Origin of the sequence: Streptacidiphilus sp. PB12-B1b, from assembly GCF_014084125.1 — a bacterium.
Taxonomy (GTDB): domain Bacteria; phylum Actinomycetota; class Actinomycetes; order Streptomycetales; family Streptomycetaceae; genus Streptacidiphilus.
In genome coordinates this window covers 4331922-4389592 of sequence record NZ_CP048405.1, presented here as the reverse complement: position 1 = coordinate 4389592, position 57671 = coordinate 4331922, and the positions used below count along the sequence as shown (strand labels likewise).

The following is a 57671-nucleotide window of genomic DNA, read 5'->3' as shown; positions in this document are numbered from 1 at the left end:
GCGATGGACCCGGGCGACTGGCCCGGCGACTTCGGGGCGGCCCTGCTGGCCGACCCGGAGGACGGCAGCTGCCAGGGCATCTTCCTGCGCTACGACCTCCTCGGCGGGCGCGGCCCGTCCATGCTGATCGGCAATCTGCGGGCCGGCTCCCCGGCGCGCGAGCCCGAGGACGGCGTGCCGTTCGAGGTCCGCCAGCTGCTCGCCGCGATCGGCAACGACGAGCCCGTGGGAGTGGTGGACACCGAGGACTTCCCGGTCATGCTCGGGGACGACCTGCTGATCGTGAAGAAGGTCAAGCTGTCGGAGAGCCGGGTGGCCTGCGTCCAGTTCGGCAGCAGCGACGACATCCAGGTGACCGTCACCACCTGGGACCGGCCCATCACGGACGACCTGTACCAGCTGTTGAAGCCGCTGCCCGCGGACATGTTCCGCACCTGAGCAGCGCACCGGGGCCGGCCGCCCGGGGGGTCAACCCCCGGGCCGGGCCCGCGCCTGACGGCCCGGGCCCTACCGGGTGCCCACCGCCGCCCGGACCGCGCGCCGGGCCAGCGCGGCGTCCTCGTGCAGCCGCCGTACCAGTATCCGCTGCTCCTCGCCCGCGCCCGGGAGGTCGTGCCTGCGCAGCTCCCGCATCAGCACCAGGATCAGGTTGACCAGGAAGGCGTCCCGGGGGAGCGTCCCGGACGCCTGCGCGGCCTGGCTGATCTGCCGCCGGGCGGCGGTGTCGCCGGAGAGCACCGTCCACAGCGTGGCCAGGTCGTAGCCGGGCAGGTACCAGCCGGCCTGCTCCCAGTCGACCAGCACCGGCCCGGACGGTGCCAGCACCACATTGCTGAGCAGCGCGTCGCCGTGGCAGAACTGCCGGGCGGTGTGCGCCAGTCCGTGCAGCAGTTGCTGCAGGTCGCCGGCGTCCCGGTCGGTCAGCAGGCCCAGGGCGTGGTACCGGGCCACCTCCCGGGTGTAGTCCAGCGGGGCGGTGAAGGTCCCCATCGGCGGCCGCCACAGGTTCAGCGCCCGGACGGCCCCGAGGATCGCCCGCACCTCGCCGGGCGCCGGGGTGTTGACGGGGTGTCGCTCCCGGGAGGCGGGGCGCCCGGGGATCCGCTCCAGCAGCAGCACGCAGCGCTCGGTGTCGGCGGCCACCAGCTTCGGCAGCCGGGCCGGCGGGCGGTGCCGGACGAAGGCGCGGTAGGCCGCGACCTCCCGCCGGAACAGCTCGGCGGTCTCCAGCGCGCTGCGGGTCACCTGCCGGGCCGGCGAGCCGTGCGCGGACAGGCACTTGGCCACCACCGGCGTGCGCCCGGCCGTCCCGGCGACCAGGATGTGCCGCTCGTCCTCCAGCAGCAGCGCCCGCGGCGTGAACGCGGGACATATCCGGACGATGTTGGCCAGCGCCGCCCGCAGTGCCGGGGACCTCTCGGCCGGACCGTCGAGCCCGGGCGCGGCTGCGGGCGGCTGCGGCATGGCCATCCGCCGCGGCGCGCCCGGCACGCCCACCCGGGCCGGCACCCCGCGCAGCTGCGGCTGGCCGTGGGCCTCGCGCGGCCGGATCTCCGGGCGGGCGTCGGGCCGCCCCTCGCCGCGCGGGTCGCTGCGCGGATCGGCCCCGGCCGCGGGCGGTGGCGTGGCGGGGACACCCGGACGGCCGACGGAGACACGGGGGAGAGCGAGGGAGAGTACATGGGGGTTCCTGATCCCTTCCTGGCGGGCTGCCGCCGGCTGGGCCGGGTGGCCCGCCGCGATGGTGCCGGGGTGGCGCGGGCGCCGGTCGGCGCCGTTCGGCCCGGTCCGCCCCGGTCGGCGCACCCTGGGGAGTGCGTAGGCCGGGCCGGTCACTGGCGTCCCGCCAATGCCGCGCCACCCCTTGCGCCACACCCCCTCGGCGGTCCGGGAACTCCCGGCTCACCAGGGGCGGGGTGGCGCTTTCCTACCTGACACCAGAACGTTCATGGCGCATCAGCTGGCGGACCCTGGCGAAGCATGGCGAATGCTCGCCTGGCACATGCCGCTTGGCTAGCCTCGGATCAGCCGAGGAACCTGGGGGCTTGACGTGAGCAGAGGACCAAACACCCAGTTCGCCGACCTCTTCGCCCTTACGGGCTGGTCCAAGGGCGAGCTGGCGCGACTGGTCAACCGGCGGGGTGCCGCAGCCGGACAGCAGCAGCTGTCGACCGACACCTCACGGGTCCGTCGCTGGATCGACCGCGGTGAGACGCCGCGCGATCCCGTGCCGAGGGTGCTGGCCGCCCTGTTCACCGAGCGGCTCGGCCGTGTTGTCACCACTGAGGACCTCGGGTTCCAGCGACACCGGCAGACAGGTTCGGGACGAGTACGGAGCGGGGATCCCGCCTCGGACGATCCGCCCCTGGAGCCGCAGCGCGCCGCGGAGGCCCTCACCGAGTTCACGGGAATGGACCTCATGCTCAACAGACGCGGACTGATAGGGGCGAGCACCGCCCTGGCGGCGGGCTCCGCCATCGCCGGACCCCTGCACGACTGGATGACCGGCAAGGAGTGGGGCGCCGGGTACTCCGGCGTCGGCTCCGCCGCCGAGGTGCGCCGACCGGGCGCTGCCGCGCTGGCCGTCGGCGACTTCTACGACGCGGGGCCGGTCGGCCTGGACGAGGTCGAGTCGCTGGAGGCGTCGGTGGACGTCTTCCGCGCCTGGGACGCCCGCCGCGGCGGCGGGCTGCAGCGCAAGGCCGTGGTCGGCCAACTCAACGAGGTCGGAGGGATGCTGACGTACCACCACCCCGAGGCGCTGGCACGGCGGTTGTGGGGGGTCGCAGCCAACCTGGCCGTGCTGGCCGGGTGGATGTCGCACGACGTGGGGTTGGAGCCCACCGCGCAGCGGTACTTCGTGATGGCCGTGCACGCCGCCCGGCAGGCCGACGACAAGCCCCGCGCCGGGGAGGCGCTCTCCCGGGCCGCCCGGCAGATGGTGCACCTCGGCCGCCCGGTCGACGCGCTGGACCTGATGCGGGTCGCCGAGAGCGGCAGCGGCGAGCCGACCCTGCCGCGCACCAGCGCCATGCTGCGCACCGTCGAAGCCTGGGCGTACGCCTCCATGGGCCGCTCCCAGGCCACCCGGCGGACCCTCGGCGAGGCGGAGGACCTCTTCGCCCAGGACACCGGCGAGGCCGGGCCCAGCTGGCTGCAGTTCTTCGACCGGGCCGACCTGCACGGCATGGAGGCGCTGACCTACCGCACCCTGGCCGAGCACGACGCCTCCGCCGCACCGCTGGCCCAGTTCCACGCCCAGCAGGCCATCGACCTGCGCGGGGAGGGCCACGACCGGTCCAAGTTGTTCGACTACCTCTCCATGGCCTCGGCCTGCTACCTGGCCAACCGACCGGACGAGGCCGACCGCTTCGCCCGGATGGCCCTCAGCTCGACCAGCGAGATGTCCTCGCACCGCACCTGGGACCGGCTGCGGGAGATGTACCGGCTCGCCGGGCGCTACGAACAGCTGAGCGAGGTGAAGGAGCTGCGGGCGGAGATCCGCAAGGCGATGCCCAAGCCCGCCGCACCGCGGCTGGTGTGACCCGCCGGTCACCCGGTGTCGCGTCCGGCGTCAAAGGTGCACGTCCGCGCGTGCGGACGGTACGATTCCGTGCTTCCGGCTGGCGGGCGACCGTCGGCCGGTGCCACAATCCGTTCGCGGCCACCGTCGCGGACTCCGCCAGTCGGCGACGGCAGCCCCATCGGGAGGCCCCGCCGGACCGGCTGCACGGAAATCCCTTTGCCACCAGGACCGCCGCAACGGATGCTGACCTCATGTTCGAGCCCGCGATAGCGCCCAGCGCCTCCCTTCTCGGCCTGCTCCAGCGGGGCCGGGGGGACGGCACCCTGCACGCTCTGGCGGCAGAGCGCGCCGATGCTCTCGCCGCTCTGGAGCAGTGCGTCACCCGCGACCCCAGGCGGGACTGGCAGGTGGAGAACCGGTCCCTGTACTACGCCCGCCTCTACATGGAGCTGGAAGCCCCGCTCCAGGGCCTGGAGGAGCACCTCTTCCACGTCGACGACCTGCTGGACGAGCACGAGTCCCGCACCGGCCTGGCCCTGGCCGTCCTCGGGCGGCTGGCCGGTTACGGCCGCCGCGACGCCCTGCTGCTGCTGCGTCGCTACGCCGCCGTCGGCAGCAACTGGGCCTGGGCCCTCGACGAGCTGGCCCTGTGGGACGACGACCGGGCCCTGCTCGACCTCGCCGAGCCCGTACTGAACCGCTTCGCGCACGGCCCCGAGGGTGACGCCGCCCTGCGCGCGGCCGTCCGCGAGGCCTACGAGCCCCGCCCCTGGCACCTGTGGGCGCAGACCCACGCCCGGGTGGCCGCCGCCACCGAGCAGGCCCCCTTCGACCTGTGGCAGCGCCAACTGGACCGCTCCGGCGCGGCCCCCGCCTGGAGCACCGAAGCCGTCCTGGCCTGGGCCGACGAGCAGCCGCAGGCGCCGCAGGACGTCTTCGAGCGCCGGGTCGCCGCCGCCGCCCGCTGCCTGGCCGCCGTCGCCGGGCCGGACGACCAGCCGCTGCTGCTGGAATCCGCCGGGTCGGCCCGTGAGGGCGCCCGCTGCGCCGCGCTGCGCCACCTCACCGACCACGACCACGAGGACGCCCCCGACCTGGTCGAACGGGCCGCCGTGGACGCCTCGCACCGCATCGCCGCCTTCGCCCTGGGCACGCTGGCCCGGATGCGCGGCGCGCGGATCACCGAACGCGCCCGGCTGTGGGCGGCCGACCCGGACGGCGGCCCGCTGGCCGACGCCGCCGCCCGGCTGCTGGCGGCCTGCGGCTCGCCGGAGGACGGCCCGCTGGTGGTGGCCGCGCTGCGCCGGGGCATCTTCGCCGACGGTGTCGACGGCGAGGGGCTGACCGTCCTGGTCGAGGGCGTCGGACGGCTGGCGGCCGTCGCCGGGGTCACCGTGCTGCGCCACATCTACGCCGAGACCAGCAGCTCACAGCTGCGCGGCGCGGCCGCCCGCAGCCTCGCCGCCACCGACGCGTGCTTCCCGACCGGTGCGGCCGTCGAGTGCCTCTGGGACTGCGAGGAGTCCACCCGCGAGCTGGCCGCCCGCCATGTGCTCACCAAGGGCGACGTCCGGGTGCTGGACCGGCTGCGCAGGCTGGCCGCCGACCCCGGCGAGGAGGCCGAGGTCCACGCCGCCGTCCGGGGCCGGCTGAGCGCCGGTTGAGACCGCCGCTTGAGACCGCCGGTTGAGAACGGCGGTCAGCCGCGCGCCGCAGCCGGGCCGGGCTGCTCCAGGAACGCAGCGATGCCGTCCGCGACACCCCGCGCCGCCGCCTCCCGCCAGGACGTGGTGATCATCCGCTGCGCATCCCCGGGGTTGCGCATGTTGCCGCACTCGATGAAGACCGCGGGCACCCGGGCCAGGTTCAGCCCGCCGAGGTCGCTGCGGACGGTGAAGCCGGTGCCGCCGCCCAGGTAGGTCGAGAAGGGCTCGCCGGTGGCCGAGCGGAACGCCGACTGCAGCGCCAGGCCCAGCCGCCGGGACGGGGCGACGATCGCCGCGTTGTCGGCGATCCCGGCCACCACCGGCGCGGGCAGGATCACCTGGAAGCCGTAGCCCGAGGCCGGGGCGCCATCGCCGTGGATGGCGACGGTCGCGTCGGCGTGCGCCCGGTTGGCGATCGCCGCCCGCTCGTCCACGCAGGGCCCCCAGGGGCGGTCGCCGTCCTGGGTGAGCACCACCCGCGCGCCCAGGTCCTGCAACAGCACCCGGGCCCGGCGCGCCACGTCCAGGTTGAACAGGGCCTCCGGGTAGCCGCTGTCGGTGGCCGTCCCGGTGGTGTTGCAGGGCTTGCGGGCGTTGCCGACGTCGACCAGCGCGGCGATCTGCCGCCGATGGTCGGCATTGCCCGGATTGTGCCCCGGGTCCAGCACCACCGTCCGGCCTGCCAGCGGAAGTGTCCCGGCGGCGGCCGCAGGCGCGCCGACCGGACGGGCGGCCCCGGAGTGGGTCGGCTGCCCGGCGGCGAGGGAGAGGGCGAGCAGGGCCGGGAGCACGGGCAGCACCGCCACGGCCGGCAGCGGGACTCTCCAGGAGGCGGCGACGCGCATACGACCCCTTCCGTGACACCCGTGATCGGGCCCAGCCCTCGCAGCTGATCACACCGGTCCCGGGCGCAGCCCCTGACACGCCCGTTCCGCCACCCGGACCACCCGCTCGGAGCGCCCGCGCGGAGCCCTCCCCGGGCGGTGCGGTGAGGGTTGGGCCGACGTTCGTCAGTTCGACAGATTCCGGTGGCCGGGTGCACCCCGCGCATCGGAACAACGCAGACATGCGTGTCGTCATCGTCACCGAATCCTTCCCGCCGGATGTCAACGGCGTCGCCCACTCCGTCCTGCGCACCGCCGAGCACCTGGTGCGGCGCGGCCACGAACCGCTCGTGATCGCGCCCAGCCCGGCCGTGCCCCCGCAGCCGCCGACCCCTGCCCGGTCGTCCGGGTGCCCGCGCTCCCGCTGCCGGGCTACCCGCAGGTACGGCTCGCCCTCCCCAGCCGCCGACTCGAACAGCTGTTGGCCGACCACCGCCCCGACCTGGTGCACCTGGCCAGCCCCTTCGTCCTGGGAGCCCGGGCCATGGCCGCCGCCGAGCGGCTCGGCCTGCCCGCCGTCGCCGTCTACCAGACCGACCTGGCCGGGTACGCCCGCGCCTACCGGGCGGGCAGCACCATCGGCGAGGCGGCGGCCTGGCGGCGGATCCGCACCGTCCACCGCGCCGCCGACCGCACGCTGGCCCCCTCGACACCCGCCGCGCAGGACCTCACCGCCCACGGCGTACCCCGGGTGCGGATCTGGCGGCGCGGCGTCGACTCGGTCCGCTTCGACCCCTGCCACCGGGACGAGGAGCTGCGCCGCAGCCTCATCGCCGCCGGGGGCGGCGACCCCGACCGGGGCGTCCTGGTCGGCTACGTCGGCCGGCTCGCCCCGGAGAAGCGGGTGGACCTGCTGGCCCGGGTCGGCCGGGAGGTCGGGGTGACCCTGGTCGTGGTCGGCGACGGCCCCAGCGCGCCCGCGCTGCGGGAGGCCCTGCCGGACGCGCTGTTCCTCGGTGCGCGCTCCGGCGACGAACTGGCCGCGCTGTACGCGTCGCTGGACATGTTCGTGCACACCGGCCCGATGGAGACCTTCTGCCAGACCGTCCAGGAGGCCATGGCCAGCGGCGTCGCCGTGATCGGGCCCGCGATCGGCGGGCCGCTGGACCTGATCGACCACCACCGCACCGGGCTGCTGGTCCCGCCCTGCGACCCGGCCGCGCTGGCCCGCGCCGTGACCGGCCTGGCCGCCGACCCGGCCACCCGGGCGTCCTACGGCGCGGCGGCGCGGGCCGAGGTGGTCGGACGCACCTGGGAGTCGGTCGGCGATCAGCTGCTCGACCACTACCGGGAGATCCTGGCCGAGCGGGCGCAGGCCCGCGCCGAGCACGGCGTGCCCGCGCCCGCCCTGCGGGCCGTCGGCTGACGCCCGGCGGGGCACCCGCCCGGGCCCCGGGGCAGCGGCCCGGCAGGTCCCGGTCCGGCAGGGCGGCCGTCCTGCGGCGGCGGGCTGGGCCGTCTCGGACGGGCCCGGTCCGCGCGGGTCAGCGGCGGCGCTGCTGCTCGGTGACCGCGAAGCGGACGGAGATGCCGGGGGCGGCCTGTGCGGCTGCGGCCAGGTCGGCGGCCGGGACCACCCCGATCACCGGGTAGCCGCCGGTGGTCGGATGGTCGGCGAGGAAGACCACCGGCAGTCCGTCCGGCGGCACCTGCACAGCGCCCAGCACCATGCCCTCGCTGGGCAGTTCGCCCCGCCCGGGTGCGCGCCGCAGCGGCGGCCCCTGGAGCCGCAGCCCGATCCGGTTGCTGGCGGCCGCGACCGTGTAGCCGGACGCCGCCAGTAGCCGCAGCGACCCCGGGGAGAACCAGTCGTCGCGCGGGCCCGGGTCCAGCCGCAGCACCAGTTCGCGCGGCGGCGCGGGCAGCGGCAGCGGCTCGATCCGGACGGGCGGTCCGGCAGGCTCGCCCAGCGGCAGGACGTCCCCCTGCGCCAGCGGCGGCGGCCCGAGGCCGGAGAGCAGGTCGGCCGAGCGGCTGCCCAGGACCGGCCGGACGGCCACCCCGCCGTCCAGAGCCACATAGGCGCGTACGCCGTCGGTGGCCGCGCCCACCTCGAGGACCGAGCCCGCCGCCAGCCGTACCGGCGCGCCCCAGGCCGCCGGCCTGCCGTCCACCCGTACCGGCGAGGGCGCGCCGGTGACCGCCGCCACCAGCGGCGCGAGGGCGCGCAGGGCGACCCCGCCGAGGGTGGTCTCCAGCGCGGCGGCGTCCGGCGCGTTGCCGACCAGCCGGTTGGCCAGCGCGTGGGCGGGCCGGTCCAGGGCCCCGGCCCGGGGCACGCCGAGCGCGGCGACGCCGGTGCGGCCGCCGTCCTGAACGGTCGTCAGCGGCCCGGACCGGAGCACCCGCGCTGCCCGGCCCCCGGCCGCCGTCCGGTTCACGCCGCCTCCGTGAAACGCACCCGGGTGCCGGGGGTGAGCAGCGCGGCCGGATCACGCCCGGGATCCCACAGCGGCAGCTCGGTGCGGCCCAGCAGCTGCCAGCCGCCGGGGGATTCGCCCGGGTAGACGCCGGTGTACGCCCCGGCCAGGGCCACCGATCCGGCCGGAACCCGGGTGCGCGGGGTGGACCGGCGGGGGACGGACAGGCGCTCGGGCAGCCCGGTCAGGTAGGCGAAGCCCGGCGCGAAGCCGCAGAAGGCGACCCGGTACTCGAAGCCGGAATGGAGGCGCGCAGCCTCGGCGCTGTCCACCCCCCAGCGGGCGGCGACCTCGGCCAGGTCCGCGCCGTCGTACACGGTCGGCACCTGCACCAGCGGGCCGTCGGCGGCCGGTGCGGCGGTGGGTCGCCAGTCGGCCAATTGCCGCAGCAGGGAGTCCGGTTCACTCACGCCGTCCAGCAGTACGGTGCGCGCGGCCGGGACCACCTCCTGCACCGCGCCCAGCTCACCTGCTTCTTGACGCCGAGTCAACTCGTCCAGCAGGGAGGCGACTTCACTGTCGTCGGCGAGCTCCAGCAGCAGTGCGGAGCGGCCGACCCGGTGGGCTTTCATGCGAACGCCTCCACCCGTACCCCGGCCTGCTCCAGCGCCGCGCGCACCCGGCCCGCCAGTGCGGCCGCGCCCGGGGTGTCGCCGTGCAGGCACAGCGACCGTGCGCGTACCGCGATCCGGCTGCCGTCGGCGGCCGTCACCGCGCCGTCCCTGGCCATGCCCACCGCGCGGTCGACCACGGTCTGCGGCTCGTGCAGCACCGCGCCCGGCTCGGTGCGCGGCACCAGCGTCCCGACCGGGGTGTAGCCGCGGTCGGCGAACGCCTCGCCGACCACCGGCAGTCCGGCCGCGGCGGCGGCCCGCAGCAGCGCCGAGCCGGGCAGGCCGAGCACCGGCAGCGACCGGCCGTCGGCCCGGGCGTAGGCCAGCAGCGCGTCCACGACCGCGCCGGCCTGCTGCTCGTCGGAGACCACCCGGTTGTACAGCGCGCCGTGCGGCTTGAGGTACGCGACCCGCCCCCCGGCCGCCCGGGCGAACAGGTCCAACGCGCCCAGCTGGTAGGCGATCTCGTCGGCCAGCTCGGCGCGCGGGACGTCCATGGCGCGCCGGCCGAACCCCGCCAGGTCCCGGTAGGAGACCTGCGCGCCGATCCGGACCCCGCGCTCCACGGCCAGCTCGCACACCCGCCGCATGGTCGAGGGGTCGCCCGCGTGGAAGCCGCAGGCCACGTTGGCGCTGGTGACGACGGAGAGCAGGGCCTGGTCGTCGGTGAGCTGCCACCGGCCGAAGCCCTCGCCCAGATCCGCGTTGAGATCGACTGGTCCGTGTTCCACGACTGCCCCTCGTTCGCTCCGTTGAGGGTGATCGTACGGGCGGCGTCACACTGCGCCGGTCTTGACGCGGGTGCGGGCGGCACGCTGGGATGGCGAGATGATCTCCGCAGTAGACGTCCCGCAGTGCGGCCCCGAGTGTCAGGTGCATGACATGCCCAGCTATGACATGCAGTCACGACAGGACGGACGAACCCATGCAGGCAGCAGTGACAGAAATCAGCGCGCCCGCGCACCACGGTAGCCGCCTACCGGACTCCACCCCGCGCACCCTGCGGCTCCAGGCCCCCGCCCGGGCCGGCGCACCCACCCTGTACGGCCGGGACGAGCTGCTCGCCGCTGCCAGGACCGCGCTGCACCCCTCGGCCGGGCTCCTGTTCACCGGCCCGGACGGCATCGGCAGAACCGCGCTGCTCGACGCCCTCGCCCGGGAGGCCGCCGCCGACGGCAGCCGGATCCTGCGCTGCGCCCCCGGACCGGACGACGCCGCCCTGCCGCACGCGGCCCTGATCGACCTGCTCGGCCCGCTCCCCGACGGCGCCCACGCCCACCTGCCGGAGTACCAGCACGAGGCGCTGCGCTCGGCCCTGCTGCGCGGCAGCCGCCCGGGGGACGGCCTGGACCGGCTGGCCCTGCGGCTCGCGGTCGCGGCCACCCTCGAACGGACCGCCACCACCGGCCCGGTGCTGCTCGTCCTGGACGGGATCGAGCACCTCGACCGGGCCAGCGCCGACGTCCTCGCCCATGTCGCCCGCCATGCGCCCGACCTGGGCGTCGCGCTGGCCGCAGCCAGACGCACCGGCCCGGGTGCGGACTCCGGACCGGATGCCGGACCGGACGCCGCGCCCGACCCGCTGCCGCCCGGGGCGGTCGAGCTGGTCGTGCCCGCCCTGCCCGACGAGGCCGTCGCCGCCCTGCTCGCCGACGGCGGCCACCCCCCGGAACCCGCCGCGCTGCGGCGGCTGCTCCGGCTCGCCGCCGGGAACCCCGGCTACGCCCGGGAACTGGCCCGCGAACTGGCAAGGGAGTCGGCCCGGGAGTCCACCCGCGCCGCCGCCCGCCACACCGGCCGGCCGGAGCCCGCGCCCGCCGACCACGGCGCCGACCGCCTCGAGCCCCCCGACGCCGCCGACCCGGACGACCTGCCGCTGCCGCCCGGCCTGCGCGCCCGGCTGCTGCGTTCGGCCGCCGACCTGCCCCCGGCCGCCCGCAGAGCCCTGCTGCTGACCGCGACCGCCGCCCGGCCCAGCCTCGGACTGCTGCTCGCCGCGGGTGTCGTCGAGCCGGTGGCCGACCTGGCCGAGGCCGAGCGGCGCGGCCTGGTCCGGATCGCCGCCGACGGCGGACTGCGGCTGGACCACCCGCTCCTGGCCGCAGCCCTGCGCGCGGACGCCCGGGCCGGCGAGCGGCTGGCCGCGCACGCCGACCTCGCCCGGGCCGTCACCGAGCCGGTCGAGCGGGCCCGTCACCTGGCGCTCGCCCACCCGTACGAGGACCAGCGGGTGGCCGGGGCGCTGGCCGAGGCCGCGGCCGCGGCCCGCAGGCACGGCTCCGCCGACACCGCCTACCGGCTGGCCGTGCTCGCCGTCGCCCGCACCCCGGCGGCCGACTCCGAGGACCGCCACCAGCGGCTGCTGGCCGCCGCCGCCCACGCCGCCGACGCCGGCCGGCACGACGACGCCCGCCGCGCCGCCGACCGGGTCCTCGCCGAGACCCCCGACGCCGCCAGCCGCGTCCGCGCCCGGCTGGCGCTGCTGGAGACGGCCGGGCAGGCCCTGGACGACAGCGGCACGCTGATCGAGGGCGGCTTCGCCGACGCCCAGGGCGACCCCGCGCTCCAGGCCCGGCTGCACTTCTGGTCGGCCGTCAGGGAACTCCTCGGCGGGCGCACCGCCGGGGCCGCCGCCGAGGCCAGCCGGGCCGTGGCGCTGGCCGAGCAGGCGGCCTCCGCGCCCGCCCCGGGCACCGCGGCCCGGCCCGGCGGGCCGCCCGCCGACCAGCCCGCCGAGCTGACCCGGGTGGACGCCCTGGGCCTGCTGGCCACCGTCCAGTCCATGCGCGGACGCCCCAACGCCGCCGACGGCGCCCTGGCCGCGGCGCTGCGGCTGGCCGGGCCCGCCGCCAGCGCCTCGCTGCTGCGCCGCCGGGCCCTGGCCGACCTGGACGCCGACCGGGTGGCCGAGGCCCGGCGCCGGATCGCCGCCCTCGCCGACCGCGGCGTCGCCACCGGCGCCATCCAGGAGTCGCTGGCCACCCTGGTCGCCCAGGTCCGGATCCAGGCCCGGGCGGGGGACTGCGCCCGGGCCGTCGCCACCGCCGACCGCTGCACCCGGCTGCTCGACGGGGCGGGCATGCCCTCGCCGCTGGCCCACTACGCGGCGGCGCTGGCGGAGACCGTCGGCGGCAGCGTCCCGCACGCGGTGGCGCTGGCCCGGACCGCCGTGGACGGCTGCGCGGCCGACGGCGACCGGCTGTTCGAGATCCGCGCCCTGGGCGTCCTCGGCGGCGCGCACCTGCTGACCGGCGAGGTGCACGGCGCGGTCGAGGCCGCCGAGGCGCTCCAGCGCGCCCGCGAACTGGGCGCGGCCATGGAGCTCGCCGACCCGGACACCGTCCGCCGGCTGGCCGACCTGGCCGAGGCGCTGGTGCTGCTCGGCGACCACGGCGAGGCCCAGCGGGTGCTGGCGGAGGCGGCCGGCATCACCGCCGTGTGGCCGCGCGCCTGGGGCGAGGGCGCGCTGGCCGCCCTCGACCGCTCCGCCGGGCTGCTGCTGGCCGCCCTGGGCCGCACCGAAGCGGCGGTGGAGTCGCTGCGCGGCTCCGCCGAGCGGCTGCGTACGGTCGCGCTGCCGCTGGACCTGGCCCGCACCCTGGTCAGTTGGGCCGCGGTCGAACGCCGGGCCCGGCGCCGGTCGGTGGCCCGCTCGGTGCTGGCCGAGGCCGAGCAGCTGTGCCTGGCCCAGGAGGCGTACCCGCTGCTGGCCCGCGTCCGGCAGGAGCGCGATCGCGTCGATCCCGGCGAACGCGTGGGCGGGACAACGGAACTGACGCCCAGTGAGCGCCGAGTGGCGGAGCTGGTCGCGGGCGGCGCCACCAACCGCGAGGTGGCGGCGGTGCTCTGCGTCAGCGTCAAGACCGTGGAGGGCACGCTCTCCCGGGTGTACCGCAAGCTCGGGGTGCGCTCGCGGACCGGCCTGGTACGTGCGGACACGCACGGACACAGTGGGTTCACATCGGTGGCAAGGGTTACCCCGCTTATCGAGGGCTCCCGTTCTTTCTAGCGTGGACACGACCACTTCGGGCGCATCCCGATCCTCGGCCCCGCCGGGCCGAGGAAGGCGTGCGCGCACCCTGTCCCTGGAGGACTCCCGTGAAGTTGCCTCTCCGGTACGCCATCGGACTGCTCGCAGCACCCCTGCCGATCCTCGCTGTCGCCGTCGTCCCGGCCCAGGCCGCCCAGCCGGGCACCCTCGCCCTGCGCGGCGACGTGGTGCCGGCCGTGTCCCAGGCCGCCCGCGTCGGCACGCTGGCCGCGAGCACGTCGATACAGGTCACGGTCAGCCTCGCCCAGCGCGACCAGGCCGGCCTGCAGACCTTCCTCAAGGAGGTCGCGGACCCCGCTTCCGCGCAGTACAAGCACTACCTGACGGTCAAGCAGTTCGCGGACCGCTTCGGCGCGGCCCCGGCCACCGTCGCCCAGGTCAGCGCGTACCTGAAGTCCCACGGCCTGACTGTCGGCAAGGTCACCGCCAACGGCCTGACGCTGTCGGCCAGCGGCAGCGCCGCCCAGGTCCAGAAGGCGTTCGGCACCACCATCGCCACCTACCGGGACGGCTCCGGCCGGACCTTCTACGCCAACGCCGCCGCGCCGGTCCTGCCGGCCGGGATCGCCGCCGCCGTCACCGACGTCTCGGGCCTGTCCAACTACGCGGTCTCGCACCGGAACATCGCCAAGGCCCCGCAGACCTCCAAGGCCAGCGTCCAGGGGTACACCCCGACCCAGGTCCGCGGCGCCTACAACCTCACCTCCTCGATCAGCGCCGGCTACACCGGCGCGGGCCAGACCGTCGCGCTGGAGGAGTTCTCCGCCTTCACCCAGTCCGACGTCACCACCTACGACAAGAAGTTCTCGCTGACGCCGTCCACCCCGGTGGTCGTCAAGTCGGACGGCGGCACCACCGACACGTCCGGTGAGGACGAGGTCGAGCTGGACATCGAGGTCGTCCAGGCGCTCGCCCCCGGCGCCACCATCAAGGTCTACGAGGCGCCCAACAGCGACGCCGGCGAGGCCGCCGTCTACGCGCAGCTGGTCAGCGACGACGTCCCGGACATCTCCACCAGCTGGGGCCAGGACGAGGCCGCGGAGACCGCCAGCAACCGCACCGCCCTGAACACCGACTTCCAGGAGGCCGCCGCGCAGGGCCAGTCCATCTACGCGGCCTCCGGCGACAGCGGCTCCGACGACGCGGGCGACGGCGGCACCTCCGTCGACTTCCCGGCGTCCGACCCGTACGTCACCGGCGCGGGCGGCACCACCCTCAAGATCACCTCCTCCAACGGGTGGAGCTCCGAGAAGGCGTGGTCCGACAGCGGCGGCGGCGTCTCCTCCTACTTCACCACCCCGAGCTTCCAGACCCCGGTCAACAGCGGCACCTACCGCGCCGTTCCGGACGTCGCGGCCGACGCCGACCCGAGCACCGGCTGGGCGATCTACACCGAGGGCTCCTGGCAGGAGTTCGGCGGCACCAGCGCCGCCGCGCCCAACTGGGCCGCCTTCACCGCGATCTACAACGACGAGGCCAAGGCCAAGGGCAAGTCCTCGCTCGGCTTCGCCAACGCCAGCATCTACGCGCTGGCCCAGTCGTCCAACTACAAGAGCGCCTTCCACGACGTCACCAGCGGCAGCAACGGCGCCTACAAGGCGGGCACCGGCTACGACAAGGTGACCGGCTGGGGCTCCTACAACGGCGGCAACTTCCTCTCCGACGAACTCGGCTGAGCACCGCCGCACCCCGCACCACCCCCAAGACCGTGACCGCGCGGACCGGGACGCCCCCCGGCCGCGCGGTCACGCGCCGTTACCGGCCATCGCACAGCGCGATCGCACAAGTCGCCGCGATACGTGGCGTTTCGGACCTTGTCGGTGTCAGCCTCTAATCTTGCTGATCGTGACCACCACCGCCGAACCCAGCAGCCGCCCCGCGCTCGGCCCCGCCGCCGACGAGGGGCTGGCCAGGCGTTTGCGCGCGCTGGCCTGCACCGCGCCGCTGCACGACCTCGACAGCCGCAAGGCCAACCTGGCCGGCGAGTACGCCGTCTACGGCATGGCCGAGGTCGCCCTGGCCGCCATCGACCTGGTCACCCTGCAGATGGACTTCGACACCGGCGCCGACCGCGACCAGGTCCTGGCCCGGCTGCACCCCCGGGTCGCCGCCCAGGCCCCGGAGCGGCCCTGGCGCGAGCACGAGCGGGTGGCCCGCTGGGTGCTGGAGTCGCTGATCAACGTCGGCAGCGTGGACCGCGGCTTCCGCGCCGTCTACGGTACCTTCACCTCCGGCGGCGAGTACGTCCGCCGCGACTACGACTTCAAGCTCATCGAAGAGGTCCCCGGCCCCGACGGCGGGGTCTACCTGCGCACCACCGACGAGGCCGTCAACGTCCTGGTCGGGGCCCTGGACACGGACGTCACCAGCGCCCAGATCGCCGCCGAGGTCAAGCTGGAGGTGCTGATCCGCCGGGGCCGGCTGGCCGACGCCCAGCTCGCCGCCGAGCAGGCCCGCTACCGCACCGTGCAGTTCGCCGAGACGCTGCGCCGCGCCCTGGAGGCCACCCGCCGCAACGTCCGCGCCGTCGACTGGATGGAGACCGTCCCCGACCTCATCGCCGAGGCGCTGGAGCACATCTCCGACCGCTACCGGCACGAGAACGCCATCCTCACCAACATCCGCCGCGCCCGCGACGAGGCCGAGCCCAACAGCCCCGAGGGCGCCGAGCACAAGCGCCGCGCCGCGGAGCTGGTCGACATCGTCAAGGACTGCATCCGCCGCCACACCCAGCTGCAGACCCGGCTGCTGGAGGCGGGCCCGCTGTTCCGCGCCGAGCAGGACCGGCAGGCGTTCGCCGCGCCCACCGCCCGCACCGGCCTGGACCTGTACGGGCAGCTGCTGGCCCCGCTGCTGCGGCTGCCGGTGGAGCAGGCCGGGCAGGTCACCGACGCCTTCTTCAGCCACGGCATAGGGCTGCGCACCCGCGCCGCGGTCCGCGTCAACGACCTGATCGAGGTCCTGCTCACCCCGCCGGTCGAGCGCGAGCACCTGGGCGCGGAGCTGCAGGAGCCCGACCTGGTCGACACCCCCGACGACAGCCGCTTCTCCGAGGCCCAGCTGGACGCCGCCCAAGAGCTGCTGGACCTGGCGCCGGACGCCCCCCGGCGGCTGTCCGGCCTGCTCGCCGAGGCCCGCCGCCGCGACCCCGAACTCCCTTACCTGGTCGCTTTGCTGGCCGTGCACGCGGCCAGCCCGCCGGTCGGCACCGCCTACCGCCAGGGCGAGGAGCGGCTGCTGTTCGCCGTGGACGACGGCACCCGGCTGGACGACCCGGAGTTCGGCGGCGCCGACCTCATCGTCGGCAGCGCCCTGCTGGACGCGGCCGGCATGGCCGCCGAACGCGCGGAGGCCACGTGACCCCCAGCGCCCCGCCCGCCGCAGCCCGCGCCGCCGTACGCCCCGCACCGCACCGCCTGGAGCCCCGCCCGTGACCACCCCGCCGACGCCCCGACCACCGCCGCCGCAGCGCCCGCCGCGGCCTCCGCCGCCGACCCGCGCCACGCCCCGGCCTCGATCACCCCGGCCGACGTCGCCGACGCCTCCCGGCTGGTCTCCTTCGGGCTCCAGCCGAAGCTGCTGCCCGCCCGCGACGCCGAGTACGCCGAGCTGATCCGCCGCTACCGCGACGACCCCGGCTTCGCCCGCCTGGCCGACGCCGTCGCCACCGGCCTCGGCCTGGTGGTGCTGGAGGTCTCCGCGCGCGCCGGGATGGCCGTCGCCGCCGACGAGGACTCGGTCTTCGCGGTGCGGCTGGGCGAGTACTCCCGCCGGGCCGCGTCCGAGTCCTCCGACCGCTTCCTGCACGGGCTGGCCCACCTCGCCGTCGCCGCGCTGGCCTTCCCCCGCCCGGAGGACCTCGCCGACGACGGCTACCTCGGCCGGATCACCGTCAACGGCGTGGACACCTTCGTCCGCCAGGTCTGCCGCCGGATGGAGGAGCAGGCCGACACCGAGGGCGCCAACACCGACCCGGCCAGCGACGCCCCCGGACTGGAGGCCGCCTGGCGGGTCTACGCCCGGCGCAGCGCCACCGGCGCCACCAAGGACGCCCGCCGCCTGTCCGGCTCCACCATCGGCATCGTCTCCAAGGCCACCGCCTTCCTGGTGGACTCCGGCTTCCTGCAGAAGACCTCCGACGACTCCGGCGGCACCTTCCGCACCACCGCCCGCTACCAGCTCCAGGTCCGGGACCTCGCGGGCAGCGCCGCCATGGCCGAGCTGCTGGCCCTGGGCGTCGTCCCGGTCAGCGACGGCAGCGCCAGCCTGCTGCCGCCGGACGCCACCGAGGACCTGGTCGCCGACGCCGGACTGCCGTTCCACTCCGCCTGACCGCACCGCGCCCGGACCGCACCCCGCCCGACCGCCCCGCACAAGCCCTCACGAGCACGGAGAACCGACACCCCATGTACGAGCTGAACCGGGTCCGCCTGTACTCCATCGGCCCCGCCGGTGCGCGGTACGCCGACACCGTGCTCGACCTGAGCGATGTCGGCGATCCGGTGCCCGAGCCCGCGCCGCGCCAGCCCGGCTTCTTCGACGAGGAGGCCACCGGTCCGGTGCGCCGCCCCGCGCCCGCCGGGGTGCTGTTCCTGGAGAACGGCGGCGGCAAGTCGGTGCTGCTCAAGCTGATCTTCTCGGTGATGCTGCCGGGCCACCGCAACACCCTCGGCGGCGCCAGCTCCGGCGTGCTGCGCAAGTTCCTGCTCGCCGACGACTGCGGCCACGTCGCCCTGGAGTGGCAGCACACCGTCACCGGCGAGACGGTCGTGGTCGGCAAGGTCAGCGAGTGGCGCGGACGCCAGGTCTCGGCCGACCCGCGCAAGTTCGCCGAGGCGTGGTACTCGTTCCGGCCCGGCCCCGGCCTCGGCCTGGAGTCGCTGCCCGTCGCCGAGCACGCCGTGCTGTTGCCGGCCCCCGGCCAGGAGCCCCGGCCCGAGCAACTGGAACGGCCCGCGCCCGCCGACGGCGGACCGGCCGGGGACGCCGTCCGCCGGCGCTTCTCGGCCCGCGGCCGGCGCCGCACCATGAAGGGGTTCCGGGACGCCCTCACCGAGGCCGGGAAGACCTACCCCGACCTCGACCTCACCTGGGAGGAGGGCCACGACCGCTGGATCGAGCACCTCGGCGGCCTCGGCCTGGACCCGGAGCTTTTCCGCTACCAGCGCGAGATGAACGCCGACGAGGGCGAGGCGGCCGGGCTGTTCGCGGTCCGCAACGACGCCGACTTCACCGACCTGCTGCTGCGCGCCGTCACCGACACCCGCGACACCGACGGCCTGGCCGACCTGGTCCACGGCTTCGCCGCCAAGCTGGGCCGCCGCGCCGAGCTGACCGCCGAACGCGACTTCACGGCGGGCTCGCTGGACCTGCTGCGCCGCATCGCCGAGGCCGCTGTCGCCCGCGAGAGCGTCCGCGAGACCCACCGCTCCGCCGAGCGCCGCACCCGCCGCCTGGCCCGCACCCTGGCCGTCCGCGCCTCGTCCGAGCGGGACCGCTGCCGGGAGCTGGCCGAGCAGGTCGCCGAGGCCGCCACCGTCGTCGCCGACGCGGACGACGCCCGCACCCGGCAGTCCCTGGTCACCGCCGAGCTGACGCACCGGCACGCCAGCCTGGCGCTGGCCGCCGCCACCGGCGCCGCCGCCGGGCTGCGCCGGGAGCTCCTGGACGCCCGTACCCTGCACTCCGCCTGGCAGGCGGCCGAGATCGTGCTGCGCCGACGCGCCGCCGCCGACCGCTCGGCGCAGGTCTCCGCCGCCATCCGCGAGGCCGAGCGGGACGCCGCCCCGGCGCTGGCCGCCCGCACCCGCGCCGCCCTGGCGCTGGTCCGCGCCCTGGAGACGGCGGCCGGCGCCGCCGAGGCCCAGGCCGACCAGGAGGAGCAGCGGGCCGGTGCGCTGCAGGCCGAGGGTGAGGCGGCCCGCCGGGACGCCACCGCCGCCGCCACCGCCGGGCAGAAGGCCCGCAGCGAGTCGGAGCACCTGCGCCAGCGGCTGGCCGAGGTCGAGCAGGAGACCCAGGCCGCGGTCCGCTCCGGCTGGATCGACGGCGCCACCGGCGAGTTCGAGGCGGTCGATCCGGCCCGGGCCGCGCTGGACGCCGCCGGGGCCGAGCAGCAGGCCACCGCCGCCTGGGAGCAGGCCAGGGCCGCCGCCGACCGGGCCACCGCCCGCACGAGGGAGGCCGCCGCCCGGGCCAACCGCTCCGAGCTGGCGGCCGCCCGCGCCAGCGACGCGCTGGCCGCCGCCCGTACCGTGCTGGACACCGAGCAGGACACCGCCGCCCGGCTCGCCGCCGAGCCGCGCGCCGCCGACCTGCTGGGCCTGGCCGCCGACGACCCGCAGCAGGCGTCCGCGGACGCCTTCGACCGCTCGGCGGACTCGCTGCGCGAGCTGCTGGACAACTCCGTGGCCTCGGCCGAGCGCACCCTGTTCGACCTGCGCACCGCGGCCGCCGCCGACTCCCGGGTGCTGGCCGCCCTCGGCGACGGCGGGCTGCTGCCGCCCGGTCCGGACGTGCTGGCGACCGTCGAGTACCTGGGCGAGCACGGCGTCCCGGCGCTGCCCGGCTGGCGCTACCTGGCCCAGTCGGTCGACCCGGTCGACCACGACCGGATCCTGGACGCCCGGCCGCAGCTGGTCGACGGCGTCATCGTCACCGACCCGCAGGCGCTGCGGCGGGCCCGGGAGATCCTCGCCGAGGCGGCGCTGCTGCCGCGCTCGGCCGTCGCGGTCGGCACCGCCGCCGCGCTGCTCGCCCCGGTCACCGACCCCGGGGCGGCGGGGGAGGACCTCTTCCTGGTCCCGCCGAACCCGGCCATGCACGACGAGAACGCCGCCGACGAGGAGCGCCGCCAGCTGCGGGACCGGGCCGCCGCCCGCGACGAGCACATCCGCGAGCTGGCCGCCCGGCTCGGCGCGGACCGGCTGCTGGCCGGCCGGCTCACCTCCTGGCGCGCCCGCTGCCCGGCCGGGCACCTGGCCGCGCTCGCCGCCGACGTCCGGGCCGCCGAGGAGGCGCTGGAGGCGGCCACCGGCGAGCTGGCCGCCGCCCGGGCCGAGCTGGCCGAGGCCGAGGCCGAGCAGAGCGAGACCCTGCGGCTGCGGGACGACCGCGCCGAGGCCGCCCAGCAGGCCCGCCGCCGCGCCGACGCCCTCACCGGCCTGGCCTTCCGGCTGCGGGAGCGCAGCCGCTGGGCCGGACGGCTGCGGGAGCTCGCCGACGAGGCCGCCGAGGCCGAGCAGCGCCAACTGCTGTGCACCGACCGCGCCCAGGCCGCCGACGAGGACCGCCGGGCCGCCCAGCGCGCCGCCGACGACGCCCGCCGCACCGTCCGCGCTCTGCGCGCCGAACGCGCCGAGCTGCCCGGCTCCGACCTGCCCGACCCGGATCCGGCCGGGGCGGCCGAGCCCGACCGGCCGAGCGCCTCGCTGCCCGCGCTGCGCGAGGCCCACCGCGCCGCCTCCCAGCTGTACGAGCAGGTCGGCGTGGGCGCTGACCTGCGCGCCGAGCAGGCCCGGGCCGAGGGCGACGAGACCGCCGCCCGCAGCGAGCTGGACCGGCTCACCAACAAGGTCCGCAGCCGCGCCGAGGAGCTGCTGACCACCCCTGACGGCGCCGACGGCCCGGCCCGGCAGGCCGCCGCCGCCCGCGCCGAGGAGCTGGTGCAGACCATCGAGTCCCGCGCCTCGGCCGCCAGCGAGCACCTGGGTCGGCTGCGCGGCGAGGCCGAGCGCAGCGCCCCGGCGGTCGGCGACGCCCACACCGAGCTGCCCGACGAGCTGGTCCCGCAGGACCCGGAGCACGCCCAGGCGCTGCTGCGCACCGCCACCGCCGAGCTGGCCCGCCGCGCCGACGTGCTGGCGGCCGGCCGGGCCGCCCACGCGGAGCTGCAGCGCACCCTGGAGGCCGCGCAGCTGGCCGCCGCCGACTTCGACGAGGCCGCCGCGCAGCTGCGCGACGGCCTGCGCGAGCCCGCACCGGGCACCGCCCCGGGCGAGGCCGAGGAGGAGGCGCCGGCCTACCCGGGCAGCCTGGCCGAGGCCCGCCAGGCCGCCGCCGAGACCCGGCGCACCCTGCGCGCCGCCACCGCCGACCTGGCCGGCGCCGACCTGGCCGTCCGCGACGCCTCCGACGCGCTGGTCCGGCACGCCAACGCCACCCGCTACGAGGCCGTGCGCACCCCCGCCCGGCAGCAGATCCGGGAGCTGCCCGCCGCCGCCCTGCCGGACCACGCGGCAGCCTGGGCCACCGCCTTCGCGCCCCGGCTGCGGGTGCTCACCGACGAGCTGGAGCAGCTGGAGCGCAACCGGGACTCCATCGTCGACCGGCTGCGCGGCCTGGTGGAGACCTCGCTGGCGACCCTGCGCGCCGCCCAGCGGCTCTCCCGGCTGCCCGAGGGCCTGGGGGAGTGGTCCGGCCAGGAGTTCCTCCGGATCCGCTTCGAGGACCCGGACCACACCCTGCTCACGGAGCGCCTGGGCGAGGTCATCGACGAGGCCACCCGGGCCGCCGTCCGCCGGACCGGCGGGGCCGCGGGCGCGGGCGGGGGCAGCGACTGGGGCCGCCGCGACGGCATGTCGCTGCTGCTGCGCGGGGTGCACGCGGCGCTGGAGCCCAAGGGCGTCGCGGTGGAGATCCTGAAGCCGGACGCGGTGCTGCGGGCCGAGCGGGTCTCGGTCAGCCAGATGTCGGACGTCTTCTCCGGCGGGCAGCTGCTCACCGCCGCCATCGCGCTGTACTGCACCATGGCCGCGCTGCGCTCCAACGACCAGGGGCAGGCCCGGCTGGCCCACGCGGGGACGCTGTTCCTGGACAACCCGATCGGCCGGGCCAACGCCACCTACCTGATCGAGCTGCAGCGGGCGGTGGCCTCGGCCCTGGGCGTGCAGCTGATCTACACCACCGGACTGCTGGACGCCAACGCCCTGGCCGAGTTCCCGCTGATCATCCGGCTGCGCAACGACGCCGACCTGCGGGCCGGGCAGAAGTTCATCTCGGTCGAGGAGCACCTGCGTCCGGGCCTGCCGGTGGCCGATCCGGACGCACCGGACATCCAGGGCGAGCTGACCTCCACGCGGATCTACCGGAGGCCGGTGGGCTGACCCGGGCGGCGCCGCCGGGGTGGTCGGGGCCGGTGGTGCCGATGGTGCGGGAGGTGTCGCAGGGGTAACGGTTGGGCGGCCGAGGTGATGGTCATGTGCACGCCGGATGAATGCTGGGCCGGGGAAGCGGAACTTCGGTGCACACCTCTTTCTCCCGGTGCTCCGCTGCTGCTACTTGTGAGTAGCAATCGCTGTCGAGCGAGTGCACCACCCTCACCCCCCCACCTTTGCGGAGGCTTCCGTGCGTGCTTTCCCTGCCCTGGTGACCGGAGCGGTCGCGGTGGCGATGACCGCCGGCTCCCTGCTGGTCCTCGCCCCCGGCGCTGACGCCGCCACCGGCGGCTACGTCGCCCTCGGCGACTCGTACTCGGCCGGAGTCGGCTCCACCAGCGACTACCTGAACGACTGCGACCAGAGCGACGCCGCCTACCCGGCCCTGTACGACCAGGCCGAGGCCCCCGGCTCGTTCGGCTTCGAGGCATGTACCGGCGCCACCGCCCCCGACATCGAGAGCAGCCAGCTCTCGGCACTGAACTCCGGCACCACGGTCGTCAGCCTCACCGACGGCGGCGACGACGTCGGCTTCTCCAGCGTGATGGAGGACTGCGTCCTGTACTCGCAGAGCACCTGCCTGAGCGACATCTCCAGCGCCGAGAACGAGGCCACCACCACCCTGCCCGCCACCCTGGCCACCCTGTACGCCGACATCCGCAAGGACGCGCCCCAGGCCAAGGTCGTCGTCATGGGCTACCCGGAGCTGTACGACCTCTCCCAGTCCAGCGGCTGCTCCGGCCTGTCGACCAAGTCCCGCACCGCCCTCAACGGCGCGGCGGACACCCTGGACAGCGTCATCAAGGCCGCCGTCGCCAAGGACTCCGGCTTCACCTTCGCCGACGTCCGCGGCTACTTCAGCGGCCACGAGATCTGCGACTCGGACTCCTGGCTGAACTCGGTCACCTGGCCGATCGACGACTCCTACCACCCCACCGCCGAGGGCCAGGCCGACGCCTACCTGCCGGCGTTCGAGGCCGCGCTCTGACCGGCGCGGCGCACACCTGAGCGGTGGCGGTCCCGACCGGGGCCACCACCGCTCTGCCGCTGTCAGCGCACCGCGCGCCCGGACGGCGCCCGCCGCCGCTGGAGGTCGTCCTGCCAGCAGATGCACGCGTCCAGCACGAACCAGGTGGACGCGAAGATCCCCACGCCGGTCACGGTCAGCCCGAGCACGGTGTACATGGTGTGCGCCAACTGGCACACCACCGTGTACAGCAGCGCCGTCAGCGTCAGCGCCAGGCTCACCAGCAGCCTGGTCCGCGCCACCCGGGACCGGTCCGACACCCGCCTTGCCATCGCAGCTCCCCGTCTCGACGCTGCGTTCCGACGCCCAGACCCTGCCCGCGCCCCCGGCCGGTCACACCTCCCGGTGCGCCGCCAGGTAGGAGTCGACCTCGGCGCGCACCTCGGGGGTGTCCAGGCCGCGCACCACCATGGTGGTACGCCGCCGCAGCACGTCGTCCGCAGTCTGCGCCCACTCCCGCGAGGCCGCGTAGGCGACCTGCGCCCAGACGTCCGGGCCGTCCTTGTGGATCGGCCGGCCGAGGTCGGGGTTGTCGTCGATCAGCTGGGCGATCTCGAAGGACAGCGTGCCGTAGTGGGTGGCCAGGTTGCGGGCCACCAGCGGGTCCATCCGGGCCCCCGGCTCGCGGTCCACCAGCAGCCGGTGCGCCACCGCGTTGGGACTGGCGACGCCGGGCAGCGGCACCGTCCGCGGGATCACCGAGATGTCGTCGGCCAGCCCGGTGCCGGGCACGTTGGCCAGCTTCTCCAGCACCACCCGGCCGATGTGGCGGTAGGTCGTCCACTTGCCGCCGGCCACCGACAGCATCCCGCCCCGGCCCTCGGTCACCACCGTCTCGCGCTTGGCCGCCGCGGTCTCGCCGGGGCCGCCGGGCAGCACCCGCAGGCCCGCGAAGGAGTAGGTGACCAGATCCCGGTCCAGGTGCTCGTCGCGCACGGCGTGGCCGGCCTCGCCGAGGATCTGGTCGATGTCGGCCGGGGTCGCCCGGACGTCCGCCGGATCGCCGGTGTACTCCTCGTCGGTGGTCCCGAACAGGACGTGGTCCTCCCACGGTATGGCGAAGGAAACCCGGTACTTGTCGATCGGGATGGTCAGCGCGGCCCGCCACGGCGCCCGGCGCTTGAGCACGACGTGCGCGCCCTTGGAGAGCCGGATGCTCGGGGCCGCGCCCGGGTCCTCCATCTGCCGCAGATGGTCCACCCACGGGCCGGTGGCGTTCAGCACCAGTCGGGCGTTCACCCCGAACTCCGTCCCGTCCAGCCGGTCCCGCAGGTCCGCGCCGGTCACCCGGTTGCCGGTGAAGCGCAGGCCGGTGACCTCGGCGTGGTTGAGCACCACCGCGCCCGAGTCCACCGCGGCGCGCACGGTCATCACCGCGACCCGCGAGTCGTTCATCTGGTGGTCGCCGTAGACCGCGACCGAGCGCAGGCCCTCGGTGCGCAGCGCGGGCACCTGCTGCGCGGCGTGCGCGGCGGTGGACACCCGGCCCATCCCGTCGCGGAAGGCGGACAGCGCCGAGTACAGGAACACTCCCGCGCCGAGCTTGGTGGCGCCGTGCGGGCCGCCCTTGTAGACGGGCACGAAGAAGGTCAGCGGGTTCACCAGGTGCGGCGCGACGTCGGTGGCCAGCGCCCGGCGCTCCTTGTGGTTCTCCGCGACCAGCTTCACCGCGCCGGTCTGCAGGTAGCGCAGCCCGCCGTGGACGAGCTTGGACGAGGCGCTGGAGGTCGCTCCGGCGAAGTCCCCGGCGTCGACCATGGCGACGCGCAGCCCGGACTGGGCGGCGGTCCAGGCGACCGCGGTACCGAGGATGCCGCCGCCGATCACCAGCAGGTCGTAGGTGGCGCTGCTCAGCAGCTGCCGGGACTGCGCGCGGCTCGCGGTGTGGTTGGCGCCCAGGGTCGGGATGGTGTTCATGTGATGGTCCGGCCGGGCCGCGTCCGCGCGGACCGGTCGTACTCCTCTCAGGGGTGTGTCCGTTGTGCTCTGTCGGGTGCGGGCGGGGCGCTCCGGTGGGGCGCCCCGCCCGCGCGTGGTCCCGGGGTCAGTCGGTGACGGCCTTCTCGTCCTCCTCGATCCAGCCCATGGTCCGCTCGACGGCCTTGAGCCAGTTCTTGTACTCGCGGGCGCGGGTGGCCTCGTCCATGTGCGGGGTCCACTCGGCGGCGCGGTGCCAGTTGGCCCGCAGGGTCTCCAGGTCGGGCCAGAAGCCGACGGCCAGGCCGGCCGCGTAGGCCGCGCCCAGCGCGGTGGTCTCGGCGACGAACGGGCGCTCGACCGGGGCGTCGAGGGCGTCCGCGATGTACTGCATGAGCAGGTTGTTGCTGGTCATGCCGCCGTCGACCTTGAGCGCGGTGAGCGTGACGCCGGAGTCCTTGGCCATGGCGTCGACGACCTCGCGGGTCTGCCAGGCGGTGGCCTCCAGCACGGCGCGGGCCAGGTGGCCCTTGGTCACGTAGCGGGTGAGCCCGGTGATCACGCCGCGGGCGTCGGAGCGCCAGTACGGGGCGAACAGGCCGGAGAACGCCGGGACGATGTACGCGCCGCCGTTGTCCTCCACGGTCGAGGCCAGGGTCTCGATCTCGGCCGCGGTGGAGATGATGCCGAGCTGGTCGCGCAGCCACTGCACCAGCGAGCCGGTGACCGCGATCGAACCCTCCAGGGCGTAGACCGGCTTCTCGTCGCCGATCCGGTAGCCGACGGTGGTGACCAGCCCGTGGTACGAGTTGATGACCTTCTCGCCGGTGTTGAGCAGCAGGAAGGTGCCGGTGCCGTAGGTGCTCTTGGCCTCGCCGACGTTGAAGCAGGTCTGGCCGAACAGCGCCGCCTGCTGGTCGCCCAGCGCGGACGCCACCGGCACGCCCTCCAGCACGCCGACGGCGTGCCCGTACACCTCGGCGGAGGACTTGATCTCCGGCAGCACCTCGGCCGGCACCTGCATGGACTCGAGGATCTTGGGATCCCACTGCAGCGTGTGCAGGTTCATCAGCATGGTGCGCGAGGCGTTGGTGACGTCGGTGACGTGGTGGCCGCCGTTGACGCCGCCGGTCAGGTTCCAGATGACCCAGCTGTCCATGGTGCCGAAGAGGATGTCCCCGGCCTCGGCGCGGGCCCGCAGCCCCTCGACGTTGTCGAGCAGCCAGCGGATCTTCGGCCCGGCGAAGTAGCTGGCCAGCGGCAGCCCGGTCTCGCGGCGGTAGCGGTCCTGGCCGACGTTGCGGCCCAGCTCCTTGCAGAGCGCCTCGGTGCGGGTGTCCTGCCAGACGATGGCGTTGTGCACCGGCTCGCCGGTGTTCTTGTCCCACAGGATCGTGGTCTCGCGCTGGTTGGTGATGCCGATGGCGCGGATGTCGTCCTTGGTGAGGTTCGCCTTGTCCAGCGCTCCGGCGACGACGGACTGGACCCGGGTCCAGATCTCGGCGCCGTCGTGCTCGACCCAGCCGGGCTGGGGGAAGATCTGGCTGTGCTCCTGCTGGTCGACGGCGACGATGCGGCCGTCGGCGCCGAAGATGATGCACCGGCTGGAGGTGGTGCCCTGGTCGATCGCGGCGATGTACTGGCCGCCATTGGACAGTGTGGTGGTCACGACTCAAGTCCTCGGGTGTGTGTGCGGACGGGGTGGGATGCATGGGGACTGCTATGTCCACGAAAGCAGATCAGCAGCGGACTGACCTGGTACGAGGCGCGCCCGGGTCCTAGAAGAGAGCCTTGTAGAGCAGTCCGGCCAGGGCTGCGCCGACCAGCGGGCCGACCACCGGGATCCAGGCGTAGCGCCAGTTGGAGCCGCCCTTGTTGGGTATCGGCAGCAGCGCGTGGACGATGCGCGGGCCCAGGTCGCGGGCCGGGTTGATGGCGTAGCCGGTCGGTCCGCCGAGCGAGTAGCCGATGCCGACGACGGTGAAGGCGACGATCAGGATGCCCGTGCCGGAGAGCGCCAGCTGCGCGTTCAGCCCGTTGGCCAGGATCAGGATGCACAGCACGAAGGTGCCGATGATCTCGGTGACCAGGTTCTGCACCGGGTGGTCGATCTCCGGGCCGGTGGCGAAGATGCCGAGGGTGGGCTCGTCGTTGGCCTGGAACTGGCCCAGGTAGGTCAGCCAGACCAGGAAGGCGCCGATCATGGCGCCGAGCATCTGCCCGGCGAAGTAGAGCGGCACATGCCCCCAGTGGCCGGTCTTGACCGCCACGGCGACGGTGACCGCCGGGTTGAGCTGCGCCCCGGAGAGGGAGTTGGACACGTACGCCGCGATCATGACGGCGAATCCCCAGCCGAAGGCGATGGCCGTCCAGCCCGCGCCGTAGGCCTTCGACTTCTTGAGGGTGACGGCGGCGCACACGCCGCCGCCCAGCAGGATCAGCAGTGCCGTTCCCAGTACTTCGCCAAAGAAGATGTGGAGGTTCGACACATCAACTCCTTCGTCCTTGCCCCGTCGGATGGGTGGGTGGGGTGTGGGGCCCCGAGCGGCGTTGCCATGAACGATGTTCGACATTGTCGACCGCCATGCGGCAGTGTTCCCCGTCGTGCTCACCTGCGTCAAGAGCGGTCACAAGGGCAAAGAAAAGGACGTTTGCAGAAGTCCGCATAAGGCTGGAAATGCTGACAAATCACCCATGCATGGAGATGTCGGTCTTCCATGGGCGCGTCATGAGACGTTCCGTCAGTAGCGCGAGGCGCCCAGATCACGGGAGATGGCCCGCGCGGCCTCGCGGACCGAGACCACCAGGTCCTGCCGGACCACGCCGGCCTCGCACACCCGCTCGACCGGCCCGGTGACGCAGACCGCGCCCACCGGGTTGCGCCGGCGGTCCTGGATCAGCGCCCCGATCGACGCCGTCCCCTCCCAGGTCTCCTCGACCGCGGCGCTCCAACCGCGCTCCCGGGTCAGCGCGCACTCGGCGTCGATGTCGGCGAGGTCGGTGAGCGTCTGCGCGGTGAAGGACTCCGGCGGGTTCTCGTCCAACTCGCCCCGGGCCACCGGGTCGTGCGCCAGCAGCACCTTGCCCAGCGCGGTGCTGTGCAGCGGGTGCATGCTGCCGACCTCCAGCACCTGGCGGGTGTCGTCGGGCCGGAAGACGTGGTGGACGATCAGCACCCCGTGCTGGTGCAGCACGCCCAGGTAGACCGTCTCGCCGCTGGCCCGGGCCAGGTCGTCCGCCCACACCAGGGCGCGCGCCCGCAGTTCGTGCACGTCGAGGTAGCTCTGGCCCAGCCGCAGCAGCTCCGCCCCGAGCTGGTACTTGCCGCTCTCCTGGTCCTGCTCGACGAAGCCCTCCTGCTGGAGGGTGCGCAGGATGCCGTGGGTCGTCCCCTTGGCCAGGCCGAGCGAGGCGGAGACCTCCGACAGGCCCAGGCGCCGCTCACCGCCCGCGAGCAGCCGCAGGATGGCCGCCGCGCGCTCAAGCGACTGGATCGGGCCGGGCATGGGCACACCTCCGCGGGGGGTGCGGTCGACAATGCTGAACATCATATGCGTATGTCGACCGCGAATTGTTCTCCTCAGAGTCTGCCAGGTGACGCGCTGTTACTCCATCGGGGGAGCAGCACAGGGCAGGTACACATCAGACCGCTGGTGGGGCCCCGGAAGCAGCCCCGCCGCCCGCTCCGGAACGGGCGACTCTGGGTGGCTGCGGCGGTCGCCCGTGCCGAGCGTGCCGGACCGCCGCCGAAAACCCCTGGCGCGACACGCCCCGAGGCGCTACGTTCTTCTCAGAGCGAGAAAGACTCTGACTGAGAACAACTGCATCCGCCGCGCACCACCCACCCAGAACCACCAGCCACCCAGCACCACCAGCACGCCGGGGGATCCATGGCACCGCAGCCCGACGCCCCGCCCGTCCGCCCGGACGAACGGGACTGGCTCGCGGCCTACGACCCCCGCGCCTACCCGCCGATCGCCGTCTGCGTGGACATCGTCGCCCTGACCATGCGCCACGGCAGGCTGCACGTCCTGCTGGTCCACCGGGCCGCGCCGCCCTACCGCGGCTCGCCCGCCCTCCCCGGCGGCTTCGTCCGCGCCGGCGAGGAGGACCTCGGCCAGGCCGCGGCCAGGGAGCTGGCCGAGGAGACCGGCGTGGACCCGACCGAGCTGCACCGGGTCCACCTGGAACAGCTCGGCAGCTACGGGTCACCGGCGCGCGACCCCCGGATGCACGTGGTCTCCGTCGCCTACCTCGCCTTCGCGCCCGACCTGCCCGACCCGCGGGCCGGGGGCGACGCTGCCTCGGCAGCCTGGACTCCGGTCGCCGGACCTCGCGGGGGTGGGTCCGGCGACCGGGCACCGCTCCACCTGCCCGGCAGCCCGCCCGGCGCGCTGCCCGACGCCCTGGCCTTCGACCATGCGGCGATCCTCGCGGACGCCCTCGACCGGGCCCGGGCCAAGGTCGAGTACACCCCCCTCGCCACCGCCTTCCTCGAACCCGAGTTCACCATCCCGGAACTCCGCGCCGTCTACGAGGAGATCTGGGGCGAACCGCTGCACGCCGGCAACTTCCACCGCAAGGTGCTCTCCGTCCCCGGCTTCGTCGTCGCCACCGGACGCACCACCACCCGCGGCGGCCCCCGCGGCGGCCCCCGCGCCCGGCTCTACCGCGCCGGCGCCGCACGCACCCTGCACCCCGCTCTGCTCCGCCCCGGCACCCCCGACGACCTGCCGGACGAGCCGCCGCCCCTGGATTAACCGCCGTTCACATGGCAGATTTCTGTCCGGCACCGCAGCCCACCCCGCTGCGCCGCGACCCGACACCATCGGAGCCCAGATGAGCAGCGCCGACCAGCAGCCCGCCGCCCCGCCGTCGCCCCTGTGGCGGCCCGACCCGGCCCGGGCCGAGGCCACCCGGCTGGCCCGGTTCCAGCGCTGGGCGGTCGAGCACCACGGCGCCCCCGACGGCGACTACGCCTCCCTGCACCGGTGGTCCACCGAGGACCTCGACCGGTTCTGGAACGCCGTCGCCCAGTGGTTCGACGTCCGCTTCTCCACCCCGCCGACCACCGCCCTGGCCGACGCCACCATGCCCGGCGCGGTCTGGTTCCCCGGCGCCCGCCTCAACTACGCCGAACACGCCCTGCGCCACGGCGAGAACCCCGACCACGCCGAGCTGCCCGCCGTCCTGCACCTGGACGAGACCGGCGCCGAACCGCAGATCCTCACCTGGGCCGAGCTGCGCCGCCAGGTCGGCTCGCTCGCCGCCGCACTGCGCCGCCTCGGCATCCGCCCCGGCGACCGGGTCAGCGCCTACGTGCCCAACATCCCGCAGGCCGCCGTCGCCCTGCTCGCCACCGCCGCCGTCGGCGCCGTCTGGACCTCCTGCGCCCCCGACTTCGGCGCCCGCAGCGTCCTCGACCGGTTCCAGCAGCTCGAACCCGTCCTGCTGTTCGCCGTCGACGGCTACCGCTACGGCGGCAAGGAGCACAACCGCAGCGCCGTCGTCGCCGAGCTGCGCCGCGAACTGCCCTCGCTGCGCCACGTCGTCCACATCCCGCTGCTCGGCACCCCCGCCCCCGAATCCGCCCTGGCCTGGGACGCGCTGACCGCGGGCGAGGAGCAGCCGCAGTTCGAACAGGTGCCGTTCGACCACCCGCTCTGGGTGCTGTACTCCTCCGGCACCACCGGCCTGCCCAAGGCCATCGTCCAGGGCCACGGCGGCATCGTGGTCGAACACCTGAAGCAGGCCGGACTCCAGCTCGACCTCGGCCCGGAGGACCGCTTCTTCTGGTACACCTCCACCGGCTGGATGATGTGGAACTTCCTGCTGGCGGGCCTGCTGGTCGGGGCCGGCATCGTCACCTACGACGGCAGCCCGGGCTACCCCGCCACCGACGCCCAGTGGCGCGTCGCCGAACGCGCCGGGGCTACCGTCTTCGGCACCTCCGCTGCCTACATCGGCGCTTGTGCCAAGGCCGAGGTCCACCCCGGACGCGACCTCGACCTCTCCCGGCTGCGCGCCGTCGGCACCACCGGATCGCCGCTGCCGCCCGACGGCTTCCACTGGATCTACGACGAGATCAGCCCGAACATCTGGCTCGCCTCGGTGAGCGGCGGGACCGACCTGTGCAGCTGCTTCGTCGGCGGCGTGCCCACCCTGCCGGTCCACCTCGGCGAGATCCAGGCCCCCAGCCTGGGCGCGGACGTCCAGTCCTGGGATCCGGACGGCAAGCCGCTGACCGACCAGGTCGGCGAACTCGTCTGCACCAAGCCCATCCCCTCCATGCCGCTCGGTTTTTGGAACGACCCCGACGGCGCGCGCTACCGCGAGAGCTACTTCGACACCTACCCGGGCGTGTGGCGGCACGGCGACTGGATCACCATCACCTCGCGCGGCACGGTCGTCATCCACGGCCGCTCCGACTCCACCCTGAACCGCCAGGGCGTCCGGATGGGCTCCGCCGACATCTACGAGGTCGTGGAACGCCTGCCGCAGATCCGCGAATCCCTGGTCATCGGCCTGGAACAGCCGGACGGCGGCTACTGGATGCCGCTGTTCGTCGTCCTCGCCGACGGCGCCGAGCTGGACGACGCACTGCTCGCGGCCATCCGCACCGCCCTGCGCGAGCAGCTCTCGCCACGGCACGTCCCCGACGAGGTCATCGCCGTCCGCGCGCTGCCGCACACCCTCACCGGCAAGCGGCTGGAGGTCCCGGTCAAGCGCATCCTCTCCGGCACCCCGCTCGCCCAGGCCGTCAACCCCGGCTCGCTGGACAACCCCGCGGCGCTCGACCCCTTCGTCGACCTCGCCGCCCGGCGCCGGACCTGAGCCGCGCCCCGGCTCTGACCCGCGCACGTGCCTGAGCCACGCCCCGGCCCGCCGCCCCGACGGCGGCGGGCCGGACACCGGGCGGTCACTCCCCGGAGAGCACCTGGTGCGCGGCGGCGCGCGCCTCGTCCGCGGTGTCTACGGCCCGCGCGGCCGCCGCCGCCCGCTCGCACTGCGCCAGCGTGTGCTTGGCCAGCCGCGCCCGGACGTACGGGATAGACGACGCGCCCATGGACAGGCTGGTCACCCCCAGGCCCGCCAGCACACAGGCCAGCGCCGGATCTGACGCGGCCTCGCCGCAGACGCCGCAGCTCTTGCCGGTGGCCCGGGCCGCCTCCGCCGCCGCGGCCACCAGGTCCAGCAAGGCCGGCTGCCACGGGTCCTGCAGCCGCGCCAACGCGCCGACCTGCCGGTCCGCCGCGAAGGTGTACTGCGCCAGGTCGTTGGTACCCAGCGACAGGAACTCCACCTCCTGCAGGATCGAGCGCGCCCGCAGCGCCGCCGACGGGATCTCCACCATGGCCCCGAACTTCGCCCGCAGCCCGGCCGCCCGGCAGGCGTCCGCGAACGCCCGGGCATCGATCCGGTCGGCCACCATCGGCGCCATCACCTCCAGGTACACCGGCAGCCCCTCGGCCGCCCGGGCCAGCGCCCGCAACTGCGCCCCCAGCACCTCCGGATGGTCCAGCAGGGCGCGCAGCCCACGCACCCCCAGCGCGGGGTTCGGCTCCTCGCCGGGGGAGAGGAAGGCCAACGGCTTGTCCGCGCCCGCGTCCAGCACCCGCACCACGACCCTGCCCTCCGGGAACGCCTCCAGCACCGCCCGGTACGCCGCCACCTGGGATTCCTCGGACGGTGCCTGCCGCGAATCGTCCAGGAACAGCAGCTCGGTGCGGAACAGCCCCACCCCCTCCGCACCTGCCGCCACCGCCGCCTGGACGTCCCCGGGGCCGCCGATGTTGGCCAGCAGCGGCACCCGGTGCCCGTCCGAGGTCTGCCCCGGACCGGTGGACGCCGCCAGCACCGCCCGGCGCTCGGCGGCGATCACCCGCAGCTCCGCCCGCGCCTCCTCGGACGGGTCCACCGTGACCACGCCGGTGCTGCCGTCCACCGCGACGACCACACCCTCCGCCAACGCCTTCGCCCCGGCGAGCGCCACCACCGCCGGCACCCCCAGGGCCCGGGCCAGGATGGCGCTGTGGCTGGTCGGCCCGCCCTCCTCGGTCACGAAGCCGAGAACCAGGGACGGATCAAGCAGCGCCGTGTCCGCCGGCGCGAGATCCCGGGCGACCAGCACATACGGCTCGTCGCTGTCCGGGACGCCGGGCATGGGCACGCCCATCAGCCGGGCGATGATCCGGTTGCGCACGTCGTCCAGGTCCGCGACCCGCCCGGCCAGGTACTCGCCCGCGTTGGCCAGCAGCGCCCGGTAGGAGGCGAAGGCGTCGTACACCGCGCGCTCGGCTGTACTGCCGACGGTGATCCGCCGCTCGACGTCCGCCGTCAACTCCGGGTCCAGCGCCATCAGCGCCTGCGCCTCCAACACCGCCTGCGCCTCGCCGCCCGCCAGATTGCCCCGGGCCTGGAGGTCGGCCGCGACCGCCACCACCGCCTGCTGCGCCCGCGCCTGCTCCCGAGGTGCGCCCTCGGTCGGCGCCTGCCGCGCCGGGGGCTCCAGCACCGCCGTGCCCATGTGCCGTACCTGGCCGATCGCCACCCCGTGGCTCACACCCACGCCGCGCAGCGTCTCTGTCATCGTCACCGGTCTCCGCTCGGGGCCGCGGCCTGCGGCCGGACCGCCTGATAGTCACGTCCAGAGGAACAGGGTGCCGCCGACGCCGACGTCACCGCCCTCCCGGATCTCCGCCAACTCCTCCGCGCCCGCATCCAGGGCCACCACCGGGCAGATCGGCGACCGCCCGGCGGCCTCCACCTCGGCGGGGTTCCACCGCACCACCGGCTGGCCCCGGGTCACGGCGTCGCCCTTGCGCACCAGCACCTCGAACCCGGCGCCGTTCAGCTGCACGGTGTCGATGCCGAGATGGGTGAGGACGCCGTGCCCCTCGCCGTCCACCACGACAAACGCATGCGGATGCATCGACGCGACCACCCCGTCCACGGGGGAGACCGCCGCAACCGGCTCGCGCACCGGATCGATCGCGGTGCCGTGCCCCACCATCCGCCCCGAGAAGACGGGGTCGGGAACGCCGCCGAGTCCGACGACGCGTCCGGCCAGGGGGGAGGTCACTGTGGTCATGCTCGGTCTCCTCCGGGAGGGTGCCGGTCCAGTATGAGTCTAAAACGCCCCAAACCTGCTCACTGCAACCGGTCCTGACGCAGCGCCGCCGGGCGCTCACCAGGGCCGGGCGCGGCGGATTTGCCCATGCCCCTGCCGAGCTGTAACGTTGGAGATCTGCCCGCAACAACCGCAGCGGTTGAGGCACGTCGGCCGGATCCCTATTTTCCAGCGCAGTGAAAATTGCGCTAGGTTGTGGCTCCTGCCCGCGAACGGCAGATTTCGAAAGTCAGCCGAAATGGACTGCGGAAACAGTCTGCTAGGCTGGACAACGAAGAAGAATGAAGTGCCCGGAGAGACCGGTGAAAGGGTCTTGAAGGAAGCGTCCGTTCCTTGAGAACTCAACAGCGTGCCAAAAGTCAACGCCAGATATGTTGATACCCCGTCCGTTTTTGGACGTGGTTCCTTTGATGCACAAAACACTAGCGAGGACGCAGTGCACGAGGTCGGCTGTTCCGCTGACTGTCGTGCCGCTCTTTCGCGGGTGTGCTCCGGATATCCGGAATACATTCACGGAGAGTTTGATCCTGGCTCAGGACGAACGCTGGCGGCGTGCTTAACACATGCAAGTCGAACGGTGAAGCCCTTCGGGGTGGATCAGTGGCGAACGGGTGAGTAACACGTGGGCAACCTGCCCCAGATTCTGGGACAACACCGGGAAACCGGTGCTAATACCGGATACGACGCATCTCCGCATGGGGTGTGCGTGGAAAGCTCCGGCGATCTGGGATGGGCCCGCGGCCTATCAGCTTGTTGGTGGGGTGATGGCCTACCAAGGCGACGACGGGTAGCCGGCCTGAGAGGGCGACCGGCCACACTGGGACTGAGACACGGCCCAGACTCCTACGGGAGGCAGCAGTGGGGAATATTGCACAATGGGCGAAAGCCTGATGCAGCGACGCCGCGTGAGGGATGACGGCCTTCGGGTTGTAAACCTCTTTCAGCAGGGAAGAAGCGCAAGTGACGGTACCTGCAGAAGAAGCACCGGCTAACTACGTGCCAGCAGCCGCGGTAATACGTAGGGTGCGAGCGTTGTCCGGAATTATTGGGCGTAAAGAGCTCGTAGGCGGCTTGTCGCGTCGGATGTGAAAGCCCGGGGCTTAACTCCGGGTCTGCATTCGATACGGGCAGGCTAGAGTGTGGTAGGGGAGATCGGAATTCCTGGTGTAGCGGTGAAATGCGCAGATATCAGGAGGAACACCGGTGGCGAAGGCGGATCTCTGGGCCATTACTGACGCTGAGGAGCGAAAGCGTGGGGAGCGAACAGGATTAGATACCCTGGTAGTCCACGCCGTAAACGTTGGGAACTAGGTGTGGGTCACATTCCACGTGGTCCGCGCCGCAGCTAACGCATTAAGTTCCCCGCCTGGGGAGTACGGCCGCAAGGCTAAAACTCAAAGGAATTGACGGGGGCCCGCACAAGCAGCGGAGCATGTGGCTTAATTCGACGCAACGCGAAGAACCTTACCAAGGCTTGACATATACCGGAAACGGCCAGAGATGGTCGCCCCCTTGTGGTCGGTATACAGGTGGTGCATGGTTGTCGTCAGCTCGTGTCGTGAGATGTTGGGTTAAGTCCCGCAACGAGCGCAACCCTCGTTCTGTGTTGCCAGCGGGTTATGCCGGGGACTCACAGGAGACTGCCGGGGTCAACTCGGAGGAAGGTGGGGACGACGTCAAATCATCATGCCCCTTATGTCTTGGGCTGCACACGTGCTACAATGGCCGGTACAATGAGCTGCGATACCGCGAGGTGGAGCGAATCTCAAAAAGCCGGTCTCAGTTCGGATTGGGGTCTGCAACTCGACCCCATGAAGTCGGAGTTGCTAGTAATCGCAGATCAGCATTGCTGCGGTGAATACGTTCCCGGGCCTTGTACACACCGCCCGTCACGTCACGAAAGTCGGTAACACCCGAAGCCGGTGGCCTAACCCGCAAGGGAAGGAGCTGTCGAAGGTGGGACCAGCGATTGGGACGAAGTCGTAACAAGGTAGCCGTACCGGAAGGTGCGGCTGGATCACCTCCTTTCTAAGGAGCACTTCTCCCGACCACGGTCGGGCAGAGGGCCATATCGTCAGCGCATGTCTGACGGTGGTTCGCTCATGGGTGGAACGTTGACTATTCGGCACGACTGGTTGCACAAGTGCGAGTACTGCTTCGGCGTGGAAAGCATGGGTGTGACGAGTCGGGTCGGGCACGTTGTTGGGTCCTGAGGGCACGGCCGCAAGGCTGGTCTTCAGTGCCGGCCCCAGTGAACTCTGTGAGCGTGTGCTCGTGGGGGTGATGGGTGGCTGGTCGTTGTTTGAGAACTGCACAGTGGACGCGAGCATCTGTGGCCAAGTTTTTAAGGGCGCACGGTGGATGCCTTGGCACTAGGAACCGATGAAGGACGTGGGAGGCCACGATAGGCCCCGGGGAGCTGTCAACCGAGCTTTGATCCGGGGGTGTCCGAATGGGGAAACCCGGCAGTCGTCATGGGCTGTCACCCGCTGCTGAACACATAGGCAGTGTGGAGGGAACGCGGGGAAGTGAAACATCTCAGTACCCGCAGGAAGAGAAAACAACCGTGATTCCGAGAGTAGTGGCGAGCGAAATCGGATGAGGCTAAACCGTTGTGGTGTGAGACCCGGCAGGGGTTGCCACTTCGGGGTCGTGGGAGAATTCTTGACCGGTCTGCCGGCCGGTCGGAGAGTCAGAAACCGTATGGGTAGTCGAAGGACATGCGAAAGGTCCGGCGTAGAGGGTAAGACCCCCGTAGACGAAACCTGTGCGGCTCTCTTGAGTTTTTCCCAAGTAGCACGGATCCCGTGAAACTCCGTGTGAATCTGGCGGGACCACCCGCTAAGCCTAAATATTCCCTAGTGACCGATAGCGGACAGTACCGTGAGGGAATGGTGAAAAGTACCGCGGGAGCGGAGTGAAATAGTACCTGAAACCGTGTGCCTACAAGCCGTGGGAGCGTCGCAGCGTGTGCTTGCACACAGCTGTCGTGACTGCGTGCCTTTTGAAGAATGAGCCTGCGAGTTTGCGGTGTGTTGCGAGGTTAACCCGTGTGGGGTAGCCGTAGCGAAAGCGAGTCCGAATAGGGCGACATAGTAGCGCGCCCAAGACCCGAAGCGGAGTGATCTAGCCATGGGCAGGTTGAAGCGCGGGTAAGACCGTGTGGAGGACCGAACCCACCAGGGTTGAAAACCTGGGGGATGACCTGTGGTTAGGGGTGAAAGGCCAATCAAACTCCGTGATAGCTGGTTCTCCCCGAAATGCATTTAGGTGCAGCGTCGTGTGTTTCTTGCCGGAGGTAGAGCACTGGATAGGCGATGGGCCCCACCGGGTTACTGACCTTAGCCAAACTCCGAATGCCGGTAAGTGAGAGCGCGGCAGTGAGACTGTGGGGGATAAGCTCCATGGTCGAGAGGGAAACAGCCCAGAACACCGGCTAAGGCCCCTAAGCGTGTGCTAAGTGGGAAAGGATGTGGAGTCGCAGAGACAACCAGGAGGTTGGCTTAGAAGCAGCCACCCTTTAAAGAGTGCGTAATAGCTCACTGGTCAAGTGATTCCGCGCCGACAATGTAGCGGGGCTCAAGTACACCGCCGAAGCCGTGTCATTGCAGTATTAACCCCTAACGGGGGCTGTGATGGGTAGGGGAGCGTCGTGTGCCGGGTGAAGCGGCGGCGGAAGCCAGTCGTGGACGGTATACGAGTGAGAATGCAGGCATGAGTAGCGATACAAGAGTGGGAAACTCTTGCGCCGATTGACCAAGGGTTCCTGGGTCAAGCTGATCTGCCCAGGGTAAGTCGGGACCTAAGGCGAGGCCGACAGGCGTAGTCGATGGACAACGGGTTGATATTCCCGTACCCGCTTTGAAGCGCCAACGTCGAACCCGGTAATGCTAAGCCCGTGAAGCCGTCCCGGAGTCTTCGGACAAGGGGAAGTGGTGGAGCCGGTGAACCGAGCTGGTAGTAGGTGAGCGATGGGGTGACGCAGGAAGGTAGTCCAGCCCGGGCGGTGGTTGTCCCGGGGTAAGGGTGTAGGACGAACGGTAGGCAAATCCGCCGTTCACATAGTCTGAGACCTGATGCCGAGCCGATTGTGGTGAAGTGGATGATCCTATGCTGTCGAGAAAAGCCTCTAGCGAGTTTCATGGCGGCCCGTACCCCAAACCGACTCAGGTGGTCAGGTAGAGAATACCGAGGCGTTCGGGTGAACTATGGTTAAGGAACTCGGCAAAATGCCCCCGTAACTTCGGGAGAAGGGGGGCCGGTTGTGGTGATGGCACGTGCTGCCTGAGCTGTGGCCGGCCGCAGAGACCAGCGAGAAGCGACTGTTTACTAAAAACACAGGTCCGTGCGAAGCCGTAAGGCGATGTATACGGACTGACGCCTGCCCGGTGCTGGAACGTTAAGGGGACCGGTTAGCTCTGTTTCGACGGGGCGAGGCTGAGAACTTAAGCGCCAGTAAACGGCGGTGGTAACTATAACCATCCTAAGGTAGCGAAATTCCTTGTCGGGTAAGTTCCGACCTGCACGAATGGCGTAACGACTTCTCGACTGTCTCAACCATAGGCCCGGTGAAATTGCATTACGAGTAAAGATGCTCGTTTCGCGCAGCAGGACGGAAAGACCCCGGGACCTTTACTATAGCTTGATATTGGTGTTCGGTTCGGCTTGTGTAGGATAGGTGGGAGACTGTGAAGCGGCCACGCCAGTGGTTGTGGAGTCGTCGTTGAAATACCACTCTGGTCGTGCTGGATGTCTAACCTGGGTCCGTGATCCGGATCAGGGACAGTGTCTGGTGGGTAGTTTAACTGGGGCGGTTGCCTCCTAAAATGTAACGGAGGCGCCCAAAGGTTCCCTCAGCCTGGTTGGCAATCAGGTGTTGAGTGTAAGTGCACAAGGGAGCTTGACTGTGAGACCGACGGGTCGAGCAGGTGCGAAAGCAGGGACTAGTGATCCGGCGGTGGCTTGTGGAAGCGCCGTCGCTCAACGGATAAAAGGTACCCCGGGGATAACAGGCTGATCTTCCCCAAGAGTCCATATCGACGGGATGGTTTGGCACCTCGATGTCGGCTCGTCGCATCCTGGGGCTGGAGTAGGTCCCAAGGGTTGGGCTGTTCGCCCATTAAAGCGGTACGCGAGCTGGGTTTAGAACGTCGTGAGACAGTTCGGTCCCTATCCGCTGCGCGCGCAGGAGTCTTGAGAAGGGCTGTCCCTAGTACGAGAGGACCGGGACGGACGAACCTCTGGTGTGCCAGTTGTCCTGCCAAGGGCATGGCTGGTTGGCTACGTTCGGGAGGGATAACCGCTGAAAGCATCTAAGCGGGAAGCCTGCTTCGAGATGAGGACTCCCACCACCATCGAGTGGGTAAGGCTCCCAGTAGACGACTGGGTTGATAGGCCGGGTGTGGAAGCCCTGTGAGGGGTGGAGCTGACCGGTACTAATAGGCCGAGGGCTTGTCCATAGTTGCTACGCGTCCACTGTGTTGTTCTGAAGCAACGACCCCTCCCCGGGAGCGTCATGCCGGGGAGTGCGGGTCAACTTCATAGTGTTACGGTGGTCATAGCGTGAGGGAAACGCCCGGTTACATTCCGAACCCGGAAGCTAAGCCTCATAGCGCCGATGGTACTGCAAGGGGACCTTGTGGGAGAGTAGGACACCGCCGAACAACCTTTCGTGAAAGGCCCTCTGACCTCGAGTCAGAGGGCCTTTCCGCATTCCCGGACCCGTTTCGGTCCTGTCGCGGACGGAGCGCATGGAACCCTATCTGACTGTCAAAGGCCCGGTCCGGCACGAGATCGAAGTGAAGAAGTCCCGTTTCCTCTGCTCGATCGGTCGGGTGGAGGACGAGGCGGAGGCGCAGGCGTTCATCGCCTCGGTACGCAAGCGGTACTGGGACGCGCGCCACAACTGCACCGCCTATGTCATCGGTGACCAGCCCCGGCGTGAGCGGTCCAATGACGACGCCGAGCCGGCCGGGACCGCAGGGGCGCCGATGCTGGAGGTGATCCGGCGACGCGGGCTGACCGACACCGTCGCGGTGGTCACCCGCTACTTCGGCGGTGTACTGCTCGGCGCCGGCGGCCTGGTGCGGGCGTACGGCGGGGCAGTGTCCGCCGCGCTGGACCAGGCCGTGATCGTGGAGCGCCAGCTGGTGGCGCTGTTCGCGGTCACCACCGACCATGCCCGGGCGGGACGGCTGGAGAACGATCTGCGGGCGGCCGGTCATGTGGTCCGCGATGTGCGGTACAGCGCCGACGGCGTGTGCTTCGACGTGGGCGTGCCCGAGAGCGCGGTGGCTGCCTTCGGGGCCTGGCTGGCGTCGGTGACCGCCGGATCCGCCGAGGTCGAGCGCAGCGGCAGCGACCGGGTCGACATCGTTCCCGGCAGCTGACCTGACCCGATCGTCGTGTTGTGAAGACCCCACAAGGCTGCCGGGTCTGCTTCGGTGCCTGCGGCGATCGCCTCTGTTCCAACGCCCATGTCAGGCTGGCAGGAGCCGGATATGGCCCGAGCTGGTCATGCCGGCTCGTAAGGCCGGGTTCGTTCGAATCCTCTGACACGGGAGCGTACGCATGGCAGGCGGGACGATCGAGGTCGCAGTGACCGGAATGGGTGCCAGCACGCCGCTCGGGGGTGATGTGGCGGCCACGTGGGCGGGCATGCTCGCGGGCCGCTCGGGGGTGTCCGCCCTCGCCGAGGACTGGGCCCAGCCGCTACCGGTGCGGATCGCCGCGCGGCTGGCGGTCGAGCCCACCGATGTGCTCACCCGGGTGGAGGCCCGCCGACTGGACCGCTGCGAGCAGGTGGCGTTGGTCTGCGCGCGTGAGGCGTGGGCCCAGGCCGGGCGTCCGGACGTGGATCCGGAGCGGCTGGCGGTGGTCATCGGGACCGGGACCGGCGGGGTGCGCTCCCTGCTGGAACAGGACGACAACCTGGAGGCGTCCGGGCCGCGCAAGGTCTCCCCGCACACCGTGCCGATGCTGATGGCCAACGGCCCGGCGGCGTGGGTCAGCATGGAGCTCGGCGCGCTGGGCGGGGCCCGGACGCCGGTCAGCGCCTGTTCGTCGGGGGCGGAGGCGATCGCCATGGGGCTGGACCTGATCCGCCTGGGGCGTGCGGACGTCGTGGTCGCGGGCGGCACGGAGGCATGTGTGGCGCCGCTGCCACTGGCGGCGTTCGGCCAGATGATGGCCCTGTCGACGCGCAACGACGACCCCGACGCCGCCTCGCGGCCGTTCGACCTGGACCGGGACGGCTTCGTCATGGGCGAGGGCGCCGCGCTGCTGGTGCTGGAGCGCGCGGACCTGGCGCGGGCGCGGTCGGCGCGGGTGCACGCACTGCTGGCCGGGGCCGGGATCACCTCCAGCGCGGCCCACATCACCGGCTCGGACGCCGCCGGCCAGGTGCGCGCGATCCGGCAGGCCCTGGCCGAGAGCGGCCTGTCGCCGCTGGACATCGACCATGTGCACGCGCATGCGACCTCCACGCCCGCCGGGGACGTGGTGGAGGCCCAGGCCATCGCCACCGCGATCGGCAGGCACCCCGTCGTCACCGCGACCAAGTCGATGACCGGGCACCTGCTGGGCGCGTCCGGCGCGCTCGGTGCGGTGGCGGCCGTGCTGGCGCTGCGGGACGGGCGGGTGCCCGCGGTCCGCAACCTTGACCGGCCGGATCCGGAGGTGAAGCTGGACCTGGTCACCGGGGCCCGGCGGGAGGGGTCCTGGGGCGCGGCGGTGGCCAACTCCTTCGGCTTCGGCGGCCACAATGTGAGCCTGGCCTTCACCCGGAGTTGAACGTCACCCAGGGCTGACCTGCACAGGTGTGGTCGTGTGAGCTGTGGCACGAATGACGTCGGTTAACCTCGCGTTCACACATGGGCAACAGGTGGGAAATTGCGGGCTGTGATCCTCGAGGCCATCAGGACAGCGGACCTCCCCAGTGACGCGGAGCACCGCGCCACGTCACCGCTCAGATCCCACCCCACCGCGAGGAATGCCGCCCGTGAGCTTCAAGGCTGAGTACATCTGGATCGACGGCACCGAGCCGACCGCCAAGCTTCGTTCGAAGACCCGCGTTCTGGCCGATGGCGCGGAGCTTCCCACCTGGGGCTTTGACGGCTCCAGCACCAACCAGGCCGAGGGCCACGCGTCCGACCGCGTGCTCAAGCCGGTCTTCTCGTGCCCGGACCCGATCCGCGGCGGGGACAACGTCCTCGTGCTGTGCGAGGTCTTCAACACGGACGGCACGGCGCACGAGACCAACACTCGTGCGCTGCTGCGTCCCATCGCCGAGCGGTTCGCGGCGCAGGAGGCCATCTTCGGGATCGAGCAGGAGTACACCTTCTTCAAGGGCGAGCGTCCGCTGGGCTTCCCGGTCGGCGGCTTCCCCGCGGCGCAGGGCGGCTACTACTGCGGTGTCGGCGCGGACGAGGTGTTCGGCCGTGACGTCGTCGAGCTGCACCTGGACCGCTGCCTGGAGGCCGGTCTGGCCATCTGCGGCATCAACGCCGAGGTCATGCCCGGCCAGTGGGAGTTCCAGATCGGCCCGGTCGACGCGCTGACCGTCTCCGACCACCTGTGGGTGGCCCGTTGGCTGCTCTACCGCACCGCCGAGGAGTTCGACATCTCGGCGACGCTGGACGCCAAGCCGGTGAAGGGCGACTGGAACGGCGCCGGCGCGCACACCAACTTCTCGACCAAGGCCATGCGTGAGGGCTACGACGCCATCATCACCGCCTGCGAGTCGCTGGGCGCGGACCAGGAGAAGGTGCTGGAGCACGTCCAGCAGTACGGCTCCGGCATCCAGGACCGCCTCACCGGCCTGCACGAGACCGCCCCGTGGGACGTCTACAGCTACGGCGTGTCCGACCGCGGCGCCTCGGTGCGCATCCCGTGGCAGGTCGAGGTCGACAAGAAGGGCTACATCGAGGACCGTCGCCCCAACGCCAACGTCGACCCGTACGTGGTGACCCGCCTGCTGGTCAACACCTGCTGCTCGGCGCTGGAGAAGGCCGAGCAGGTCTGACCGTTGTCCGATCAGGACGCGTGACGTGACGTCCGCAGCGCCCGCCGGGATCATCCGGCGGGCGCTGCGTCGTCCCGGGGCGCTGGGTGCCGGGGGGGATCAGGCGAGGGTGAGGGCCTGGTCGTACAGGGCCTTGACGTCGCTGCCGAACAGCGGGCTGTAGGAGACGTCGGGTGTGTCGCCGCCGGTCTCGTAGCCGCCGATGACGCCGATCAGGGTGCCGCTGCCGGTGTCCGGGTCGTAGTCCGCGATCCAGCCGCTGCCGCTGGTGCCGTCGGTGTAGTCGGTGCAGTAGATCTGGAGCTGGGTCGCGGTGAAGGCGCTGCTGCTGCCGGTGCAGGTGATGGGTTCGTCGGTCGCCTCCGGGTAGCCGGTGAGCTGGACGGTGTCGTCACTGGCCCCGCCCGTGCCCAGGGTGTAGGAGCCGACGACGGATTCGACGGTGCGCCCGTTCAGCGGCTTGACCACGGCGAAGGCGACGTCGTCGTCCACGTCCCCGTCGTCGGTCCAGGCGGAGGCTTCGACGACGCTGGAGATCTGCCACACCCCGAAGGGCGCCGAGCCGTCCCGGTAGCCGGGCACGAAGACGTCGCCGGTGGTGGTGCCGGTGGTGAGGCAGTGGGCTGCGGTGACGATGATGTCGCCGCCCGGGCTGTCCACCACGCTGGCGGTGCAGTGGTGGCTGCCGGACAGGCCGCTGCTGGAGAACAACGCGCCGACCTGGCTGGGCTGTTGGTCCTTGGTCAGGACCAGTGACCGGCCGGGCTCGGTGGTGGGCGGCGCCTGCGCCGGGGCCGCGCTGCGGCTGGGCGCGGCGTCGGCGGACGCCTTCGGGGCAGGCGTCACGGCAGCCGCCCGCGCGGCGCGGGAGGTGGTGGCGGAGGCACTCGCCGAGGGGCGCGGAGCGGCCGTGGCGCTCCGCGGGGCGGCGGGAGCCGGAGTGTTCGGGGCAGCCATCGGTTGGGCCTTGGCCACGTCCAGGATGTGCAGCAGCCGGGTGTCGGCGCTGCTGCTGGTGGTGGCAAGCACGCCGACGGCCAGGACCAGGCCGGTGGTCAGGGCTATCGCGGCGGTTCTGCGCCGGTTCCGAGGGGTGGCGCGCTGGTGCTGGGGGCGGCTCTCCGGCTCGGTCGGCTCCATGCAGTGCTCCTCCGTTCGGTGGCGGCACGGGCGCCTCCCGGGTGAGGAGTGACGTCCGTACCGCTACCGATGGTGGGTGCTGCTGCTGAGAGGTCGGTGGGAGGTCCCTGAGAGCCGCATGAGTCCGCACCGTTCCGGGTGGGGCGGCGCGGGGCCGCCGAGGGCGGAACTGCCCTGCGGGCGCCGCCTTTCAGAACCCGGCGACGGGCGCGGCGGTGTGGCTGACCTGGACGGTGTGGGTGACCCAGGAGCTGCCGGTGTGCAGGTGCAGCAGGAAGGAGGTGGGCTCCGGCAGGAAGTTGGGGGCGCCCCCGTCCATGGCCAGGCCACTCTGAAGATGGGTGCTGGGCGCGATGGCCAGGGTGCTGCCCGCGAAGGCCGCGGTGATCGGCCGGTGGACGTGTCCGGCCAGGACGCGGACGACGTTGGGGTGCCGGGCGACGACCTCGGCCAGCGCCTCGCCGTCGGCCAGCCGCATGCCGTCCAGGTAGGGGATGCCGATCGGGACGGGCGGGTGGTGCAGGCAGACCAGGGCCGGGACGTCGGGTCGCAGCGCGAGCATCTCGTCCAGCCAGGCGAGCTGGGCCGGGCCCAGCTCGCCGCCGGGCGCGCCGGGCACCTGGGAGTCCAGCACGACCACGGTGAAGGCCGGGTGGTCCACCACGTAGCGGGTGGAGTCCGCGCCGCCGAGGAAGCCGGTGCCCTCGAAGGCGGCGGTCAGCTCCTCGGGCAGGTCGTGGTTTCCCGGGAGCAGGTACAGCGGCAGGGGAAACCGGCCGAGCACCTCGCGCAGGGCCGCGTACTCCTCAGGTCGGCCCCGCTCTACCAGGTCGCCGGTGATCACCACGCAGTCCGGCTGCGGCTCCAGGGCCAGCACCCGGCCCAGTGCCCGGCTCAGGCCGGAGGCCGGGCCGCCCGCCAGCGGGCCGGTGGTGATGTGCGGGTCACTGAGGTGCGCGATCGATACGGTCATGGATGCACTCTCCACCGGCATGATCGTCCACGGCAACCGGCAACGCCGGGGGCGGCCGCGCACCCGGGCCGGTCGTCCGTCCGGACGGCTATGCGCCGGGGCGCAGCGCGGCCAACTGCTGCTCGAAGGGCAGGAAGTCCTCCCCGGCGGGCGCGGTGCGGGCGGGGCGGCCGTCGACCAGGTCGGCCAGCTCGCCGGCGGCCCGGGCGATCCGGGCGGGCAGGCTGCCCTCGCCCGAGCCGCCGTCGGCGCCCCAGTCCTCGGTCGCGGCGTAGACGCCGGTGGGGACGACCACCGCCCGCAGGTACGAGAACAGCGGGCGCAGCGCGTGGTCGAGCACCAGCGAGTGGCGGGCGGTGCCGCCGGTCGCGGCGATCAGCACCGGCACACCGGTGAGCGCGGTGTTGTCGAGGACGTCGACGAAGGACTTGAACAGACCGCTGTAGGAGGCGCTGAAGACGGGCGTGACGGCGATGACGGCGTCCGCGCCGGTGACCGCCTCGACGGCTTCGCGCAGCGCGCCCGGCGCGAAGCCGGTGACCAGGTTGTCCGCGATCGGCCGGGCGAGCTCGCGCAGGTCGACGGTGCGGGTGCGGACCTCCCGGCCGCGCCCGAGCAGGCTCTGCCGGACGCCCTCGGCCAGGCGGTCGGCGAGCAGGCGGGTGGACGAGGGCCGGCCGAGGCCGGCGGAGATGACGGCGAGGTCGACGGGGGCGGCGGCGGTCACGGGGGCCTCCTGGGGGTGTCGCAGGGACGGTTTTCGGGACGGCGCGGCGCGGGGCGCTGCGGCGCGCGGATCAGGCGTCGGCGGCGGTCGGCGCCTCGGCGGCGTCGGTGTCGGTGTCGGCCTGGGCCTGGGCGTTGCGGCGGGCGAGCAGTGAGGCGTGGGTGGGGGCGTCCGGGACGTCGGCCGGGCGGCCGATGGCGAACTCCTTGCGCAGCACCGGGACGACCTCCTCGCCGAGCAGGTCCAGCTGCTCCAGGACGGTCTTCAGCGGCAGACCGGCGTGGTCCATCAGGAAGAGCTGGCGCTGGTAGTCGCCGTAGTGGTCGCGGAAGGCCAGGGTGCGCTCGATGACCTGCTGCGGGCTGCCGACGGTGAGCGGGGTCTCGGCGGTGAACTCCTCCAGCGAGGGGCCGTGGCCGTAGACCGGGGCGTTGTCGAAGTAGGGGCGGAACTCGCGTACCGCGTCCTGGGAGTTCCTGGCCATGTACGCCTGGCCGCCGAGGCCCACGATGGCCTGCTCGGGGGTGCCGTGGCCGTAGTGGGCGTACCGCTCGCGGTAGAGGCCGATGAGGCGCTGGTAGTGCTCCTTGGGCCAGAAGATGTTGTTGGCGAAGAAGCCGTCGCCGTAGTAGGCGGCCTGCTCGGCTATCTCGGGGCTGCGGATGGAGCCGTGCCAGACGAACGGCGGGACGCCGTCGAGCGGGCGCGGGGTGGCGGTGAAGGACTGCAGTGGGGTGCGGAACCTCCCGGACCAGTCGACGCTGTCGTTGCGCCACAGCGCGTGCAGCAGGGCGTAGTTCTCGACGGCGAGCGGGATGCCCTGGCGGATGTCCTTGCCGAACCACGGGTAGACCGGGCCGGTGTTGCCGCGCCCCATGACCAGGTCGACCCGGCCGTCGGCGAGGTGCTGCAGCATCGCGTAGTCCTCGGCGATCTTCACCGGGTCGTTGGTGGTGATCAGCGTGGTCGCGGTGGAGAGGACGAGGTGCTCGGTGCGGGCGGCGATCCAGCCGAGCATGGTGGTGGGGGAGGAGGGCACGAACGGCGGGTTGTGGTGCTCGCCGGTGGCGAAGACGTCCAGGCCGACCTCCTCGGCCTTGAGCGCGATGGTGGTCATGGCCTTGATCCGCTCGTGCTCGGTCGGAGTGCGGCCGGTGGTGGGGTCGGGCGTGACGTCGCCGACGGTGAAGATGCCGAACTGCATGGGAGGCCCTCCTGGTCCATATCGTTATCGTTGAAGGTTCAACTATACCGGTGAACGACCTCCCCCCTCCCCGCATTCCCGACGGCCGTATCAGGCCGTCGGGTGGGCCCAGGCCGGTTGCGTGCGCACCTGGCCGACCAGCGACGCCGCCTCCAGCGCCAGCAGCGCCCCGCACGCCAGCAGCGGCAGCGCCGCCGAGACGTGCAGCGCGAGCAGCGCCCCGGCGTACCCGCCCAGGAACATCGCCACGGCCGACAGCACCCGCCTGCCGGACTTGCTGTCCTGGCCGCCGCCCAGCGCGCTGTCGGCAAAGACGCCGGTGATGGTCATGGTCAGCACCGTGGTGGTCAGGTCCGGGACGCCCAGTCGGCGCACCACGCCGTTCTGCGCGCCCATCGCCGGGCCCAGCAGCGCGATCAGCAGATAGCGCATCCACCCCCGGGAGGGGTCGGCGGCCGTCGCGGCACAGGCGTACGACACCAGGACGAGCAGTGCCTCGGCGACCACCACCGCCAGCAACAGCCTGCCCCGGTGCTCGCGGAAACGGTTGGCCAGGCGTCCGCCCAGCGCCGCCCCGACGGCGAAGGCCAGCAGGGCCACCGCCGAGGCGGCCAGCGAGAAGCCCTTGGCGCCCGCCAGCGCGAAGGCCATGAAGACCACATTGCCGGTCATGTTGGCGACGAAGACGTGGCCCAGCACCAGATAGCTGAAGGCGTCCACCAGCCCGGTGACCACGGTCAGGCCGAGCAGCAGCGGCGGCAGCGGGCCGTGCCTGCTGTCCGAGCGGGGGGTGAGAGTGGTCCAGGCGTCGCGCAGGGGTCCGGTCATGGGGACGATTCTCCGTCCCCCGGGCCGGGCCGCCCAGATGCCCCGCCCAGATGCCCCGCCCGGATGCCCCGCCCGCGTGTCGGCGCGGCCCGCCGCCTCGGTAGGCTGCGGCGGACGCCGGCCGAACAGGGAGACTGCGCACCTTGCCCGACCCCCGAGACCCAGCACCGACCGTCCCGGGCACGGACGTTGGCGCGCACCCCGGCCTGCATCCCGGTGCTTCGCGCTGCAGCGCACGGCGAAGCGCCGATGTCCCGCCCGGTCGGATGGCCGGGCGCTACACTGGCCGCATGTACCGTGCATGCAGTCTCAGCTGGTGGCGCTCCTCGTAGGAGCGGCCACCTCGCATGCACCCCCAGGGCCGTTCGTTCCGGACGGCCCTTGTGCGTTCCCTGGCATCGCACGGGCTCTGCCCGGACCGGCGGCCGTCCCGCCCCGTCCGCACGTCAGGAGAACCCGATGACCACCGCCCTCGCCACCGACCACCACGCCGCCGACCACGCTGCCGCCGAGGCGCGCAGCGTCGAGCTGGACCGGCGGGTCCGGCTCGACCCCGGGCGCTTCCGGATGCTCACCGGTGACCGCCCGACCGGGCCGCTGCACCTGGGGCACTACTTCGGCACCGTGCACAACCGGGTCCGGCTGCAGAACCTGGGCGTGGACCTGTTCGTGATCGTCGCCGACTACCAGGTCCTGACCGACCGGGACGTGGCCGACCGGCTGACCGAGCACGTCGAGGGGCTGGTCCTGGACTACCTGGCCGCCGGGGTGGCCCCGGACCGCGCCACGGTCTTCGCGCACAGCGCCGTTCCGGCGCTCAACCAGCTGATGCTGCCGTTCCTGAGCCTGGTGTCCACCGCCGAGCTGGGCCGGAACCCGACGGTCAAGGACGAGATCGCACACTCCCGGCAGTCGGCCGTCAGCGGCCTCATGTTCACCTATCCCGTCCACCAGGCGGCGGACATCCTGTTCTGCAAGGCGAACCTGGTCCCCGTCGGCCGCGACCAGCAGCCGCATGTGGAACTCACCCGTACCGTCGCCCGGCGCTTCAACGAGCGCTATGCCCCGGCCGGGCAGCCGGTGTTCCCGGAGCCCGAGATGCTGCTGTCGGCCGCGCCGCTGCTGCTGGGCACCGACGGCGGCAAGATGAGCAAGAGCCGGGGCAACGCCATCCCGCTGGCGGCCGACGCCGACGAGACGGCCCGGCTGATCAAGGGCGCCAGGACCGACACCGAGCGCCGGATCAGCTACGACCCGGTCGGCCGCCCCGAGGTCTCCAGCCTGGTGCTGCTGGCCGCGCTCTGCCAGGACCGCGATCCGCACCAGGTCGCCGCCGAGGCGGGGGACGGCGGATCCGCCGGGCTCAAGCGGATCGTCACCGAGGCCGTCAACGAACACCTGGCGCCGCTGCGCGCCCGGCGCGCCGAGTACGCCCGGGACCGCGGCCTGGTGCGGCAGATTCTGCGCACGGGCAACGAGCGCGCCAACGCTGTGGCCGAGGCGACCCTGGTCGACGTCAGAGCGGCCATGCGGATGGACTACTGACGACCCATCAGCTGACACTACGTCACTCCGGGTCTGTCGTCGCAGACGGCCCGGGGTGACGCGGCGGGGGCGCGGCGGTCAGTGCACCTCGGCCACGGGGCGTGCGGCCGGGGTGAACGGGCGGCCGTCCAGGGTCCAGTGCGGGTCCGGGGCTATGTCGAGCGCGGCGTACACATGGGCCGCGACGTCCACGTGGCGGACCTGCTCCACCGGCGCGCCGGGCTCCAGGCCGGGCCCGCACGCCGCCACCCAGGCGGTGCGCTCGAGGGAGGTCCGGCCGCCGTGGCCGCCCTGGTCCAGGTGGCCGTGGTCGGTGACCACGATGACCGTCCAGCTCTCGTCGGCGTAGCCGGGGCGGTTGCGGACGGCGTCGAGCAGCCGGCCGAGCCGCTCGTCGGCCTGCTCGACCGAGCGGCGGTACTCCTCCCCGCAGCCGAGGAAGTGGGCGGTCTCGTCGACCGCGCCCAGGTAGACGAAGGACGCCTGCGGGTCGTCGCCGCCGCCCAGGACGTACACGGCCTCGGCCGTCACCCGCTCGTCGCACTCCTCCCACGCCTCGGGGGTGTCCTCGGCCGGAGCTACGTAGGACAGCCGGCCCGGGGCCGAGAACAGCGGGCCGCCCTGGCGTGCCAGGAAGAGCGGCTCCCAGCCGCCCGCGGCGAAGGTGCGGCGGCGGTGCACGGCCGCCAGCCGGGTGGCGAAGTCGGGGAAGACGTCCAGCCGGTTGCCACCGAAGTGGTTGCCGAACACGCCGTGCTTGGCCACGCCGACGCCGGTGGTGATCGTCGCCCAGCAGGGGCCGGACATGGTGGGGGTGGCGTCGTCGACCTCGACCGGTGCCAGGAACCCGGCCTCGGCGACCGAGTCCAGGTGCGGGGTCCTCAGGTCGGGCAGCAGGTCCAGGCGTACGCCGTCGATGCCGACGACCAGGACCCGGAGGGGGCCGGCAGGCCAGATGCTGGACACGCGTCTTCCGATCTGTAGTGCGGTTGCATGCGAGGGTTGTCGGCACCCTACCCATCCGTCGCCGCCGCCGTGGGCGGAGGTCCCCGGCCGAACCGCGAATCCTCGCGGGGGCGGGAGGAACTGTTCATGCGGCGGTCATGGAAAGTTCGCCGCCGGTACCCCGCCCCTTCGGCGGTCGGAGCGGGGCAGCGCCACTGTTCAGCTCTCGTGGACCACCCGGCCGGCCGCCACCGTCAGCACCACCCGGGCGTCGGCGATCGGCGGGGCACCCGGAGCGAACAGGTCGGCGTCCAGCAGCGCCAGGTCGGCGCGCCGGCCGGCCTCGATCACCCCGCCCTGCTGGTCGTGGTTGACGTGCGCGGAACCGGCGGTGAAGGCGTCCACCGCCTGGTCCAGGGTCAGCCGCTGTTCCGGCAGGAACGGCGCGTTCCCCCGGTTCTCCGGATCGGTCCGGGTGACCGCCACCTCGATCTGCTGCAACGGGTCGGCCGTGGTCACCGCCCAGTCGCTGCCCATCACCAGCTTCGCCCCGGACGCCAGCAGGTGGGCGAAGGGGTACTGCAACCGGGCCCGCTCGACGCCGATGAAGGGCACGGTCAGCTCGTCCATCTGCGGCTCGCTCTGCGCCCAGTACGCCTGGCAGTTCACGATCACGCCCAACTCAGCGAAGCGTGGCAGGTCCTGATGGTCGATCAGCTGCATGTGGGCGATGTGGTGGCGCTGGTCGCCGTGGCCGTTGGCGGTGCGGGCGGCGGCGATCGCGTCCAGGGAGTTGCGTACCGAGCGGTCGCCGATGGCGTGCAGGTGCACCTGGAAGCCGAGCGCGTCCAACTCGGTCACCGCGTCGCAGAGCAGCTCGTACGGCACGTAGCTCAGGCCCAGATTGTCGCTGTGGCCGCCGCAGCCGTCGCAGTACGGCTCGAGCAGCGCGCCGGTGTGGTTCTCCAGCACGCCGTCCGTCATGATCTTGACGGTGGTCGGGTGGAAGCCCGAGCCCAGCCCCGCGCCGGGGGCGGTGACCTCCCGGCCCCGCGTCCGGCGCTCGACCAGCTCCGCGATCTGCTCCAGGCCCCGGCTGCGCTCCCACCACAGCGCGCCCACCACCCGGGCGGTGAGCCGGCCGTCGGCGGCCAGCACCTGGTAGGCGTCCTGGGTGGCGGGGGTGACCCAGGCGTCCTGCCAGCCGGTGATGCCCAGCGCGTGCAGGTGGCGCTGCGCCTCCGCACCCCCGGAGGCAGTGGCAAGGCTGCGCCCGACGGCCCGGGCGCGCCGCCCGGCAGACGCTCCCGGCGGCCCCGGGGCAGCCTCAGCCAGCAGGTCATCACCGAGGCCGTGCTGCGCATCTGCGACCGCGGCGGCATGGACGCGCTCACCTTCGACGCCCTCGGCCGCGAACTGGACGCCCACCCCACCGCGATCTACCGGCACTTCCGCGACAAGGACGAGCTGCTGCTCGCGCTCACCGACGCGCTGCACGCGCAGGCCACCGCCGGAGGGCTGCCGGTCACCGGCGACCGGGCCGAGGACCTGCGCACGGTGGCCCGCCGGATCAAGGCCGCCTTCCTGGCCCATCCGCAGGTCGGGCAGCTGGTCGCGGCCCGCACCGCGCGCCGCCCGCACGAGTTCGAGGTGGTCGAGCACATCCTCGGCTGCATGCGCCGCGCGGGCCTGCCGGACCGCGACGCCGCCCGCTGCTACCGGGTCTTCGCCGATGCCGTGCTCGCCTACGCCAGCATGGAGGCGGCCCTGCACGCGCTGGACGCCCCCACCCGGGAGGCCGATCTGCGCTCCTGGGAGGTCGGCTACCGGGCCCTGCCCGCGGACCGCTACCCGCACCTCGCCGCGCTGCTCGACGACATCCCGGCCCTGGACTCGCCGGACAATTTCGAGTTGGCGATCGACCTGCTGATCGCCTCCATCGGCGCCCGCGCGGCGAACTGACGCGACGTCAATATGGCTGTTAGGGACGGGGGATGTTGCGCAGATTGCTGCGCGCCAGGTCGATCATGGCGCCGACGCCGCCGCTGAGCACGGTCCGTCCGGCGGCCAGGGCGAAGCCCTTCAGCTGCGCGGTGGTGATGTGCGGGGGGATGGACAGCGCGTTCGGATCGGTCACCACGTCGACCAGTGCCGGTCCGGGCACGGCCAGGGCCTCGGTCAACGCCGCGCGCAACTGCTTGGGGTCGGTCACCCGGACCGCGTGCAGACCCAGCGTGGCGGCGATCGCGGCGTAGTCGACGTCCCCGTTGTCGATCGCGTGCTCCGGATAGCCGCTGACCATCATCTCCAGCTTGATCATGCCGAGCGCGCCGTTGTTGAAGACCACCACCTTGACCGGCAGCCGGTGCTGAGCCACCGTCAGCAACTCCCCGAGCAGCATGCCGAGCCCGCCGTCGCCGGACATGGCGACGACCTGCCGCCCCGGCTCGGCGAACTGCGCCCCGATGGCGTGCGGCAGGGCGTTGGCCATCGAACCGTGCAGGAACGAACCGATCACCCGGCGACGGCCGTTGGGCGTCAGGTAGCGCGCCGCCCAGACGTTGTTCATGCCGGTGTCCACGGTGAACACGGCGTCGTCGGCGGCCACCTCGTCCAGCACCGAGGCGGCGTACTCGGGGTGGATCGGCAGGTGGTGGTCGATCCTGCGGGTGTAGGCGCCGACCACCTCCTCCAGGTTGCGGTAGTGCTTGCGCAGCATGGCGTCCAGGAACGAGCGGTCCTGCTTGGGCTTCAGCAGCGGTTGCAGCGCGCGCAGGGTCGCGCCGACGTCGCCGTGCACGGCCAGCTCCAGCGGGGTGCGGCGGCCGAGCCGGGTGGCGTCGTGGTCCACCTGCACCGTCCGGGCCTGCGGCAGGAAGCTGTCGTACGGGAAGTCGGTGCCCAGCAGCACCAGCAGATCGGCCTCGTGCAGGGCCTCGTGGCAGGCGCCGTAGCCCAGCAGGCCGCTCATGCCGACGTCGTAGGGGTTGTCGAACTGGACCCACTCCTTGCCGCGCAGCGAGTGGCCGACCGGTGCGTGCACGGTCCCGGCCAGCCGGATCACCTCGGCGTGGGCGCCGCGCACGCCCGCGCCGCAGAACAGCGTCACCTTGTCGGCGGCGTCGATCAGCTCGGCCAGCGCCCGCACCTGCCCCGGCTGCGGCACCGCCAGTGCCTGCTCGGCCGCCGGTACGAAGGTGCTGTGCCCGGTGGGCCCGGCCGCGGGCAGCGCGGCGATGTCGCCGGGGAAGACCAGCACCGACACCTGGTGCGCGCCCAGGGCGTGCTGGATCGCGGTCCGCAGCAGCCGGGGGAGCTGCGCCGGGTTGCCGACCATCTCGCAGAAGCCGCTGCAGTCGGTGAACACCCGCTCCGGGTGCGTCTCCTGGAAGTAGCCGCTGCCGATCTGCGCGGAGGGGATGTGCGAGGCCAGCGCCAGCACCGGCAGACCGCTGCGCTGCGCGTCGTACAGGCCCTGGATGAGGTGGGTGTTGCCCGGGCCGCAGGAGCCGGCGCAGACCGCCAGCCGTCCGGTCAGCTCGGCGTCGGCGGCCGCGGCGAACGCCCCCGCCTCCTCGTTGCGCACGTGCACCCAGGAGATGCCCTCGGTCCGGCGGATGGCGTCGACCACCGGATTGAGGCTGTCGCCGACCACGCCGTAGACCCGCTCCACCCCGGCCTGGCGCAGTACCGCGACGATCTGGTCGGCCACGCTGGTGACGGCCATGCTCTCTCCTTGCGTACGACGCCGGGGCGCCGGGCGGGGACGCCGGATGGGGACGCGGTGGTTCGCCCCACCACCATAAGCAGGCCGGGCGGGCGGAGCGCGGAACGACGGCGCGCGGCGGCAGGGTACGTTCGAGGCGACAGAAGCGAGGAACGGAGTGTGGGCGATGGCGGCGGTACGGGTGCTGCGGGCGGCGGAGCGGGCCGCCGCGCCGTGGAAGAACGGCGGAGGCGTGACCCGCGAGGTCGCGGCCTTCCCCGAGGGCTCCGACCTGGGCGGATTCCAGTGGCGGGTGAGCCTGGCCGACGTCGCCCAGGGCGGCCCGTTCTCGGCGTTCCCCGGCGTGGACCGGGTGATCACGGTGGTGCGCGGCGCCGGGATGGTGCTCACCGTCGACGGTGTGGAGCACCGGGTGGACGCCCGCTACCGCCCGTTCGCCTTTCCCGGCGACGCCGACACCGGCTGCCGGCTGCTGCAGGGGCCGCTGGTGGACTTCAATGTGATGACCCGTCGCGGCGGCACCGACGCGGTGGTGGCCGTGGTCGAGCGGGAGCCGGTCGCGCTCACCGGGCCGACGGTGCTGGCCGTCGTCCTGGAGGGGGAGGCCGAGCTGGGCCCGGACGGAACGCTGCTCGGCCCGCTGGACGCGGTGCTGCTGGAGGACGGCGGCGCGGACGGTCCGGCAGCGGGCCCGGCCCGGCTGCTCGACGTACGCGGCGTCGCCGCCGTGGTCACCTTCCGCCCGGCGGGCTGACCGGCGGCCGGGCGCCAGGGGGCTGGGACTGGGATGTTTCGTGGACCTGCCGTACGCCCGCGGCGCGCGGAGAGAGGGTGGGCGGTCCGGTACGGGGGAGAACCGGACCGCGTGCCCACTGTGCCCGCCGCCGCCGCGCCGGGGCCATATCCAAGGTGTAAGGGTGGCCGGTGGAAAACCGTCGGTCGAAGGGGTTTGACCTAAGGCGGACGGTGGACGGACGCCCCGCGTGACCTCTCGGGTGAGCCTCCCGCGGGGCGCGCCGTCCGCGCAGCATAGGCACGCCGCCGCACCGCTGCCGCGCCGACCCGCCGCACGGAGGGGGAACCGGACCCGCGCGGCTCGCGCCGGGCCGCTCAGGCGGACGGGGCGCCGGTGCGGTCGGCGAAGTTCCAGCGGTAGTCCTTGGGCGTGACGCCGACGATCTGCCGGAAGTGGTGCCGCAGCAGCGCGCCGGTGCCCATGCCGGTGACCCGGGCGATCTCCTCGATGCTCAGCGCGGTGTCCTCCAGCAGGTGCTGGGCGTGCAGCACCCGCTGCCGGGTCAGCCACCGGTGCGGGGTGGTGCCGGTCTCGGTGCCGAAGCGGCGGGCGAAGGTACGCTCGGACATCCGGGCCCGGCGCGCCAGCGCGGGCACGCTGTGCTCCACGGCGAGGTTCTCCATCATCCAGGTGAGCACCGGCTGCAGGCTGTCGCCGGTGCACTCGGGGACGGGCAGCTGGATGTACTGCTTCTGCCCGCCGTCGCGCTGCGGCGGCACGACCATGCGCCGGGCGATGGCGTTGGCCGGGGCCGAGCCCAGCTCCCGGCGCACCAGGTGCAGGCAGGCGTCGATCCCGGCGGCCGTGCCGGCGCTGGTGACGATGGTGCCGTCGTCCACGAACAGCACGTTCGGATCGACCCTGGCCAGCGGGAAGCGCCGGGCGAAGTCGTCCACGTAGCGCCAGTGGGTGGTGCAGGCGCGGCCGTCGAGCAGGCCGGCCGCGCCGAGGACGTACGCGCCGCTGCACACGGACATCAGGGTCGCGCCGCGGTCGGCGGCGGCGCGCAGGGCGTCCAGCACGGCGGGCGGGTAGGAGTCCCGCATGGTGGCGGCGGGGACGCCGACCAGGTCGGCCCCGGCCAGCGCGTCCAGCCCGTGCGGGGGGATCATGTCGAAGCCGAGGTTGGTGCGCAGCGGCCGCCCTGGATGCTCGCCGCAGACCAGGTAGTCGAAGGCCGGGACGCCGTCGTCGGTGCGGTCGATGCCGAACACCTCGCACAGCACGCCGAACTCGAACGGGGCGAAGCCGTCGATCAGGACGGCGGCGACAGTTTTCAGCATCCCCCCAGCGTAGGTGGCAGGATTTTATTGGACAAGGGCACGGCTGCCACTGTTGGCGGAATTTTGACCCTCCCATACTTACTGCCATGACCCGCGACCGCCGCATACCCGTAACCCCGTCCACCGCATGCTCGTTGACCCCGTCGGGCAGCTGGGAGGCGCGGTCATGAACGGCGGGCGCGTGGTCGTCGGAGTCACCACCTCGACCAGCAGCGCGGCCGCGCTCAGGCGCGGCCAGCAGGAGGCGTGGCGCAGCGGCCGGACGCTGGTCGTGGTGCACGCCTGGGAGCCGCCGGAGGGCGAGATCGTCCACGCCCGGATGCCGTCGGCGCCGATGGCCGCCCTGTGGCAGCGGCAGGCCCGGCGGCGGCTGGCCGGCGTCCTGGCCGAGGTGCTCGGGGCGGACGCGCTCGGCGTCGAGGTGTTCGGGGTCGACGTCCTGGACGTCTCGGGGCTGCGGATCGAGCCGCAGGTGGTCCGCGGCCCGGCCTGGCACGTGCTGCCGCAGCTCGCGGCCGAACCGGAGGACCTGCTGGTCCTCGGCGGCGGCGGCCACGGCCGGATCACCGGCCTGCTGCGCGGCACCGTCCGCCGCCGGGTCCTGGCCCGGGCGGTGTGCCCGGTGCTGACCGTGGCTCCGCCGAGCGCGCCCTGGGCCGCCCGCCGCGCCCTGCGCCGCTCGGAGCCCGGCGACTTCGTCCTGAGCTGAGCGGCGAGCGGATCACCGCTGGCCGCACCTCATATGACGTGGCGTCAAATCCCGTACTCGTAGCCAATGGTGAAGCGGGGAGGCAGGCACCACTCCCCGTACTCGACCACCCCGGCGTCGTCGCTCCAGCGGTGGGCCCCGGCGAGGATGGGCGAGCCGACCGACAGGCCGAGGGCGGAGGCCTCGCGCGCGTCCGCCTGGCGTGCGTGCATGTCCTCCCGGGCGTGGCTGATGGTCCGCCCGGACGCCTCCACCACCCGGGCGGTGAGCCCGGCGTTCTTACCCGGCGCGGTGCTCAGCAAGTCCGGTACCAGTGCGGCGAACTGCGCCGGGTACCAGGTC

General features: G+C 72.9%; 39 protein-coding genes, 3 rRNA genes and 2 pseudogenes (2 of these 44 cut by a window edge). 22 read left to right on the top strand and 22 right to left on the bottom strand.

Going from position 1 to position 57671, the window contains the following annotated elements:
* Positions 1–438 carry the 3' portion of a hypothetical protein gene (locus GXW83_RS19390; RefSeq protein WP_182444289.1) on the top strand. The gene continues 57 nt to the left of window position 1, outside the view, so the window shows 438 of its 495 coding nt (coding positions 58–495); its start codon lies off the left edge, out of view; it ends in the stop codon at positions 436–438.
* Between the two features lie 69 nt (positions 439–507).
* Here the strand turns inward: GXW83_RS19390 and GXW83_RS19385 are convergent, their stop codons facing one another.
* A complete protein-coding gene (locus tag GXW83_RS19385; protein ID WP_370466883.1) occupies positions 508–1551 on the bottom strand; it encodes an aminoglycoside phosphotransferase family protein in 1044 nt (347 codons plus the stop codon).
* Between the two features lie 499 nt (positions 1552–2050).
* On the opposite strand from GXW83_RS19385, the gene GXW83_RS19380 reads away from it, so the two are divergent.
* Both GXW83_RS19380 and GXW83_RS19375 read left to right on the top strand, forming a co-directional pair.
* Positions 2051–3544, top strand: coding sequence for a hypothetical protein (locus tag GXW83_RS19380; protein ID WP_182444288.1), 1494 nt, complete (start codon positions 2051–2053; stop codon positions 3542–3544).
* A gap of 233 nt (positions 3545–3777) precedes the next feature.
* Complete coding sequence (locus tag GXW83_RS19375) at positions 3778–5190, top strand: HEAT repeat domain-containing protein (RefSeq protein WP_182444287.1); 1413 nt, start codon at positions 3778–3780, stop codon at positions 5188–5190.
* A 35-nt stretch (positions 5191–5225) separates the two neighbouring features.
* On the opposite strand, the gene GXW83_RS19370 is transcribed toward GXW83_RS19375, so the two are convergent.
* Positions 5226–6077, bottom strand: coding sequence for an N-acetylmuramoyl-L-alanine amidase (locus tag GXW83_RS19370; RefSeq protein ID WP_182444286.1), 852 nt, complete (start codon positions 6075–6077; stop codon positions 5226–5228).
* 221 nt (positions 6078–6298) lie between these two features.
* Between GXW83_RS19370 and GXW83_RS19365 the strand changes: the two are divergent.
* Positions 6299–7482, top strand: a pseudogene (locus GXW83_RS19365) (glycosyltransferase family 4 protein).
* A 118-nt stretch (positions 7483–7600) separates the two neighbouring features.
* Here the strand turns inward: GXW83_RS19365 and GXW83_RS19360 are convergent.
* The 3 genes from GXW83_RS19360 to GXW83_RS19350 are packed head-to-tail and all read right to left on the bottom strand — an operon-like array spanning position 7601 to position 9881.
* Positions 7601–8497, bottom strand: coding sequence for a biotin-dependent carboxyltransferase family protein (locus GXW83_RS19360; protein ID WP_182444285.1), 897 nt, complete (start codon positions 8495–8497; stop codon positions 7601–7603).
* Entirely contained in the window at positions 8494–9108 is a 615-nt protein-coding gene (locus GXW83_RS19355) for an allophanate hydrolase subunit 1 (RefSeq protein ID WP_182444284.1), read from the bottom strand. The genes GXW83_RS19360 and GXW83_RS19355 overlap by 4 nt, the downstream gene beginning before the upstream one ends.
* The gene (locus tag GXW83_RS19350) at positions 9105–9881 is read right to left on the bottom strand and encodes a LamB/YcsF family protein (RefSeq protein ID WP_182444283.1); all 777 of its coding nucleotides are present in this window, start codon (positions 9879–9881) and stop codon (positions 9105–9107) included. The genes GXW83_RS19355 and GXW83_RS19350 overlap by 4 nt, the downstream gene beginning before the upstream one ends.
* Before the next feature lie 206 nt (positions 9882–10087).
* Between GXW83_RS19350 and GXW83_RS19345 the strand changes: the two genes are divergently transcribed.
* The 6 genes and pseudogenes from GXW83_RS19345 (at position 10088) to GXW83_RS19320 (ending at position 23344) form a co-directional block, all read left to right on the top strand.
* Positions 10088–13159 carry a LuxR family transcriptional regulator gene (locus GXW83_RS19345; protein WP_182444282.1) on the top strand — a complete coding sequence of 1024 codons (3072 nt, stop codon included), beginning with the start codon at positions 10088–10090 and terminating at the stop codon, positions 13157–13159.
* Between the two features lie 89 nt (positions 13160–13248).
* Entirely contained in the window at positions 13249–14877 is a 1629-nt protein-coding gene (locus GXW83_RS19340; protein ID WP_182444281.1) for a protease pro-enzyme activation domain-containing protein, read from the top strand.
* Positions 14878–15037: 160 nt separating this feature from the next.
* Positions 15038–16561 (top strand): hypothetical protein, encoded by a 1524-nt coding sequence (locus GXW83_RS19335; RefSeq protein ID WP_225447105.1) that lies wholly within the window; start codon positions 15038–15040, stop codon positions 16559–16561.
* Positions 16562–16600: 39 nt separating this feature from the next.
* Positions 16601–17533, top strand: a pseudogene (locus GXW83_RS19330) (hypothetical protein); the annotation flags it as partial.
* 74 nt (positions 17534–17607) lie between these two features.
* Positions 17608–22305, top strand: coding sequence for a hypothetical protein (locus tag GXW83_RS19325; protein ID WP_182444280.1), 4698 nt, complete (start codon positions 17608–17610; stop codon positions 22303–22305).
* 286 nt (positions 22306–22591) lie between these two features.
* Entirely contained in the window at positions 22592–23344 is a 753-nt protein-coding gene (locus tag GXW83_RS19320) for an SGNH/GDSL hydrolase family protein (RefSeq protein WP_182447425.1), read from the top strand.
* Between the two features lie 62 nt (positions 23345–23406).
* On the opposite strand, the gene GXW83_RS19315 is transcribed toward GXW83_RS19320, so the two are convergent.
* The 5 genes from GXW83_RS19315 to GXW83_RS19295 form a co-directional block, all read right to left on the bottom strand.
* Positions 23407–23655, bottom strand: coding sequence for a hypothetical protein (locus GXW83_RS19315; protein WP_182444279.1), 249 nt, complete (start codon positions 23653–23655; stop codon positions 23407–23409).
* Positions 23656–23716: 61 nt separating this feature from the next.
* Positions 23717–25300, bottom strand: a complete 1584-nt coding sequence (locus GXW83_RS19310) for a glycerol-3-phosphate dehydrogenase/oxidase (protein WP_182444278.1) — start codon at positions 25298–25300, stop codon at positions 23717–23719.
* A 127-nt stretch (positions 25301–25427) separates the two neighbouring features.
* The gene (glpK, locus tag GXW83_RS19305; RefSeq protein WP_182444277.1) at positions 25428–26969 is read right to left on the bottom strand and encodes a glycerol kinase GlpK; all 1542 of its coding nucleotides are present in this window, start codon (positions 26967–26969) and stop codon (positions 25428–25430) included.
* 109 nt (positions 26970–27078) lie between these two features.
* Positions 27079–27789: an MIP/aquaporin family protein gene (locus tag GXW83_RS19300; RefSeq protein ID WP_182444276.1), complete on the bottom strand. Its 711-nt coding sequence runs from the start codon at positions 27787–27789 to the stop codon at positions 27079–27081.
* A 252-nt stretch (positions 27790–28041) separates the two neighbouring features.
* On the bottom strand, positions 28042–28806 hold the full coding sequence (locus tag GXW83_RS19295; protein ID WP_182444275.1) for an IclR family transcriptional regulator: 765 nt from the start codon (positions 28804–28806) through the stop codon (positions 28042–28044).
* A 384-nt stretch (positions 28807–29190) separates the two neighbouring features.
* Here GXW83_RS19295 and GXW83_RS19290 point away from each other — a divergent pair, with 384 nt between their 5' ends.
* Both GXW83_RS19290 and GXW83_RS19285 read left to right on the top strand, forming a co-directional pair.
* Positions 29191–30060 (top strand): NUDIX domain-containing protein, encoded by an 870-nt coding sequence (locus tag GXW83_RS19290; RefSeq protein ID WP_182444274.1) that lies wholly within the window; start codon positions 29191–29193, stop codon positions 30058–30060.
* Between the two features lie 79 nt (positions 30061–30139).
* The gene (locus GXW83_RS19285; RefSeq protein WP_182444273.1) at positions 30140–32134 is read left to right on the top strand and encodes an acetoacetate--CoA ligase; all 1995 of its coding nucleotides are present in this window, start codon (positions 30140–30142) and stop codon (positions 32132–32134) included.
* An 85-nt stretch (positions 32135–32219) separates the two neighbouring features.
* Here GXW83_RS19285 and ptsP read toward each other — a convergent pair whose 3' ends face one another.
* Both ptsP and GXW83_RS19275 read right to left on the bottom strand, forming a co-directional pair.
* Positions 32220–33890, bottom strand: coding sequence for a phosphoenolpyruvate--protein phosphotransferase (ptsP, locus tag GXW83_RS19280; protein ID WP_182447424.1), 1671 nt, complete (start codon positions 33888–33890; stop codon positions 32220–32222).
* A 51-nt stretch (positions 33891–33941) separates the two neighbouring features.
* The gene (locus tag GXW83_RS19275) at positions 33942–34391 is read right to left on the bottom strand and encodes a PTS glucose transporter subunit IIA (protein ID WP_182444272.1); all 450 of its coding nucleotides are present in this window, start codon (positions 34389–34391) and stop codon (positions 33942–33944) included.
* A 548-nt stretch (positions 34392–34939) separates the two neighbouring features.
* Here GXW83_RS19275 and GXW83_RS19270 point away from each other — a divergent pair.
* The 6 genes from GXW83_RS19270 (at position 34940) to glnII (ending at position 43452) form a co-directional block, all read left to right on the top strand.
* A 16S ribosomal RNA gene (locus tag GXW83_RS19270) occupies positions 34940–36458 on the top strand.
* 306 nt (positions 36459–36764) lie between these two features.
* Positions 36765–39889: ribosomal RNA gene (locus GXW83_RS19265) — 23S ribosomal RNA — on the top strand.
* An 88-nt stretch (positions 39890–39977) separates the two neighbouring features.
* Positions 39978–40093: ribosomal RNA gene (gene rrf, locus GXW83_RS19260) — 5S ribosomal RNA — on the top strand.
* Together the 16S, 23S and 5S rRNA genes form the textbook arrangement of a ribosomal RNA operon.
* Before the next feature lie 87 nt (positions 40094–40180).
* A complete protein-coding gene (locus GXW83_RS19255; protein ID WP_182444271.1) occupies positions 40181–40819 on the top strand; it encodes a YigZ family protein in 639 nt (212 codons plus the stop codon).
* A gap of 181 nt (positions 40820–41000) precedes the next feature.
* Complete coding sequence (locus GXW83_RS19250; RefSeq protein WP_182444270.1) at positions 41001–42221, top strand: beta-ketoacyl synthase; 1221 nt, start codon at positions 41001–41003, stop codon at positions 42219–42221.
* Between the two features lie 208 nt (positions 42222–42429).
* Positions 42430–43452, top strand: coding sequence for a glutamine synthetase (gene glnII / locus GXW83_RS19245; protein WP_182444269.1), 1023 nt, complete (start codon positions 42430–42432; stop codon positions 43450–43452).
* 99 nt (positions 43453–43551) lie between these two features.
* On the opposite strand, the gene GXW83_RS19240 is transcribed toward glnII, so the two are convergent.
* The 5 genes from GXW83_RS19240 to GXW83_RS19220 all read right to left on the bottom strand — a co-directional run bounded on the left by GXW83_RS19240 (position 43552) and on the right by GXW83_RS19220 (position 48324).
* Entirely contained in the window at positions 43552–44592 is a 1041-nt protein-coding gene (locus GXW83_RS19240) for a serine protease (protein ID WP_182444268.1), read from the bottom strand.
* A gap of 190 nt (positions 44593–44782) precedes the next feature.
* Positions 44783–45565: a phosphodiesterase gene (locus GXW83_RS19235; RefSeq protein WP_182444267.1), complete on the bottom strand. Its 783-nt coding sequence runs from the start codon at positions 45563–45565 to the stop codon at positions 44783–44785.
* Between the two features lie 88 nt (positions 45566–45653).
* On the bottom strand, positions 45654–46292 hold the full coding sequence (locus GXW83_RS19230; protein WP_182444266.1) for an FMN reductase: 639 nt from the start codon (positions 46290–46292) through the stop codon (positions 45654–45656).
* A 70-nt stretch (positions 46293–46362) separates the two neighbouring features.
* Positions 46363–47496: an LLM class flavin-dependent oxidoreductase gene (locus tag GXW83_RS19225; protein ID WP_182444265.1), complete on the bottom strand. Its 1134-nt coding sequence runs from the start codon at positions 47494–47496 to the stop codon at positions 46363–46365.
* A 90-nt stretch (positions 47497–47586) separates the two neighbouring features.
* On the bottom strand, positions 47587–48324 hold the full coding sequence (locus GXW83_RS19220) for a YoaK family protein (protein ID WP_182444264.1): 738 nt from the start codon (positions 48322–48324) through the stop codon (positions 47587–47589).
* A gap of 459 nt (positions 48325–48783) precedes the next feature.
* Between GXW83_RS19220 and trpS the strand changes: the two genes are divergently transcribed.
* The gene (gene trpS, locus GXW83_RS19215) at positions 48784–49869 is read left to right on the top strand and encodes a tryptophan--tRNA ligase (protein WP_182444263.1); all 1086 of its coding nucleotides are present in this window, start codon (positions 48784–48786) and stop codon (positions 49867–49869) included.
* A 78-nt stretch (positions 49870–49947) separates the two neighbouring features.
* Here the strand turns inward: trpS and GXW83_RS19210 are convergent, their stop codons facing one another.
* Entirely contained in the window at positions 49948–50835 is an 888-nt protein-coding gene (locus GXW83_RS19210) for an alkaline phosphatase family protein (RefSeq protein WP_182444262.1), read from the bottom strand.
* Positions 50836–51033: 198 nt separating this feature from the next.
* Positions 51034–52242: an amidohydrolase gene (locus tag GXW83_RS19205; protein WP_225447104.1), complete on the bottom strand. Its 1209-nt coding sequence runs from the start codon at positions 52240–52242 to the stop codon at positions 51034–51036.
* On the opposite strand from GXW83_RS19205, the gene GXW83_RS19200 reads away from it, so the two are divergent.
* Positions 52195–52776, top strand: coding sequence for a TetR/AcrR family transcriptional regulator C-terminal domain-containing protein (locus tag GXW83_RS19200; protein WP_182444261.1), 582 nt, complete (start codon positions 52195–52197; stop codon positions 52774–52776). The two genes, GXW83_RS19205 and GXW83_RS19200, sit on opposite strands and share 48 nt — an antisense overlap.
* Before the next feature lie 19 nt (positions 52777–52795).
* Here GXW83_RS19200 and GXW83_RS19195 read toward each other — a convergent pair whose 3' ends face one another.
* Entirely contained in the window at positions 52796–54541 is a 1746-nt protein-coding gene (locus tag GXW83_RS19195) for a pyruvate dehydrogenase (protein WP_182444260.1), read from the bottom strand.
* Between the two features lie 166 nt (positions 54542–54707).
* Here GXW83_RS19195 and GXW83_RS19190 point away from each other — a divergent pair, with 166 nt between their 5' ends.
* Positions 54708–55295, top strand: coding sequence for a HutD family protein (locus GXW83_RS19190; protein WP_182444259.1), 588 nt, complete (start codon positions 54708–54710; stop codon positions 55293–55295).
* A gap of 356 nt (positions 55296–55651) precedes the next feature.
* Here GXW83_RS19190 and GXW83_RS19185 read toward each other — a convergent pair whose 3' ends face one another.
* Positions 55652–56620, bottom strand: a complete 969-nt coding sequence (locus tag GXW83_RS19185; RefSeq protein ID WP_182444258.1) for a helix-turn-helix domain-containing protein — start codon at positions 56618–56620, stop codon at positions 55652–55654.
* A 127-nt stretch (positions 56621–56747) separates the two neighbouring features.
* On the opposite strand from GXW83_RS19185, the gene GXW83_RS19180 reads away from it, so the two are divergent.
* Complete coding sequence (locus tag GXW83_RS19180; RefSeq protein WP_182444257.1) at positions 56748–57329, top strand: universal stress protein; 582 nt, start codon at positions 56748–56750, stop codon at positions 57327–57329.
* Positions 57330–57373: 44 nt separating this feature from the next.
* Here GXW83_RS19180 and GXW83_RS19175 read toward each other — a convergent pair whose 3' ends face one another.
* Positions 57374–57671 carry the 3' end of a GntR family transcriptional regulator gene (locus GXW83_RS19175; protein ID WP_182444256.1) on the bottom strand. Its footprint extends 425 nt past the window's final position, so the window shows 298 of its 723 coding nt (coding positions 426–723); its start codon lies off the right edge, out of view — the gene reads right to left on this strand; the stop codon is at positions 57374–57376.

What these genes read in the sequence shown, in the direction of transcription:
- GXW83_RS19375 (WP_182444287.1), top strand. Translation starts at nt 3,778, where the DNA reads ATGTTCGAGCCCGCGATAGCGCCCAGCGCCTCCCTTCTCGGCCTGCTC.
- GXW83_RS19370 (WP_182444286.1), bottom strand. Translation starts at nt 6,077, where the DNA reads ATGCGCGTCGCCGCCTCCTGGAGAGTCCCGCTGCCGGCCGTGGCGGTG.
- GXW83_RS19355 (WP_182444284.1), bottom strand. Translation starts at nt 9,108, where the DNA reads ATGAAAGCCCACCGGGTCGGCCGCTCCGCACTGCTGCTGGAGCTCGCC.
- GXW83_RS19325 (WP_182444280.1), top strand. Translation starts at nt 17,608, where the DNA reads ATGTACGAGCTGAACCGGGTCCGCCTGTACTCCATCGGCCCCGCCGGT.
- GXW83_RS19320 (WP_182447425.1), top strand. Translation starts at nt 22,592, where the DNA reads ATGACCGCCGGCTCCCTGCTGGTCCTCGCCCCCGGCGCTGACGCCGCC.
- GXW83_RS19315 (WP_182444279.1), bottom strand. Translation starts at nt 23,655, where the DNA reads ATGGCAAGGCGGGTGTCGGACCGGTCCCGGGTGGCGCGGACCAGGCTG.
- GXW83_RS19310 (WP_182444278.1), bottom strand. Translation starts at nt 25,300, where the DNA reads ATGAACACCATCCCGACCCTGGGCGCCAACCACACCGCGAGCCGCGCG.
- GXW83_RS19295 (WP_182444275.1), bottom strand. Translation starts at nt 28,806, where the DNA reads ATGCCCGGCCCGATCCAGTCGCTTGAGCGCGCGGCGGCCATCCTGCGG.
- GXW83_RS19290 (WP_182444274.1), top strand. Translation starts at nt 29,191, where the DNA reads ATGGCACCGCAGCCCGACGCCCCGCCCGTCCGCCCGGACGAACGGGAC.
- GXW83_RS19285 (WP_182444273.1), top strand. Translation starts at nt 30,140, where the DNA reads ATGAGCAGCGCCGACCAGCAGCCCGCCGCCCCGCCGTCGCCCCTGTGG.
- ptsP (WP_182447424.1), bottom strand. Translation starts at nt 33,890, where the DNA reads ATGACAGAGACGCTGCGCGGCGTGGGTGTGAGCCACGGGGTGGCGATC.
- GXW83_RS19275 (WP_182444272.1), bottom strand. Translation starts at nt 34,391, where the DNA reads ATGACCACAGTGACCTCCCCCCTGGCCGGACGCGTCGTCGGACTCGGC.
- GXW83_RS19255 (WP_182444271.1), top strand. Translation starts at nt 40,181, where the DNA reads ATGGAACCCTATCTGACTGTCAAAGGCCCGGTCCGGCACGAGATCGAA.
- GXW83_RS19250 (WP_182444270.1), top strand. Translation starts at nt 41,001, where the DNA reads ATGGCAGGCGGGACGATCGAGGTCGCAGTGACCGGAATGGGTGCCAGC.
- GXW83_RS19240 (WP_182444268.1), bottom strand. Translation starts at nt 44,592, where the DNA reads ATGGAGCCGACCGAGCCGGAGAGCCGCCCCCAGCACCAGCGCGCCACC.
- GXW83_RS19235 (WP_182444267.1), bottom strand. Translation starts at nt 45,565, where the DNA reads ATGACCGTATCGATCGCGCACCTCAGTGACCCGCACATCACCACCGGC.
- GXW83_RS19225 (WP_182444265.1), bottom strand. Translation starts at nt 47,496, where the DNA reads ATGCAGTTCGGCATCTTCACCGTCGGCGACGTCACGCCCGACCCCACC.
- GXW83_RS19220 (WP_182444264.1), bottom strand. Translation starts at nt 48,324, where the DNA reads ATGACCGGACCCCTGCGCGACGCCTGGACCACTCTCACCCCCCGCTCG.
- trpS (WP_182444263.1), top strand. Translation starts at nt 48,784, where the DNA reads ATGACCACCGCCCTCGCCACCGACCACCACGCCGCCGACCACGCTGCC.
- GXW83_RS19200 (WP_182444261.1), top strand. Translation starts at nt 52,195, where the DNA reads ATGGACGCGCTCACCTTCGACGCCCTCGGCCGCGAACTGGACGCCCAC.
- GXW83_RS19195 (WP_182444260.1), bottom strand. Translation starts at nt 54,541, where the DNA reads ATGGCCGTCACCAGCGTGGCCGACCAGATCGTCGCGGTACTGCGCCAG.
- GXW83_RS19190 (WP_182444259.1), top strand. Translation starts at nt 54,708, where the DNA reads ATGGCGGCGGTACGGGTGCTGCGGGCGGCGGAGCGGGCCGCCGCGCCG.
- GXW83_RS19185 (WP_182444258.1), bottom strand. Translation starts at nt 56,620, where the DNA reads ATGCTGAAAACTGTCGCCGCCGTCCTGATCGACGGCTTCGCCCCGTTC.
- GXW83_RS19180 (WP_182444257.1), top strand. Translation starts at nt 56,748, where the DNA reads ATGCTCGTTGACCCCGTCGGGCAGCTGGGAGGCGCGGTCATGAACGGC.